Source organism: Paenibacillus sp. cl141a, assembly GCF_900109305.1.
In the GTDB taxonomy this organism is placed as follows: domain Bacteria; phylum Bacillota; class Bacilli; order Paenibacillales; family Paenibacillaceae; genus Paenibacillus_AQ; species Paenibacillus_AQ lautus_A.
Genome location: NZ_FNZO01000009.1, coordinates 173,014 through 230,684 on the forward strand (window position 1 = coordinate 173,014; position 57,671 = coordinate 230,684).

Consider the following 57,671-nt stretch of genomic DNA (forward strand, 5'->3'; position numbering starts at 1 on the left):
ATCAAGGCCGTCATCAGAATGCGGATGCCTTCCTCCGTGCGCTGGCCGATGGCCTCCACGTGCTGGATGCAAGATTCCAGTGCCCGCTCCGTGATTTCTGCCACTTGGTCATCATAGGGCTCGCCGGCCGTGGTCGAGGAGAATCTCCAATCCAGCAGCGACGTATATTTGCCGAGCATATCGCCAAACCCCGCCGCTATAAGCGGCTGCGGCGCTTTCGCAAGGATATCCGGGTCGGCGAATAAGGCGATAGGAGCCGTTGCCGCAAAGGTCTGCTTGATCCCCCGAACGACGATCGGCGCGCCGGCCGAAGTAAAGCCGTCTACCGAGGGTGCGGTAGGTACAGAGACGAACGGCTTGCCGCACCGATGAGCGACAAAGCGGGTAATGTCATGAAGGGTACCGGATCCGACAGCGATGAGGCATCCTGTCCGCTCTGGCTCCACCTCGACAAATAGCTGCATCAGCGAGCGTTCATCCGCCACCACGTCGCCTAACTCATCAGGCTTGATCAAGCACAGCCGGGGTTCCAGACCTTCCGCTTCCAGCCGCTCCATCAGCGTTTGACCCGCAGCTTCATACGTATTCGCATCGGCCACAACGATCGGCGAATTGAGGCCCTGCCGTTTAAGGTACGCGGGCACAGCTGATATGGCGCCGGGCTCCAGTTCCATCGTTTCAAGTCCGCGGAACGCCGGCCGGACTTCCCTCATTCGGCTCATTAAACCTTTTGCTTCGTTCAAATAATCCGTCATGCAGCTTCTCCCCTTTCATCCGATCCCATGTCGATGATCCAAGCATCTGGTCTATATTTGCTCGAAGGACGTCCCGCCCTCTATGCAGGGCGGTCCGGTCCTCTTCTGGTCTTGCGCTTGCCCGGCCAGCCTATTCTGCCGTCTGCTTAATCCGCTTCAGCCGTTTCATGACGTCGTTTTCCCCGCGGCCGAAATAATCATGCAGCTTGCTGTATTCCTGATACAGCTGCTCATACACTTCCACATGCTCCGGTATCGGCTTGAAGGTCTCTTCCTTCACCCGTGCCATCTTCTCGGCCGCATCGATAATGGAATCATACCCGCCTTTCGCCTGACCCGCCGCCACTGCGGCGAACATCGCGGCACCAAGCGCCGGCGTCTGTTTGGAATCAGCCACATAGATTTCGCGATTGGTAACGTCCGCATAAATCTGCATCAGGAGACGATTCTTTTGCGGCAGTCCGCCGCATGCATAGAGAACATCCACAGCCACGCCGTTCTCATGAAAAGCATCCACGATTTTGCGCGTGCCGAAAGCCGTCGCCTCCAACAAGGCGCGATAGATTTCCTGCGGCTTCGTCAACAGCGTCATCCCTAACATCAGCCCTGTCAGATCCGTATCCACCAGCACCGAGCGGTTGCCGTTCCACCAATCCAGCGCTAGCAGACCACTCTGGCCCGGCTTGTATGCAGCCGCTTCCCGTTCCAGCCATTGATGCACGCCGATTCCTTCCTCGGTCGCAGCCTCCTTAACATACGCGGGAAGCGCTTCCTCAACGTACCATTCAAAAATATCGCCCACCGCCGATTGCCCGGCTTCATAACCGTATAATCCCGGAATGATGCCATCTTCGACGACGCCGCACATCCCTTCGACCTGCTTCTCTTCCGTGCCGAGCAGCATATGGCAGATCGAGGTCCCCATGGCCATGACCAGCTTGCCCGGTGTTACGACGCCGACCGCCGGTACCGCGGCATGCGCGTCAACGTTACCGACGGCCACGGCGATGCCAGGCGTTAAGCCCATCATTTCCGCCATCTTCTCGGTCAAGCCGCCGGCGCTGCTCCCGAGGGGACGGACCTCTCCGCGCAGCTTCGTATCGGCCAGATCCTCCAATCTGGGATCCAGCGCTTTAAAGTAATCCTTGCTTGGATATCCGTCTTGCTTATGCCATATCGCCTTGTAACCAGCCGTACAGCTGTTGCGGACAATACGGCCCGTCATTTGGGAGATGACCCAATCCGTGGCCTCCAGGAACCGATCCGCGCGTTCATAGATGACCGGTGCCTCGTCAAGAATCTGCCAGACTTTGGCTATCATCCATTCGGATGAGATCTTCCCGCCATAACGGGGCAAAAAAGCTTCTCCGCGCTCAGCGGCGATCGCGTTGATCTTGTCTGCTTCCGGCTGGGCCGCGTGATGCTTCCACAGCTTAACCCAGCTGTGCGGCTGATCGGCCAGCTCCGGGTGGAAGCACAGCGGCTCGCCAAGCTCGTCAACCGGGAGCATGGTGCAAGCCGTAAAATCGATGCCGATGCCGATCACATCCGCCGGATCAATGCCGGATTGCCGGATAACCGCAGGCACCGATATCTGCAGAACCTCCAGATAATCCCCCGGATGCTGAAGCGCCCAGTCATGCTCAAGCCGCTTTCCGGAACCCGGCAGAAACTCATCTATAACATGGTGCCGATAAGGCGTTACATGATCCGCTACTTCCTGCCCGTTCGCCAGATTAACCAATACCGCACGTCCGGACTGTGTTCCGTAATCGACACCAATGGTGTATTTATTCCCCATCTCATTTCCTCCTACCGATGAAATCATGAATGATGAATATATGCGTTACTTTTGACCGTAATAAGCATTAACTCCATGCTTCCGCAAAAAATGGCGATCCAGCAGCGTCTGATCCATCGGTTCGGTTTCGGGATTGATCTGCTGCATCCGGGCTGCAATCTTGGCGCACTCCTCCAGCACCACCGCATTATGCACGGCGTTATGCGCATCCTTGCCCCACACGAACGGCGCATGGGAATGCACAAGCACGCCTGGCACCATGTTCGGATCCAGATTTGCGAATCGTTCAACGATGACATTGCCCGTCTCCAGCTCGTAGGCCCCCTCGATTTCTTCCCGGGTCATGGGCCGCGTAACCGGAATCTCCCCGTAAAAATAGTCGGCATGCGTCGTTCCGTAAGCAGGCAGCGCACGACCCGCTTGAGCCCAGCTCGTTCCCCATGGTGAGTGGGTGTGCACAATCCCGCCGATCTCTTTAAAGTTCTGATACAGCACCAGATGAGTCGGGGTGTCGGAGGAAGGGCGCAAATCCCCTTCAACAACATTCCCCTTCAAATCCAGCACGACCATGTCGTTTGCTTTTAAATCCTCGTACGGCACGCCGCTTGGCTTAATGACAAACAGTCCCCGTTCACGGTCGATGCCGCTGACGTTTCCCCATGTAAAGGTGACGAGCCTGTACTTCGGAAGCTCCAGATTCGCCTCAAGCACCTGCTGCTTCAAATCCTCCAACATGAACAACCGCTCCTCTCCAACCTTGAAAATATAGTTGTACGTACAAGTTGGCAAGCAAGGATCCGATATATCGGACCTTAAACTCCCTATTCTCTATCGTTTGTCCACCGATTCTCTCTCCACAAGCTCCGGTTGATAGACCGTATCCTCAAATACGGTATGATGCTCGATCATGCTGATCAACTGCCTGGCCGCCATGATCCCCATCTCCGTCTTCGGGTGGGTCATCGTCGTCAGCTTCACGCCGGAAGCAACGGCTAGCGTGGAATCATCGAAGCCGACCATGGATACGGCCTGCGGAATTTGCAGCCCGCATTCCCCGGCCGCCTCCGCCAAAGACACGGCCAGCTCGTCGTTATAACATACGAATCCCGTCGGCCGCTGCCCGATCGGCAACTTCAGCAATTGGACGGCCTGTTCATAAGGGAAAAGGCCCTTCTGTTCCGTTGTATACGTAACCACCCGCTCCGGCGAAACGGGGATGCCCGCCTCCCGATGCGCCCGCAAGAAGCCCTTCAGCCGGTTTACGCCCTGAAGGTCGTCCCGCTTGAAGAATCCGGCAATCGCCGTATGTCCGTTCTCGATCAAATGCCGCGTGGCCTTGTAACCGCCAAGCTCATCGTCCAGTTTAAGGCAAGGGCATTCCAGTTCCCGATACTTCTCGTTGATCATCAGAAACGGAATCCCCTTTTCCTGCAGGGACAGGAAATATGTCAGATTCGGGTTGCCCTCCGCGCTCTTGGTCGGCTCGATAATCAGCCCGCTCAGCGGCTGGCTGGTCATGAGCTGAAGGCTCTCCATCTCCTTCTCCTTGTTGTTGTCGGTGCTGGAGAGCAGCAGGCGGTATCCCTTGCTGCGCAGCTCCGCCTCCGCTCCCCTGACGATATGCGGGAAAATATAATCCGAGATGTACGTCGTCATGATGCCGATCGTCTTGACCTGCTCGCTTTCCCGCCGCTCCGGATTGCGGGCAAAGGTTCCTTTGCCTTGAATCCGTTCGAGCCAGCCTTCCTTCTCCAGCTCGCCGAAGGTTTGGCGGACCGTCTGGCGGCTTACGCCGAACTGGTCCGCGATTTCATGCTCCGAAGGAACCTGTTTGCCTGCTTGAAGCCGGCCGGATTCAAACCACGAGAGCAGTTCGTTTTTTAATACAATATATTTGGGTATCCGTCTATTATTCATCATTCACCTCTAGCCTCACGCACTCATTATATTAGGATCCCCTGCAATCCTAAGCTATCTCGCTATTGTAACACAGGCCAGGCGAATGCCGACAGAACCAGTTACCGCAGACGGTATGCGGCTTCGCTCCAGCGGAGCTCGTTCTTGAAGCGCGGTATCGTTGTATCCTTGTCGATAATGACAGCTTCAATGCCGGTCATCTCCGCCCAATCGCTTAAGTGTTCGGCTGTCATGGCATAAGAGAGAACGGTATGGTGCGCGCCGCCGGCCAAAATCCACGCTTCCGCAGATTCGCGAAGGGATGGCTGCGGCTTCCACAGCACGCGGGCCACCGGCAGCTTCGGCATCGGCTGCTCCACCTTGACGCCGTCCACCACATTCACCAGCAGTCTGAAGCGGTGCCCGAGATCAATCAGGGAAGCATTGACGGCAGGGCCGTCTTGGCCGTTAAACACGAGCCGCGCCGGATCTCCCTTGCCTCCAATCCCGAGCGGATGAACCTCAAGCGTGGGTTTATCCAGCGCGATGGTCGGGCATACCTCCAGCATGTGCGATCCGAGAATCATATGATTACCCGGCTCGAAATGATAGGTGTAGTCCTCCATGAAGGATGTGCTTTTATTGTCTGCAAGCACCTTCAACACGCGTGTCAGGGCCGCTGTTTTCCAATCGCCTTCCCCGCCGAAACCGTAACCGGACTCCATCAAGCGCTGCACGGCGAGCCCCGGGAGCTGTTTCATTCCGTGCAGATCCTCGAAGGTCGTCGTGAATGCGCCGAAGCCGCCTTCCTCGAGGAAACGGCGAAGCGCAATCTCGATCCGGGCTTGGTACGCAATCGAATCGCGCACGGGACCGTCGCTAAGCCCTTCCTTGGTAAGCGAATACGACTCCGCGTATTCGTTCAGGAGCGCCTTGACCTCCTCATCGCCGACTTCGTTCATGGACTGCACAAGGTCGCCGATGCCGTAACCGTTCACGGACCAGCCAAGCTTGATTTGCGCCTCCACTTTGTCCCCTTCGGTTACCGCTACCTGACGCATATTGTCGCCGAAGCGGGCCACCTTCAGCCTGCGGCTTTCGGCATAGGCCGCGGCAGTCCGCATCCAGCCGGCAATGCTGCCGCGAACCTCCCCGTCTTCCCAGTGGCCCACGACGACCTTGCGGGCGATGCCCAGACGGGCACCGATATGGCCATACTCGCGGTCGCCGTGCGCGGACTGGTTCAGGTTCATAAAGTCCATATCAATCGTTTCCCAAGGAATATCCCGGTTGAATTGGGTATGGAAATGAAGAAGCGGCTTCTGCAACTGGGATAGGCCCGCGATCCACATTTTGGCCGGGGAGAACGTGTGCATCCACGTCATGATGCCTGCGCAGGACTCATCGTTGTTTGCCTCAAGAATCAGATTGTATATTTCATCGGGTGTCGTTACGATCGGCTTGAATACAATGGGATACGTAAATACAGGATCTTTGTCAAACTCCGTTGCCACGATGCGGGAATGCTCGGCGACCTGCTCCAGCGTTTCGGGACCATACAAGTGCTGGCTTCCGGTGACAAACCAAAAAGAATGCGGTTTCAAATTCATGATTATAACGCCTCCTGTACGAATGATTGCTCACTAACTTGTACATACCTTTACATACAAATAAATGTTTAATAAAATATGTACGTACAAGTTAAATCACTCACATTCTACCCCCGCATCTCCAAAATAGCAAGATCAAAATTTTAAAAAAAGGGCTGCCTCTTATAGGTAACAACGAACCCTTAGAGACAACCTCTATCATTCAAATCTCAGTGACGCTATACCTCCAACTGCGAACCAACTCTCATGAAAACTCTTTAGACCGTCAAATAATGCTCGAACTGCTCCATATCGATGGCATCCTGCACCCCTTCGGCTACGATCGTCCCTTTATCCATGACATAGATATAATCGGCCACGCTTCGGACGAATTCGATGCTCTGCTCCACCAGAATGACCGACGTTTCTCCTTTGGCTTTGATCCCGCGGATGACGTCTTGAATTTCTTCCACGATGGACGGCTGGATTCCTTCGGTCGGCTCGTCGAGCAGCAGCACCTTGGGCCGGGAGGCAAGCGCCCTCGCGAAAGCAAGCTGCTGCTGCTGTCCTCCGCTTAGATCACCGCCTTGGCGGTGATACATTTGCGGAAGTACCGGAAAAAGGGCTAACACATCCTCCGGGAATGCCTTTGTACGAGGCACGCATGGCTCAAGACCGAGCAGGAGATTCTCTTTTACAGTGAGTTGGGGGAAAATCTCGCGCCCTTGCGGGACATACCCGATCCCGCCTCTTGCTCTCTTTACGGAATCCCAGCCGGTAACCTCCTGCTCGCCAAGGCTCATCCGCCCCTGCCGGATTTTCAATTGCCCGGTTAACGTTCGCATCAGCGTGGTTTTCCCGACTCCGTTGCGCCCGACCAGGCATACGATCTTTGCGGGGTCCACGACCATGGACACGCCGCGCAGGACGGCGCTCTCCCCATAACCCGATTCAATGCCCTGCAGCTTGAGCATTCGCCACCCTCCTTTTTCCAAGGTAAACCTCGGCCACCAGCGGATCGCGCTGAATCTCCTGCATGGATCCTTCCTTCAGCAGTTTCCCTTCATGCATGACGGTAACCTTGGCGGCAAAGGAACGTACAAACTCCATATCGTGCTCGACCACAACGACGGAGCAGTCTTTAGCAATGCTTTGAAGGAGCTCGCCGGTCTTCATCGTTTCCTCGTCCGTCATTCCCGCTACCGGTTCATCCAGCAGCAGAAGCCGCGGCTTCTGAAGCAGCAGCATGCCGATCTCCAGCCACTGCTTCTCTCCATGCGACAGGGAACCTGCCCGTACATGAAGCCGATCGGGAAGTCCGATCAATTCCAGCACCTTCTTCATCTCGAACGTGGTGCATCGATTCCTCCTGACCTTCAGCGCCCGGAGCACGCTTCGGTCCGAATCGACGGTCAGCTCCAGGTTTTCCTTGACGCTCAGGTTGGGGAATATCGACGGTGCCTGGAATTTCCGGCCCACGCCGAGACCCGCGATTTCATAGTCCCGCTTCCTCGTAATCTCAAGACCGTCGCCGAGCAGCACCCGCCCCGCCCCAGGCTTAGTCTTTCCGCAGATCACATCCAGCATCGTGGTCTTCCCTGCCCCGTTCGGGCCGATCAGAAAATGCAGTTCATGCTGGCGAAGCGCCAGATTCATGCCGTTTACCGCTATGAACCCGCCAAAGGCCACCGTTATATTTTCCGCGGACAGCACGGTGGGCGACATGCCGATGCCCCTGACCTCCCCATGTGCGGCTAGCGAAACATCAGCTCTCTTTGCGTACGGCTGCATGGACAGTCCCTCCTCTTTTGGATAATGACGAAGCCGCCTTGCTCCACAACCCGGTCAATCCTTTCGGCATCAAGACCACAACGATGACAAACAAAGCGCCCAATACCAGCAGCCACCCTTCGGGATAAGCTTCGCTGATCCCGGTCTTGGCCGCGTTCAGCAGCACGGCGCCGATTATGGCGCCGATCAGCGTTCCCCTGCCGCCAAGCGCGACCCAGAGCACCATTTCAATAGACGGGACGATGCCCATCATGGATGGGGAAATAATGCCCACCTGAAGGACAAACAGCATGCCTGCTAGCCCGGCCAGGCCCCCCGATACGGCAAACGCAAAGGTTTTGTAGCGGGAAGGATCAAATCCCAGAAACCGTACCCGGTTCTCCCCATCCCTCGACGCTTCCAGCACCTGGCCCACGCGGCTGTTCACAATTCTTCTGCATAGAATATAGGCCCCTGCCAAAGCGGCCAGCGTAATAAAATACAATCCTATTTTCGTGGAGGGCGCATTCAGGTTAAATCCCAAAATGGAGCTGTACCCCGTAATCCCGTTCGTGCCCCCCGTCCACTCCTGCTTGCCGACAAACAGCGTAACCACGATCATGACCAGGGCTTGCGTCAGAATCGTAAAATACACGCCGACGATCCGGTTGCGGAACGTAAAGAATCCGAGTATCAACGCTAGCAGGGCCGGCAGCAGCATCCCGAGTATCAAGGCCGCCGGGAACGATCGGAAAGGCTCCCAGAACCAGGGCAGGGACGCCGCACCGCTCCATCCCATAAAATCAGGCAAGGCTGAGCCGCTGGCGTCCAGCTTCAGATACATGGCCATGGCATAAGCGCCCAGCCCGAAGAACACACCATGTCCAAGGCTCAGAATGCCGCCGTATCCCCAGATCAGGTCAAGCCCGACCGCCAGGATCGCCAAAGCCAAAAATTTCGTTAGCAATCCAAGGCGAAATGGCGTCGTGAACAAGGGGGCCAAACACATCAGGAGCAGCACCGCGCTCCATAGAATCCGTTTCGATCGGCCGCCGGGGTTTCCTGTCAACCATTTCAGCACCATGCATTCCCCTCCTCTCTAATCCAAACTGCGCGTTCTCAGCGCGACGAGCCCGCGAGGCTTCCACTGCAGGAAAGCCACGATGCAGGCGAACACCAGCACTTTGCCGATGGAAGCCGAAGTATAGGTCTCAAACAGCGTGTTGAACACGCCGATGCCCAGCGCTCCGGCAACCGTGCCGACCAGCTTTCCGACGCCGCCCAGCACCACCACCATGAAAGCATCGACGATATAGTAGGTTCCGATCGATGGTCCGATCGGGCCGAGCAGCGTCAATGCGCAGCCGGCAATACCGGCGATGCCGGAGCCGATCGCAAACGTCAGTCCGTCCACGCGCCGGGTCGAAATGCCGAGACAACCGGCCATGCTTCGGTTTTGCATCACCGCCCGCATTCTACGGCCTTGAACCGTTCTGTAAATATAGAGATACATCGCCGTCAACACGACGGCCACGAGCAATACAATGAACAGCCGCTTGTAAGGAAGGATGATGCTTGAGGTGATCGCAAGCCCGCCGTTCAGCCAGGAAGGGCTGGTTACGGCCACGTTCGGTGCGCCGAAGATGAACCTTGCGATCTGCTGCAGCATCATCCCGACGCCCCATGTGGCGAGCAGACTATCCAGCGGCCTGCCGTACAGATGGCGGATGAGCACCATTTCAAGCAGCCAGCCGACCGCCGCGGCAACCATGAAAGATACCAGCAATGCGGCGATGAAATAGGTATCGAACCAGGATTTCGGCATATAGGCGGAGAACAAGCCTTGGGTAACATACGTGGAATAAGCGCCGATCATAATCAGCTCGCCATGGGCCATATTAATGACATTCATTAAGCCGAACGTTACCGCCAAGCCGAGTGCGATCAATAATAATATCGAGCTGACGCTCAGTCCGTTAAACACCTGCAGGATCGTCATATCCATCCGGGGTGAACCTCCTTTCACGAAAGGCCCGCAGGCCTTTCATGCATAAGATGAAGTTTTATTCGCCGCTCAAACCTTTTGCCCAATCGTATGTTTTCAGATAGGGGTCCGGTTTGACGGGTTCGCCCGAGTTCCAGAGCTCCTTGAACTGTCCGTCAGCCTGCACCTCGCCGATGCGCACCGTTTTATGAATATGCTGATTGTCGCCATCGATGGTCACTTTGCCTTCGGGGGCGGCGAACTCAATGCCTTTGGCCGCTTCCTTCACCTTATCCACGTCCGTGGTTCCCGCCTTCTCTACCGCCGCCTTCCACAAGTACACCGCGGTATAACCAGCCTCGATCGGGTCGGCGGTGACCCGGTCAGCGCCGTATTTCGCTTTGTATTTATCAACAAAAGCTTTGTTTTCCGAAGTATCCGTGGACTGATAGTAGTTCCAGGCTGCCAGATGGCCCTCTAAGATATCGGCGCCGATGCCGCGGATTTCCTCCTCCGCTACGCTTACGGACAGCGTGGTCATATCCTTGGAGGTTATGCCCGCATCCTTCAGCTGCTTGAAGAAGGCTACATTACTATCGCCGTTCAGCGTGTTATAGACGATATCGGGTTTCGCCTCTTTGATCTTGGCTATAATCGTGCTGAAATCGGTGTGGCCCAAGGGCGTGTATTCCTCTCCCGCCAGCTCGCCTCCCTCGGCCGTCAGCTGGGCCTTAATGATCTTGTTGGCCGTTCTTGGGAACACATAATCGGAGCCGAGCAGGAACATTTTTTTGCCGCGGTTCTCAAGCAGCCAGGACACCGAAGGCACGATTTGCTGATTGGTTGTTGCGCCCGTATAGAAAATGTTAGGGGAGGATTCCAGCCCTTCATATTGAACCGGATAGAATAAAAGACCGTGGTTTTGTTCGAAAACAGGGAGCATGGCTTTCCGGCTGGCGGAGGTCCAGCCTCCGAACACGGCGGCAACCTTATCCTGCTGCAGCAATTTGCCCGCCTTCTCCGCGAAGGTCGGCCAATCCGAGGCACCGTCCTCGATCACGGGTTCGATTTGCTTGCCGAGCACGCCGCCCGCCGCATTGATTTCTTCGATCGCAAGCATTTCGGCATCCTTAACGGACACCTCGCTGATCGCCATCGTTCCGCTGAGCGAGTGAAGAATGCCGACCTTGATCGAATCGCCTGCGGCTTCTACCGGCGGGCTCCCGTTATCTGCTCCGGCGGTTGGAGCGGTGTCCTTTTCCGTCACGCAGCCTGACATTAAAATGGCGCATAATACAAACGAGGCCCATCCTTTAACGATTACGCTTTGTTTTTTCATTGGCTCCCCACTCCCTTTTTCCGTTTCCGAACATTCCGTCTACAACCTCTCTACTCTGTTCGTTATTCCACATTATAGTTGCCTTATATTTCCTGTGTCAATAATTCTTACATAATTTTATTTCATTTTTTCATTTTTAGTAAAATTGTCGTATATATCACCTCTTTTATGTTATTTAACATTACATTTAAATTAGGTTTACATCATAATTAAATGAATACCCTTCTCAATATGTTATTTTTATTAACAAAAAACAGCCCCTTGATTTTTCAAGAGGCTGCCATCGTTCAATATTTATTGGATCATGTTCCTGTTCGAAATCGTAATCGGCACTCGGTCCGGATAATCCGTAATGATACCGTCCACGTTAATTTGAAGCACGTAAGGTATTTGCAGCATATCCCGAATGGTCCACACCATCGTTTTCATCCCCGATTGATGGATCTTTTGAACCAGTCCCTTGGAGACGAGCCTCATCGATATACTTACGTATTCCGCGTACGCCTTCATCTTATCCAGTCGCTGCTTGGATAAGTCGCCCGCACTGGTGATAACTACGCCAAGCGGGATATCGGGCATCAGCTGGCGGAACCGAACCAGCGAATCCGTATCGGCAGACTGTATGATAATCTGGTCCTTGTACCTTTGTCCATCAGCCCCCAAGGCGGCATATCTTTTCAGATCGCCTGCAACCTTTTGCTCGATGCCCGGGTACCGGGAGGGCGATTTCAATTCGATCAGCAATCCGATCCGGCCCCCGAAATGTTCAAGCACCTCCCCCAAAGTCGGAATGACTTCTCCTTTGAACGAAGAATCGTACCACGAACCCGCATCCAACCGCCGCAGCTCCTCCAAGGTTAGACCGCCCACTTCTCCTTGCCCGTCGGTGGTTCGCTCAACCGTGGAATCATGGATCACCACGACCTCTCCATCCTTGCTCAGCTGAACATCCAGCTCCAGCATATCCGCTCCCAGGTCAAACGCTTGGGCAAACGAAGCCATCGTATTTTCAGGCGCATAACCCGACGCCCCCCGATGGGCGATATTGACCCAGGACCCGTCGCGTTCATCCCCGGACCTGATCCAGGCCTCCCGTTCCCTGGCATGATGAAATGGATAATAAGGCACGTCGGCTGCCGTTTGGGAACCGGTTACTGCCAGCAGAGCAGCAAAGATAACCATCATTCGTTTCATAGGGGCTTCCCATCTCCTAGTCCTGCTTTGATCGCTTTATAACTTCTTAACTAGAGGAGCCTTGTTCGTCCGCTAATCCTTTATCATAGCTAATTCTTCCCTTTCCTCCCCCTTTTCAGTCGTAAAAATGGAGGAAAACGGCTTTTCAAGACTCAACAATTCGTTCATTTTAGATTTTGGCTATTGTAATATGAACGTAAATGGAGTAATTTGTACTTATATGAACGTTATGTATGGTTTATAAAATGACTCTTAAGGAGATGACATGCAATGGAAAGACGTTATGCCTCACATCCGAATGAAGTGAAACAATTTGACACGGAACGGCTTCGCAAGGAATTCCATATTCCCGTCCTGTTTACGCCCGACCAGCTGGAGCTTGTCCTGACGCATGAAGACCGTTTGATTATCGGGGGTGCCGCACCCGTACGGGAGCAGGTCAAGTTGGATACCGACCTTAAAGAGCTGGGCGTTTCCTCTTTCCTTGAGCGCCGTGAGCTTGGCATCATCAATATCGGCGGACACGGTACCGTCCTGGTTGACGGGACGGAGCATGAACTGAACAACAAAGAATGCCTGTATGTTGGCATGGGGACCGAAGAGGTCATTTTCCAAAGCACCGATCCGGCCAATCCGGCCAAATTCTATTTAAATTCGGCGCCGGCCCACCAATCGTTCCCGACAGCCAAAGCCACCCTTGAAGAAGCCGATTCCAGCGCTTTGGGCGACATCAAAAATTCCAATGATCGCGTGATCTATCGCTTCATTCATCAAAAAGGCATTCAGAGCGCCCAGCTTGTCATGGGCATGACCCTGTTGAAGGAAGGGAACATGTGGAACACGATGCCTGCCCATACGCATCCAAGACGCATGGAGGCTTATCTGTATTTTGACTTGCCGGAGGATGCGGTTGCCATCCATCTGATGGGTGAACCAAGCGAAACGCGCCACATCGTCATGCGCAACGAACAGGCCGTGATTTCGCCGAGCTGGTCGATCCACAGCGGAGTGGGCACAAGCAACTATACCTTTATCTGGGGCATGGCCGGGGACAACAAACGTTATGATGATATGGACCCCGTGTCCATGAAGGATTTAAAATAGAGGGGAATATCCATTAACCCACGGAAGAGATGAGAACCATATGAACCCGTTACGACGTTATGAAAAAATAATGGAGTACCTTCTAACCCATAAAGAAGTGACCGTCGCCGATTTAAGCCGGCAGCTTCAGGTAACCGGAAAAACCATACGCGAGGATTTGACCAAGCTCGAGGAGCAGGGCCTGATCGTCCGCGTGCACGGCGGTGCCGTGCTGGCGCACAGCGACCAATTCGGCATCCTGCCCTCAAAAGAACCGCTGGCCAAGCACCCGGATGAGAAGACCGAAATCGCGCAGAAGGCACTGAAGCATATCCACACGGACGATATCATTGCCCTTGACGGCGGCAGCACCACGCTGGAGATCGCCCGCAGGCTGGAGGATATGCCGTTAACGGTTATTACGAACGATGTCTATATCATCAGCGAGCTGGCGACCAAGAATCATGTCCGGCTGGTCGTTCCGGGGGGCTACCGGGTGCGGAACATGCTCGCAGGCCCGGAAGGCGTAGCGTACGTGACGCAGCTGAACATTCAAAAAGCCTTCATATCTGCTACGGGCGTCCATCTTGACCATGGGTTGTCCATCTATACCGGGGATTTGATTCCGTTCAAACGGGCATTAATCGAAACCTCCGTGGAGGTTTATGCCGTCGTCGATCATCATAAATTCGGTCAGACGGCCTTACGTACTTTTTCATCCTTGCAAGAGATCAGCGGCATCATGACCGATGGGGGACTGTCTCCCGAGACGGTAAAGCAATACGAGGGAGCCGGCGTTACGCTGCTGTAACCGCCCGCTTGAGACTCTTACCTCTGTAACGAACCGCCTAGTTTCGTACTGCATCCATTTAGGGAACATATGAGAGGGGATTAACGGAGCATGAACAGGTTTGATTTATCAGGCAAAACGGCGATCGTCACCGGCTCGGCCCGCGGACTGGGGCAAGGCATCGCCATAGCGCTGGCCGAGGCCGGCGCGGATATCGTTGCCGTGTCCATGAATACAAGCGCCGATACGATTGAAGCCATCAAGGGATTCGGCAGAAAAGCCTCCGAGATTCGGGTCGATTTAAGCGACCAAAGCAAACTTCAGCAGACCTTTGATCAAGCGCTGGAGCTGACCGGGCATGTGGACATTCTGGTAAACAATGCCGGCATTATCCGCCGGACCCCGGCCAAGGATCACGGCATGCAAGATTGGCTTGACGTGATCGACTTGAATTTGAACACCGTCTTTTTGCTGTCCCAACTGGCCGGAAGACATATGATTGAACGCGGCAGCGGCAAAATCATTAACATTTGCTCCATGCTGTCATACCAAGGCGGAATCAATGTGCCCGGTTACACGGCGAGCAAGCATGGCGTTGCCGGCTTAACCAAAGCGTTGGCCAATGAATGGGCAGCCAGCGGCATCCAGGTGAACGGCATTGCTCCCGGTTACATCGAAACCGATAACACGGCAGCCATCCGTCAGGACGAGGATCGCCGCACGTCCATTACCGACCGCATCCCGGCCGGACGCTGGGGCAAGCCCGAGGATATCGGAGGTCCTGCCGTGTTCCTCGCTTCCGCCGCTTCGGATTACATGAACGGGCATGTGTTATGCGTGGACGGCGGATGGATGGCCCGTTAACCGGCGTAACGGCGTTATCTCTGAAATTTGGCCAACCCGCATGCCGCCCATATCATCGATATGAGGCTGTGCTATCCGCTGCTACAGACGGATAAAGCGCAGCCTCTTTTTTTGGGGGCTATTTTCCGCCTAAACCCTATAAGAAGACCTAAGAACTTGCCGGCACCGACATTTTGCGAATATACGAACCATCCTTTGGGACATGCTAACTTTACGAAATGGGCCTCGAAGGACCGTGAATAAAGAAAGGATGGTTTTTGGAGTCATGCGCGGAACAAAATCGATACGTTATGTCAGTCTTGCCTGCTTGCTTTCTCTCTTGGGTTCCATTGTGCTTAGCGGCTGTACGGTGAACAGCAACGACCGGGTCCCGTCCCCGAACATGGGCGTTAATCCATACCGGGTGAACACCGGCTTCCTGCTTCGGAATGCCGTGGAACGCGGAACCCTGCGAATCGCCACGGAACGGGATTATCCCCCTTTCAGTTACCGTGGTACAGGCGGAATACTTACGGGATTCGATGTGGAAATCGCTGAAGAGGTTGCCCGCCACATGGAGCTAAAGGCCGAATTCGTTGAGACCGGGTGGGAGAATCTGCTGCCAGGACTGACGGAAGGCAAATACGACGCCGTCTTCAACCAGATCGAAGACCGGCCGGACCGGCGGGCGCTCTATGATTTTTCCGTCGCTTACTTATCCTCTACCCCCGTCCTCCTGGTTCATACCTCGGGCAAAGCTCGGATCCGTACCTTCTCGGATATCAAGGGCAAGCGCGTCGGCCTGAACCCAACCGGAATCTATAAGGATATGGCCAAGCGGTACGGAGCGGAAGTGGTCCCGATTAAATATATATCCGACGCTGCTAACAAGCTCGCAAATGGAGATCTGGATGCCGTCATTTCGGACCAGCTATCGGTGACCAACCTGAAGCAGCAGTTCCCGGAAATTCCGGTCGCTGCCGCCGATTCCGCCGATCAAGTATCCGAGATTTCCGCAGCCTTCGTCAAAGGGAATCCAGATCTCGTCGCGGCCGTGGATAATGCCCTGGCTACCATGCAGCAGGACGGAACGTATTTGACCATATGGAACAAATACTTCGGGGACGCTCCAATCAGTTACAAAGGCATTCATGACCGCAAGGTTAAATAAAGCCATTCCTGCCTTGCGCCAAAAAAAAGGCGCTTGCTCTGCTGGATACCAGCAAAGCAAGCGCCTTTATATCATGCTTATTATGATTCTTCGGTTGTGGTCTCTTCCGCATTCGCTTCCTCAGCGTCCGCTTCACTCTCGGTCTCCGCCGCCTCCACCGCGCGAGGCACGATGACCGTGGCGAGAATTTCCTCTTCCGAAGCGTGTAATGTGATACCCTCCGGCACCTTAAGATCAGCTACCGTGAGCTTGTCCCCAATCTCCAGCCCGGATACATCCGCTTCCAGGGTAGTAGGCAGATCGCCCGGCAAACCCTCTACTTCGATTTCCGTGACCTGGGTTTGCAGGATGCCCCCGGACTTCGTTCCGGCAGCAGTGCCCTGATAATCCACAGGGATGCTGACACGAACCGGCTTGTTCATGGAGATGCGCAGGAAGTCCACATGGGATACGTTGCCGCGTCTCTTCTGAATATCCTTAATCAACACCGGCACTTTGCCAGAGCCCGGAATATCTAGCTGAAACACCTCGGAACGCCCGGTGTGGAACAGCTTCGCCGTATCCTTGAAATCAACAGCTACGGGGATGCTTTCCTCGCCCGCACCGTATACAACACCGGGAAGTCCGCCGCTTTCGCGAAGCTCTCGGCGAGAAGCCCGGGTAAATTCATCACGCACATTGGCTTTGAGTTGAACTGTGTTTCCTTTTGACATGAGTGACATCCTCCTTTATCGAAAACAAAGTCTATCTCATTATTACCCTATTTACCTGCTAACTAATCATGGAATTTCGATGTTTTAAATGGCAATGCAGCGGGTAATAAAAGTGTACCCCTTTTGAAAATATGTAAATAGGAGCCCTTTCCACCATGGAAAGGGCCCCTTGTTATTTCATCCTATTCTAACTGGCGATATCCCGCTGCTCATTAGTGTCGCTGTCTTCACTTTGACCGCTTCGCAGCGCAATCCGAACCTCTTCTTCATCCGGCGGAATATCGATAAACCAATCGTTCTCGCCTTCCCGGTCCTCCCATTCATTCAGCCTGACGATACAGCCGATCCGATCGGTTCCGGAAGCCGCGTAGAATACGGCCCGTGCCCTGCCGCTGTCCGTGCGGGAGAATGGAATGCTGCCATCCTGCACGCCCGTTCCCCATACCCATACGTTCCATCCCTCGTATGCTTGGTCGCGTCTCTCATATTCGATCTCAACGGCCGTCAGCCCCTGTTTCATATGGGCCAGATCCTCATATAACACCATCAACGACAGACCTGGAATGACTGCCTTCCCTTGATCCAGCGTCTGGATCGTATCTATCCCCGCCTGACGATCATTCACCACGATGTTCCAGCGGTAAGGGGTAGGCGGCAGATCCACCGGCATTTCATGTTCATTGCCGTTAACGATGACGACGATTTGCCCCCAGCTGCCTTGTTCGGCTGCCTTCATAAGGCGGTAAGCGATGATCCGATCGCTGCTTCGCAGCACTTCCATATGGCCTTCGATCTCTTCTCTTGACGCCATCCGGAACGCCGGATGGGCTTTTCGCAGGGCGATAAGACCTCTGTAATAATCGAACACCGGTTTGAAGCGTCGCTTATTGGACCAGCGAATGGCATTGATGGCGTCCCCGCTGCGGTAGCTGTTATGATCGCCGTATTTCGTGCGTAGCAACTCATCGCCCGCATGCAGCAGCGGAATCCCCTGGGAGAGCAGCACGATGCCGTTAGCCAGCAAGCTCCGGCGCACGGACGCAGCCGACATCACATCTTCATCGGGTATGCCGGCATAGGGCGTGGACGCAGCGGTTGCCTGCCATACATCTCCTTCGTTAACCAGCTTCCCATCCGTCAACCGGAGAAGCCCTGCCTGCTCTTCCATGCCTTGTGCCACTAAAATTTTGTCCCACAGATTCAAATTGTCGTGCACGGTGACATAGTTCACCGTTTCCTCCGGGTGAAGCGCAAAATCATGGATCGAGCCCATCATTCCTTCAACGACGGCCCCTTCGTACCATGGCTCGCCCGTAGCAAACCCTCGGCCGCTCCCGTCATTATCCCCCTTGATGGCATGCCGGAAATGATCATTAAATACGGCGAAGCCTTGGCCCTTTTGGCTTCCCTTGACGGTTTGCTCCGTTAACGGGCTCATTCCCCCCGTCCATGGCTCTCCATAGAACAAGAGAGAACGGTCGACCTCTTGGCGCAGCTCGCTTACGATCTCTTTCATCGTCGTTGTGTCGATCAGAGCCATCAGATCAAACCGAAAACCATCGATATGATATTCCTCGGCCCAGTATTTTAGCGAATCCTTGATGTATTTGCGCACCATCGGCTTCTCCGTGGCCAGCTCGTTCCCTACGCCCGAACCGTTCGATAGATTCCCGTATCCGTCCTTGCGATAGAAGTACCCCGGCGCCAATCGTTCGAACGGGCCATCGTCCACCGTATACGTATGGTTATAAACCACATCCATGACGACGCGGATTCCCCTTGCATGGAGGGCTAGAACCATCTCCTTCAGCTCCCGGATGCGCACGATCGGATCCATGGGATCTGTTGCATACGAACCTTCAGGCACATTGTAATTCTGCGGATCGTAGCCCCAATTATACTCGCGGCTTAAGCGCTCGCTTGCATATCCGTCCAGCTCATTGACCGTCCGAAAATCAAATACCGGCAGCAGATGCACATGGGTTACACCCAATTCTTCAAGATGATCCAGACCAAGGGCATTTCCTTCGGAGTCTCGCAGACCGCTCTCCGTAAATGCCTTGTATTTTCCTCTATATTTCATTCCCGAATCCGTGTGGATCGAGAAATCGCGTACATGCAGCTCATAGAGCACCGAATCCGTAGGCTTTAACAGGTTGGGCCTAACATCCTGCTCCCACCCCGGCGGATTGCTCTTCGCCAGGTCGACCACCGCGCCGCGGCAGCCATTCGCGGACACAGCGATTGCATAAGGGTCAACGGCATAACCGACGCCCCCCTCCGCAGATTCGATTCGGTACATATAATAGGTTCCATGGAGATCACGGTTTACCTGAGCCGACCATACGCCGTCCTCATTCCGGACCATCGCATACAGCGTACCGCCCTCGTGATCCGTCACAAGACCTTGCTCGTTATACTCTCCCGGACCCTCATATAAAGCCAGTTTTACATTAACCGCATCCGGAGCCCATACCTGAAAGGCCGTTCCCTCTCTTCGGTAGGTCGCTCCCAGCTTAACGCTTGTGCAGCTCTTGATCATGTCCATACTCATCGTCACCGTCACTTATAGTAGATTTACTTCCTAGTATGGGCGCCTGAATCATAAGACAGACCTCTAGCACATGAATTTAGAACGCTTTCATATTTCATGGTATGCCAAAAGCCCTGAATTGGTTTGGGTTCCAAGCCAATTCACTATATATTTAGGCTATTATACTAGCAAATATGCCCGGTGTCTTTCTTTTGACAAAAAAACATCTGTCCGTTATGGACAGATGTTGTCAATGTGATGCTATCGTGGAAAAAGATTGGTAGAGTCCCCAGAAATAAACGTAATACGACACTGCAAGGATCGATCAAGTTGTACGTTGTCTTCCTTCTTACTCGGCTGCAGCCTCAATGGATTCCACCAGAGCCACTACTTCTTCTGCGGTGCCCATTTCAAGCGCTTTGGCTGCAAGGGCCTGCATATCGCTGCGGGACAGCTTTCCGATCTGGCTGCGAGCCGGCAGAATGGAGGTGGCGCTCATGCTGAACTCATCCAGCCCCAGACCCAGCAGAATCGGAATAGCAGTCGCGTCGCCGGCCATTTCGCCGCACATGCCTACCCAGCGGCCTTCGCGATGGGCGGCATCGATGACCATTTTAACCAGTCGCAGAATCGCCGGATTGTATGGCTGGTATAGATACGCAACCCGTTCATTCATGCGGTCGGCGGCCATCGTGTATTGAATCAGGTCATTGGTTCCGATGCTGAAGAAATCCACCTCTTTGGCAAATTGATCGGCAAGCACGGCGGTGGATGGAATCTCCACCATGATGCCCAGCTGGATTTCTTCTGAAACCGGAATGCCTTCGCTTATAAGCTTAGCCTTTTCTTCCTCAAGAAGTGCTTTGGCTTCGCGGAACTCGCCCAGTGTCGCTATCATGGGAAACATGATACGCAGGTTGCCGTGGACGCTTGCACGCAGCAGCGCCCGAAGCTGTGTTCTGAAAATATCCTGGCGGTCCAGGCACAATCTGACGGCACGGAATCCGAGGAACGGATTCATTTCCTTGGGAAGATCCAGATAGGGCAGCTCTTTATCTCCGCCGATATCAAGCGTGCGAACCACAACCGGCTTGCCTTCCATTTTCTCCAGAACCGATTTGTAAGCGACATACTGGATCTCTTCGGAAGGAAGTTTGTCTCTGCCCATGTACAGGAATTCCGTACGGTACAATCCTACGGCTTCTCCTCCGTTCTCCAGCACGCCGGCCACATCATTCGGCGTCCCGATGTTGGCAGCCAGCTCCACATGGATTCCGTCCTTGGAAACCGTCGGTTCGGAGCGCAGCTTCTTCCACTCCTCCACCTGCTTGGCATAGGCGTCTTGCTTCGCACGGTATTGTTCTACGATGGCTTCCGTAGGATTAACGATGACATCCCCTTCCAATCCGTCAACGATGATCAAATCCCCGTTCTGGACGGCAGAGAGCACATTCTTCGTCCCGACGACAGCCGGAATTTCAAGTGAACGGGCCATGATGGCGGAGTGCGAGGTACGTCCGCCGATATTCGTCGTGAAACCCTTAACGTAGTTCCGGTTCAGCTGCGCCGTATCCGACGGAGTCAAATCCTCAGCAACCACGATCACTTCTTCGCTGATCTCCGAAGGGCTCACATAATTCAAGCCGAGCAGATGCTTCAGGATGCGTTTGGTGACGTCGCGCATATCCGCTGCTCGCTCCTGCAAGTAGGCGCTCTTCATGTTCTCGAACATTTGAATGAACTGGGTTGCCGTTTCGTTCAACGCATATTCCGCGTTAACCGATTCGGAAGCGATTTTCGCCTTGACCGGTTCAATCAATTCAGGATCATTCAGGATGAGAAGGTGAGATTCGAAAATCTCAGCCTTCTTCTCCCCGAGTTCCTGAAGCGTGCGGGCTTTGATCGCTTCCAGCTCAGCTTGTGACTGGGCCAGCGCCGCATCCAGCTTCGCAAGTTCGGCATCCGTGTCCGTCACCTGCTTCTCCGTGACGGAATAATCCGGATGCTCCAGCGTAAAAGCACGTGCTATCGCGATACCTGCGGAAGCCGCGATACCTTTCAAATTATTCATGAAGCTCGCCTAGCCCTTCGTTCACCATCACTTCTTGCAATGCTGTCAGCGCCTCGCTTTCATTGCCGCCTTCCGTGATCAGTGTCAATGTGTCGCCTTGCTCCAATCCGAGGGACAGAACGCCCAGAATCGACTTCAGCGTTACTTTTTTGCCGTTAGCTTCGGCAAAAGAGTTGGTATCCTGGAATTTGTTAGCCGTGTTCACCAATGCCGTTGCCGGACGTGCGTGAATTCCATCTTCGTCAATAATTCTGAATGTTTGTTGCATGTTCATCATCCTACTTTCGTATATTTTAATTTTTAGAATCCTGGAAACCAACGTGAGATTAAGGTTTCAATATGGTAATGATCCCTTCCTCGCCGCTTTTTACTTCACCGGTCTTGTTCAGTTTCACGGAAGCTCCCTCCGGCAGATTCGAGAAGATAATAGGAGAAATGATCGATTTGGCATTCTCCTTCACATAATCCAGATCCACTTGCATGATCGGTTGACCCGTGGAGACCAGGTCCCCCTCTTGCACAAGGACTTCAAATCCTTGCCCTTTCAGCTTAACGGTATTGACGCCGATATGGACAAGCACTTCCTTGCCGCCATCCGACATAATGCCGACGGCATGCTTGCTGGGGAACACATTGAACACGGTGCCGTTAACGGGAGACACAATCGTTCCGTTATGAGGCACGAACGCAAATCCATCCCCTGTCATCCGTTCGGCAAACACGGGGTCAGGCACATGGGAAATATCCAGTAGCTCTCCATCGGCCGGGGATACGATTTCCTCCTTAACGAGCGTTTCCCCGTCCTGTCCGGCCCGCTGTTCCTCTTGTGCCGTGGGCATCGTCTCCAAAGCCGTTGCTTGAGTTGCAGTGGTCGGCATGATTCCCGACATGATGTCCTGAATTTGCGATTTGATCGTATCGGAACGGGTTCCGAATATCGCCTGGATGTTATTCCCCACCTCCAGCACGCCTGACGCACCCAGCTGCTTCAGCCTTGCCTTATCGACATGGCCCTTGTCTTTTACCTCTACGCGCAGACGAGTGATGCATGCATCCAGATGCGCGATGTTAGGCTGGCCGCCCAGTGCAGTCAGGATATTAGACGGCAGATCATTTTTACTGCCAGCGCCCGCTGCTCCAGAGCCTGATTCCGGCTCTGTCGTCGAAGCTTCCTCGCGCCCCGGCGTCCTCAGATTGAATTTCCGAATGACAAACCGGAAGCCGAAGTAATAGATTACAGCCATAATAGCACCAACGATGAGAACATTCCACCATGGCGTCCGGTTCGGAATGACACCGAAGATCATGTAGTCGATCAGGCCGCCGGAGAAGGTCATGCCGATTTTGGTGCCCAAAATATGCATGGTCATGAAGGACAGACCGGCAAACAGCGCATGCACAGCGAACAAGATCGGTGCTACGAACAGGAACGAGAACTCAAGCGGTTCCGTGATCCCGGTCAAGAAGGAAGTCAGCGCCGCAGAGCCCATGATGCCGGCCACGAACTTTTTGTTTTCCGGTCTTGCCTCATGATAGATGGCAAGCGCAGCCGCAGGGAGACCGAACATCATGAACGGATACTTCCCCGTCATGAAGGTGCCTGCCGTAAACTCGACGCCGTCCCGAAGTTGGGCCATGAAGATGTTCTGGTCCCCTCGAACCAATTGTCCGGCCTGGTTCAGGTATTCCCCGAATTCAAACCAGAACGGGGAATAGAAAATGTGGTGCAGTCCGAACGGAATCAATCCGCGTTCCACGACGCCGAACACAAAAGCGGAAAGCGTCAGATTTTGTTCCAGCATGAAATGCGATGCCGTGTTAAGCGCCGACTGGATCGGCGGCCATATAAACACCATCAACAGACCAAGCAAAACGGACGTTGCGGCCGTCATAATCGGAACAAAACGTTTTCCTGCAAAAAAGCCCAGATAGGACGGAAGCTCGATTTTGAAAAACCGTCGGTACATGCTGGCTGCCAATATACCGACGATGATTCCGCCGAATACCCCGGTAGCCAACGTCGGGATGCCAAGCACGCTGGCATATTCGTAATTCGTGCCGACCATGGCCGGCGTCACGCCGATCACGCTGCCCATGGTGACGTTCATGACAAGGTAACCGATGATCGCGGCCAGTCCCGCAACGCCTTCACCTCCGGCCAAACCGACCGCAACCCCCACTGCAAACAGCAAGGATAGGTTCGTGAATACGATTTGTCCCGCATTCATCATGACCGTGGCAGCCGCTTGAACCCATGCCGCATCCAGCCAAGGTGCATATTGCAGGAAATCGGGGTTGACCAGCATATTTCCAAGACCGAGCAATAGTCCGGCCGCCGGCAATATGGCCACTGGCAGCATCAGAGCTTTACCGACCCTTTGCAGTACGCCAAAAAGCCGCTTAAACATGAAAATCCTCACCCTCTGTCTAGTTGTTATCACAAGCTGTAGGTAGATCATCATAAAACTCAAACCAAAAAAGGCATGAGCAACTACAGGTAAATGGATGGCTAATCTCATGGATTAGATTACCCAAAAATGGGTAATAACAACCAAATTCCTGCAATACTCATGCCTGATCGAATCAGTTACACGTTGGATTTGAAGTTTTATGGTTCATAACTGTTCGTATTGTAACACCGTTCATTTATCGTTGCAACCACATGGTAAGGGACTTAATAAAATCTTCACATTTGCTCGCCCTGCTCTTTACGCTGGACCAACCGTTCCAAATGAATGGTCAAATAACCGGCCTCAGCGGGATAGACGGGTTTCTTCAGCCGCTGCTCCATCATCTTGGTCAACTTCCATGCCAGGGAATAGGTGTCGGGATATTCACGCTTCAGAAGGCCGTCAAGCGAACTCGTCTCGTTCACCGCTTCTCCCCGCCGAATCCGCTCCAACGCAAACCGGAGGTGCGTCAGCAATCGGGAATAATCCAGCGTATCCCTCGGGATGGCGTACTCCAGCTGCTGCTCGACGGTATGCACCAGGTCCGCGATCAGCTCCGAGTGCTTGCGGACCTCGGAGATATGCTGGTTCGTAAGCGCACCATGAAAATGCAGGGCAATGAATCCGATTTCTTCTTGGCCCAACTCAACACCGAGCTTCTCCCGAATGGTACGGACGGCATATTCGGCCATCTCGTACTCTTCTGGGTACATCTCTTTGGTTTCGTATAAAAAAGGATTGTGGATATAGAGACCTTGGGCATGGCGTTTAATGGCAAATGCGATATGATCCGTCAAGGCAATGTGGATATGCTCATTCAGAGGAGCGTCGCTGGACTTGGCAGCATTCAGAATAATATCATTCATCGCCTCAATCAGCTTCTCGTCGATGTGAGGCACCAACTGCTTATACTGCTCCTGCTCCTCCGGTTTGGTCAAAATGAACATTTTCTCGGCAGCGGTGGCAGGGATACGGTCTTTATTCTTTCGGTTAAAGCCGATTCCCTTGCCGATAACAACAACCTCGCCATGTTGAGGATGCTTCGCTATGATTACATTATTGTTCAACACTTTAGCCACTTGTAAGCTGCTCACGTTCGCACCTCTTTTTGATTCATACGCGTATACTCGGATATCTTATCAGAAATATCAGAGCGCGGCAAAATCATTTGTGGTTGCCAAAGTCTTCAAGGTGCCGTACCGCTGCCTGCCACCATGTATTCAGGCCCTGCTTAAGGCTTGATCTACTCTTCCTTAGCGGCGCTTGTCTCTGCAGGGACCGGTACAAGTTCCTGCTCGATGGACACCGGCTTTTGAGCCGTGGCGGATTTTTTCGTTGTTAATCCCTTAATGAGATCCTCCACGTCAATCCCGGACACACTCTTTAGCATCTCAGGCGCCGTGGACATCAGCTCGGTCACATAATTGCTCACGCGAGCCGCTCCTTCGCCTTTGCCCGTATCGACAACGGTCAGCTTGTCAATGGACGAGATCGGCTGAGCAATCTTGCCTGCAAGCTCAGGCAGCATTTTCACGATGATATCGAGCACAGCAGCCTCGCCAAACTTCTGGAACGCTTCGGCCAGCTTCTCTTTGGCATCGGCTTCGGCGATACCGCGCAGGCGGATGACTTCGGCTTCGGCCGTACCTTTCGCGCGCTCGGCATCCGCAACCGCCATACCGTCAAGGCGCTTCTGCTCCGCAGACGCTTTGGCCTGCGTCTCGATGGAGTATTGCACAGCATCCGCTTCACGCATCTTCCGGGCTTTATCCGCTTCGGCGGCCTGCTCAACGGCATAGCGATCGGCTTCGGCTTTTTTCTTTACGTCCGCGTCATACTGCTTCTCGCGAACCATGATTTCTTTTTCCTGCAGGTCGATTTCGCGTTCCTTACGAACAAGCTCAACCTTCATCTGCTCCTCGACCACCGTTTGTCTGGCACGGGCTTCCTGGATATGATAGGCTTGGTCCGCTTCGGCCTTCGCCGTATCCTGCTCCTTCTTAAAGGACGCGACCTTCAGTTCCCGTTCCTTCTCGGCTTCCGCGATATTGGTATCGCGTACAACCTCTGCCTTCTGTCCTTCTTCTTCCGCGCGCGCTTTCTGAATCCGCGCATCCCGCATCGCTTCGGCTTCGGCAATCTCCGCATCCCGCTTGACCGTAGCGATCCGCGGTTTACCAAGCGCTTCCAAATATCCGTGCTTATCGCGAACGTCCTTAATGGTAAAGGAGACGATCTGCAGACCCATCTTCTTCAGGTCTCTTGCGGCGACCCCCTGAACCTCCTGCGCGAACTTGTCGCGGTTACGGTATACTTCCTCTACCGTCATGGAACCGAGAATGGCGCGAAGATGGCCTTCCAGCACCTCCTGGGCTTCACCCTTCAGCGCTTCAATGGGCTTGCCCATGAATTGCTCGGCTGCGGTCGCCACATCTTCGATCGAGCTCCCAACTTTAATGATGGCCACCCCGTCCGCCATAACCGGTACGCCTTGCTCCGTGTACACTTCAGGCGTCATGACATCCAGTTTATGAGATAAGAGCGATACGAATTCGGAGCGCTGAAACACGGGAAGTATAAAAGCGCCGCCGCCCCGAACGATTTTGATTTTGCGGCCGGATTCGTCCTCCGACAAATTTTTGCTTCCCAAAAAAGAACCGGTGACAATCATCGCTTCATCCGGGCTCACCGTTTTGTAACGGGCCCAGAACGCAAGTCCTAACACGACAATGACACCTACAACAATCGATGGAATTACTAAGTACTCTGGCATTGAATCAACCCTCTCCTTTTCGTTCTTCCAGTTCGGACACCCTTAGGACGCCATCAACAATGTCGACAACCACCACGCGGACACCTGCCGGAAGCGTTTGACGATCAAAGCTTGAGGCAATGTGCATCGTGTTGCCTGCGCCGACCTTGACCATCACTTCTCCGAATCCTTCTGCAGGAAGCGGCACCGTGACTACGCCGATCTTGCCCGCAAGCTCCTTGATGGAGAAGCCCGTCGAGTTCTCGCTGTTCTCCATCGGTTTCACGTACCCGAAGTAGACGAGAATCGAAATGACGATGGCCGCCAAGACAGATAGCGTTACATGGGCACCTGCCGGCAATTCCGTGTATTTCGTCAGCATGATTCCGGTTCCGCCGAATACGGTGATTCCCCCAGCGATCACAACCGGATTGAAAAAATCCACTGACAAAAAGTCCAACAATCCGTCAAGCGCCGAGCTAAGTATGTCGCCTAGCACCACGGTTACGATGGCGAAGATCACGCCTCCGATCAGACAGCCCCAATATAACGCTTCCATGTTGATTGCCCCCTCTGGAATTCCTTACTGTGTATAACAAGTAATACGGCAAAATGTTTGCTAAAGTTTCAATTATTTGCCTCGAACGTATGAAAATCTCTTCATATCTATATTCGACGCCCCAGCAAAAAAGCCTGCACGGCATGAACCGGCAGGCTTTAAAACCATTTTTATTCCTTGTCAGCTAACGACAGGACAACCCCTATAACGACATCCGATAGATTTCAACGACGTCCTCGCGCTGCAGCTTGCGGAAGTTGCCAAAAGGACCGAAGCGCATCGCTTTATCGGCCATGGACCCGATCTCGCGATCGTCGATATCGTAATCTCCCAGCGTGCTCGGCGCACCGATGGAAGTCCAGAAGCGGCGAAGCGCCTCGATTCCTTCCAGTCCGGCCGCTTCATCGCTTTTTCCGGCAGCATCAACACCGAATACATTCACGGCAAGCGACTTGAAGCGCTGAGGATCCGCGTTCAGATTATATTTCATCCAGTTGGGGAACAGGATCGCCAGGCCGCCGCCGTGCGGAATGTCGTATACGGCAGACACCGCGTGCTCGATGTTATGGGTTCCCCAATCGCCGGCCATTCCCATGTTGATCATGCCGTTCAGCGCCATCGTACCGCAGTACATGATCGTCTCGCGGTGCTCATAGTTCTCCAGGTCCTCAACCAGCTTCGGCGCCGTATCGATAACGGTTCGAAGAATCGTTTCGCAGAAGCCGTCCTGCACCGGCGTATTGGTATCCTGATGGAAGTAGTGCTCCAGTATGTGGGACATGATATCCACGATACCGTACACCGTTTGATCCCGGGGGAGGGAGAAGGTATGCACAGGGTCCAGAATCGAAAAGGCGGGATAAGCATGCGGGCTGCCCCAGCCCATCTTCTCTTGGGTCACCTCATTGGTGATGACGGAGCCGCCGTTCATCTCCGATCCCGTTGCGGCCATCGTAAGCACCGTTCCAAGCGGCAGACCCGCTTGCGGCACGGCTTTGCGCTCTACGAAATCCCACATATCTCCGTCATACTTAGCTCCTACGGCAATGGCTTTGGAGCAATCAAGGACGCTCCCGCCACCGACGGCCAGAATGAGTTCAATGTGATGCTCCCGGCACAACTCCACTCCTTTATGTACCGTTGACAGGCGCGGATTCGGTTCCACCCCGGCAAGCTCCGTCACCACCGCATTCGCTTCTTTCAGCAAGGCGATGACCTGATCGTAAAGGCCGCTGCGCTTGATGCTGCCGCCGCCATACACCAGCAAAACGTTCCGGCCGTATTTGGCCACTTCACCGCTTAAAGCACTCAGCTTGCCCTTGCCAAAAATCAACTGAGTCGGATTATGAAAGACAAAAGGTCTCATGTCACATTACCTCCATCGCATCTGGTTTGCATCTAATTCATTCATGCGTGCTTTTTCATTCTATACCATTCCCATTATGCAAAACAAACAGCCGTCCTTCTTTCGGAAAGATCGGCTGTTTGAATGATGATCCTAGTTATCGTTAGCTTCAATACATCATCTGTCAGGGACGTATCCCATGTGGCTCAGGAATCGCTGAAATGCCTGCTGCCCTTCCGCCGTCTGTTTGTATACCCCGGCATGCTCCAAAATCGTCGTGAATTTGCTGCCGACCTCCCGGCGTACCAGCTGGGTGGCCCCGGCTTTATCGGATGCGGCTATGCCCCGGCCCCGCAGCTCCTCGATCCAGTCGCCGTGGACGGCGAGCGGATGGTCAGCAGCCTGGCTGTCCGCATACAGCGCCTCGTTCCCCGCCAGAATCTCGGCGATCTGATCCAGCTCTTCCTTGAGCCTGCCCGGCAGGATCGCCAGCCCCATCACTTCGATCAAGCCGATGTTTTCTTTCTTGATGTGGAACATCTCCCGATGAGGATGAAAGATCCCTTCCGGATGCTGCTCGTTGGTGCGATTATTCCGCAGAACCAGATCCATCTCATAGATGCCCTCGTCATTACGGCGGGCAATCGGAGTCACCGTATTATGGCGGACCCGTTCGCCGTCCGCTTCGCTGAAGGCCTCAATGTCTGCCGAAGGGTCGCTGTAGGTTTTCCATCCCTCGTAAATGCTGTTCGCGCATTCAAGCAGCGAATCCCGATCGCTTGAGGATAGGCGGATCACCGACATCGGCCATTTCACGATGGCAACGGATACCCCCGGATAATCCCCGTGCGTAAACCCGGCCACCTTCGGTGCTTTCTGGATCGGGAAGGTATGCCGCCCCCCTTGGAAATGATCATGTGTGAGGATGGAGCCCCCGACAATTGGAAGATCCGCGTTCGATCCGAGAAAATAATGCGGATAAGCATCAACAAAACTCAAGAGGCGGGCAAGCGTCTCCTTGGTCAGCTTCATCGGCACGTGATCGTGGTGGAACACGATGCAGTGCTCGTTATAGTAAACATACGGCGAGTATTGGAAGAACCATGGCTCACCGTTCAACTCCAACGGGATAATGCGCAGGTTTTGCCGCGCCGGGTGATTAACCCTGCCGGCATAACCCACGTTCTCCCGGCATAGCTGGCATTTCGGATAAATCGGCGGAGGCAGCAGTTTGGCCATGGCGATTTCCTTCGGACTCTTCTCCGGCTTGGATAGATTGATGGTAATCTCAATATCGCCGTACGCGCTGGCATGCCGCCAGTATTCGTTTTTGGCTACGCGATCCATCCGAATGTAGTTGGAGTCGATGCACAGGTTGTAAAATTGCCGGGTAGCCTCGATGATCCCCTGCTCCTGCTCTACCGCCCGGTACCGAGCAGTTACTTCCGAAGGTCTTGCCATGAGGCGGCCCATGATTTTGGCGTCCAGCAAATCCCGGTACGTATCGGTATTCTCCGGGATCATGCCATGCGCCGCACCGTAATCGATCAGGATGTCGAGCATAGCCTGGGGCCCATCCGGCATCAGGTCGTTCACTTCGTCGCCGTACGGCTCGCTGAACCCGAAATCCTCCAGCAGCAGGTTGCGGCTGTAATCCCCATCCGCTGCCTGGATCAGGCCTTTATGAAGCGCGAATCGCACCAGCATTTCAATGGCATGCAGAGCCTGCTTGGATTCGGGAGTACTTGATGTTGCAGCATTCATGTTCATCGTCCCCCTTGGATTAATTGTCGCCGTAACCATCCGGACGGCTGCTGTGCCACTTCCATGCGCTCTCGATAATCTCCTCCAGCGTCGTTCTGGACGGCGTCCATCCGAGAACCGTGCGCGCTTTGTCCGAAGACGCCACCAATACCGCAGGGTCACCCGCACGGCGGGCTTCCATGACAACCGGAATGTCGGCACCCGTCACCCGCTTCGATGTCTCGATCACTTCCTTGACCGAGAACCCGAGTCCGTTGCCGAGATTGAACACATTGCTGGACTCGCCGCGACGAAGGTATTCAACCGCGCGCAGATGCGCATTCGCCAGATCGCTGACGTGAATGTAATCGCGGACGCACGTGCCGTCTGGAGTTGCGTAATCGTCGCCAAACACCGAGATGCTGGGGCGCTGCTTCAAAGCGGTTTGCAGAACGAGCGGAATCAAGTGGCTCTCCGGCCGGTGATCCTCGCCGATCTTGCCGCTGGCATGCGAGCCGGCCGCGTTGAAGTAACGAAGGGAGACATACTTCACCCCGAGCACGGTATCGAACCAGGACATCATCCGTTCCATCATCAGCTTGGTTTCCCCGTACACGTTCGTCGGCTGGGTCCGGTCCGTTTCCTCGATCGGCACCTTCTCGGGCTCACCGTAGGTCGCGGCCGTTGAAGAGAAGACGATTTTTCGAACGCCAGCCTCATTCATGGCTTCCAGCAGGCACAGCGTGCCGTACACGTTGTTATCGTAATACTTCACCGGATCCTTCATGCTCTCGCCGACCAGAGAATTCGCGGCAAAATGGATAACGGCATCAATATCGTTTTCCGAGAACAGCTGCCTCAGCAGCGCCTTGTCGCGCAGATCGCCGACATACAGCTTTCCGCCCAGCAGCGCTTCGCGATGACCCGTCTCCAGGCTGTCGATGACAACAACGTCTTCCCGTTGCTCCAGCAACTCCGCTACGGTATGTGAACCGATATAACCCGCTCCGCCAGTCACTAAAATGGCCATATTATTCGCCCTCCTTTACTTCATGCACGCCTTGACCTACGCCGCATACGTAGAAGTCCGCCTTCAGTCCCGTTCTGGCCTCATACTGCTGTCCCACTTCAGCGATGAAACGTTCCACCGCGTCCTCGTGCACGAGGGATACCGTGCAGCCGCCAAAGCCGGCTCCCGTCATTCTGGAACCGAGCGTGCCCGGAATCCGCTGGGCTTCTTCCACCAGAGCATCCAACTCATCGCCCGTGACTTCGTACAGATAACGCAAAGAGTCATGGGACTGATTCATGTACTGTCCGAAAACTTCCAGATTCCCCTCTTTCAAAGCCTTCACGGAATTAAGCACGCGCTGGTTCTCCTCGACGACATGCTGGGCGCGTCTTCTGACGGTCTCATCCCGGATGCTGTCCCGCAAGGTTGCGAATTGATCCGGATTCAGCTGGGCGAGATACGATAACGCCGGGAGCTCCTTTTGCAAAATTTCCAAAGCGCGGTCGCATTCGCTGCGGCGTTCATTATATTTGGAATCGACGAGTCCGCGCCGTTTGTTTGTATTCGAAATCACGATTTTGTATGCTCCGGTCCGGAAAGGCACCAGCTCATACTCCAGCGTATCGCACATTAACAGAATGGCATGATCCTGCTTGCCGTTGGCTACGGCGAATTGATCCATGATGCCGGAGTTGACGCCGACGAACAGGTTCTCCACGCGCTGCGAAAGCTTTGCGATCTCCACCGTATCCGTCTCCTTGCCCTCCATCTTCAAGAAGGCGTAAGCCGTGACCACTTCGATGGACGCCGAGGATGAGAGGCCTGCCCCGTTCGGGATATCCCCGTGGTACAGCAGGTCATAGCCGCTGCAAAGCCCGCAGCCGATTTTATTCAACTCGGCAATGACGCCGACCGGGTAATCCGTCCATTGATCGCTTTTGTATCCATAATCCTCGTCCAGGCTGATCGTTAATTCATAAGGGATGTTGGTAGATGCAAAGCTCACCTTGTTATCATCGCGCGGCCGGATAATCAAGGTTGTGCCAAACTCCAGGGCTGCCGGAAGCACATAACCCCCGTTGTAATCCAAATGCTCACCGATCAGGTTCACGCGCCCCGGCGCATTAAATATGCGAACCTGATGCTGGCTCTCACCGTGCTTGTCCATAAATCTTTCCATAAGCTGTTGCGTTGTCACTGCCTATCACTCCATCCTGTACATATGGTAGTTTTACTGTCTTCAGTATAATGGAAATCTCGTTTACCGATAATGAAATCTTGTGTGTTACATATGGATTTATGTGACTTATGGAGGTACAATAAATTCATGATCACGAAATCCCTGCAGTTCCTCTTTTTCCCAAACTCATTGTAAAGGAAAATGAATGATGAAACCAACCTATTCTGTTGCTTCCAACCCTGCACAGCCAAGCGGCGGCTGGCTCCACGTCCGATTCGCCGGCGAGAGCCAGACCCTTCCTGAACATGCGTTGGGGCCGAAAATATTCGATCATTATCTCTTGCACGTCATCGAATCGGGCCATGGCGCATTTCGGACCGAAACCGACAGATACCAGCTCGGGCCCGGCGATTGCTTCCTGATCCATCCCGGCCAGATTGTCAGCTATGTATCCGATGCGAGCCAGCCGTGGCGTTACCGCTGGGTCGCCTTTGACGGAGAACACGCCGATGAAGAGATATCCCGTTTGGGGCTCACGCCCGAAAAGCCCGTCCTCCACCTCGTGGAGAACAACCCCATTCCCGGCTATGTATCCCTCATCCAGGGCCATTTTCAATCCAGGGAAGAAAGCTCTCACATGGCCGCCATCGGTTACCTGCATTTAATCTGGGCCGAGATCATGAATCAGAGCGACCGGCCGTCCCGATTGACACTGTCAGAACCCCAGGTTCAGCGCACGGTGAAGCAGATGATCAATTACATGGCTTCCCAATACGCCCATCCCGTCTCGATCGAACAGATGTGTACAAGCCTGGGCTACAACCGCGCATACCTGTCACGGATCTTTAAACAGGAAACGGGCATGACTCCGATCACGTATCTGCTTAAATTAAGAATCGACCAATCCAAACGGCTGCTGCGCGAACGTCCCGATTTGTCCATCGAGCAGGTTTCCGCATCGGTCGGACTGACCGATCCGCTCTATTTCTCGCGCCAATTCAAGCGGCTCGTCGGCCGATCCCCGTCGCGGTACCGCAAGGACATCATCTCTTCATCCGCGCTTACTTAAAGATTGCGCCCACGACATCCCTTAGCAAAAAAAGGAGCGTCCTTCAGGCAGGTTATCATCCTAAAGGCGCTCCTTTTCATGTATCTATTTCAATGCCACCATGTTTTCGCCAGTATCTATCCTTCCGAAGAAGATGCATTCTCCGTTTTGAGAATCGCTTCTATTCGATCCAGCTCTTCCTTCGAGAACTCCAGATTGTTCAAGGCAGCCACGTTGTCTTCAATCTGGCTTACTTTGCTTGCCCCGATCAGGGCAGACGTCACCCTGCCGCCGCGCAAAACCCAGGCGAGCGCGAATTGAGCCAGACTCTGGTTCCGGGCTTGAGCGATTTGGTTCAAGGCTCTGATCTTGCGCAGCACCTCAGGCGTGATATTGCTTTCGTTCAGGAACACGGATGCGCTTGCGGCACGGGAATCGACAGGCACCCCGTTCAAATATTTGTTCGTCAAGAGCCCTTGAGCAAGCGGCGTGAATGCGATGCTGCCGACCCCGTTCTCTTCCAGGACGTCAAGCAATCCGTTCTCCACCCAACGATCCAGCATGGAGTAGCTCGGTTGATGGATGAGCAGCGGAGTGCCCAGGCTTTTCAGGATCGATATCGCTTCCCGGGTCTTCTCCGGCGAATAGTTGGAGACTCCGACATACAGCGCCTTGCCTGAACGAACGAGATGATCCAGCGCTGCCATGGTTTCCTCGAGCGGCGTTTCCGGATCCATTCGATGATGGTAAAAGATATCCACATAGTCCAGGCCCATTCGCTTCAAGCTTTGATCTAGGCTTGACACCAGGTATTTACGCGATCCGAAATCGCCGTAAGGACCGGGCCACATATAATAGCCGGCTTTGGACGAAACGACGATTTCGTCACGATATGCCTTAAGGTCTCTGGAAAGCACTTTACCGAAAGTCTCCTCGGCAGAGCCTGCAGGAGGTCCGTAATTGTTCGCCAGATCGAAGTGGGTGATGCCCAGATCAAAGGAACGCGTAATCATGTTCCGCCCGTTCTCGTACGTGTCGACGCCACCGAAATTATGCCATAATCCAAGGGAAATCGCGGGAAGTTTCAGCCCGGACCGCCCCACGCGGTTATACTTCATTCCTTCATAGCGGTCTTCGCTAGCCACATAGGTCACTTGCAATCCCTGCCTCTCTAAGTGAATAGGTCCATTGCTAAATTCCATCTTATCGCGTTTGGTCTTCCTTTGACAAGAAAACGATTACAGGGACAGGTACGGCAATACGCCGCCTTTTGTCCCCTCACGTGCTGATCAGTTTATCCACCTGCGTCATGACTTGACCGATCCGATCCGCAATCAGGAGGCCTGCCCGATGATCGTATGGGGTTGGATCTGCATTCAGCAAAGCTACCTTGCTTCCATGAAAATAGGAGATCAAACTAGCAGCGGGGTGTACCGTCAGGGAAGTCCCCCCAATAATCAACAAGTCGGCCGTCGATATTTCCTGGATCGAGCGCATGATGACGTTCTGGTCCAATTCCTCTTCATACAGCACGACGTCCGGCCGAACCAGCCCTCCGCAATCCTTGCAGCGCGGGACGGTTTCCTTGATGTCCAGAATATCCTGAAGGCTGTAGAATCGGGAGCAATCCATGCAATGATTGCGGTGCACGGAACCATGAAGCTCCAGCACCTCGGAACACCCCGCCGTCTGATGCAGACCATCGATATTCTGCGTGATGACCGCCTTTAGCTTCCCATCATGCTCGAGTCTCGATAATAGACGGTGACAGCCGTTGGGCTGCGCATGCGGGTGCAGCATCTTGCTCCGGTAAAAATCGTAAAACACTTCCGGATGCTGCATAAAAAAAGTATGGCTGAGCATGACCTCCGGCGGATACGGAGACTGGTGCTCGCTCTGGTACAGTCCGGCTGCCGAACGGAAGTCTGGTATTCCGCTCTCGGTGGAGGTACCGGCTCCCCCGAAAAAAACAATGTAGTCGCTCGCTTCGATCCATGTTGCCAACTGCTCGATTTTTTCCCTGTTCTCCACTCTTATACACCTCCGTACAGCCCTTAAAATAACACGTCTACCTGTGCACGTCTAATTCATTATAATCGGATATGACAACATCGGCATCTGTCAGATGCGCCGGCTCCCCTTCATCCGTCATTAAACCTACGGCCAGGGCAGCGCCTGCTTGCTTCGCCATCTGCATATCCGCATTGCTGTCGCCGATGACGACCGCTTCCTCCGGTTTGATCCCGAGCCGGCGGCATGCCGCCTCGGTCATTTCGGGGTGCGGCTTGCCGTTTCGAACCTGATCTCTTCCCATAATGACCGTAAAGTACGAGCGAAGCCCCATCCAGTCCAACTGCTCCATGGCACCTGAGGTTTGATCCGAAGTCACCACTGCCATCTTCACGGAGGCCAAGCTGCATTTTTTCAGGAAATGTTCCAGTCCGGGCATCGGGAATGCCGGCTTTTGCTGGCGGACTTCGTACATGGCATTTTTCGTAATCTGATGGACCTGCACAATCGCCTCGTTCCATGGCATCCCGGCTGCGTACAATTGCCAGGCCAGAAGCCCGTTCGTCTCCTCCACGGTGCCCATGGCGAGCGGACCCCGCAGATCATACCCCGATACGCGTCCACCGGCATCGTGCTTGGTCCCCAGCACCTGCTCTTTCGGCAGTGTAAAGCCGGCTCCCATCAGCTCCAGCCGTTCCTCCATGAACTCGAGCACATAATCGGCCCATCCTCCCCACAGCGCCATGAAATGAAGCAGCGTACCGTCTTTATCAAACAAAATCCCTTGGCAGGGAACGGTTCGTCCTTTCACTTGAACAAACGGCAATGGTTCAAAACCTCCCTATCCTATTCTTGATCATACTCTTATTAAACCATGAAATAAACTCTGAATTAAGCGTTATTAGTGCATGGAATCAAGAAATCGCTCCGACTTGAAAATTTACCAATCTTTAGTCGAATGTTTTGATTCATGACAAATGGACCGTGGTAAGTAACATATACGCATAGCAAATACGACGGTAAAGGAGTGATTTGTTCATGGCAGCCAACAGCAATCGAAAGATGACCCGCGAAGAAGCCGGACGTCTTGGCGGCGAAGCCACCGCCAAAAAACACAGCCGCGAATTCTATCAGGAAATCGGCAAAAAAGGCGGCAAAGCGACGTCCAAAAACCATAGCCGCGAGTTTTACCAGGAAATCGGTCAAAAGGGCGGCGAAGCCACCTCGCGGAATCATAATCGTGAATTCTATCAGGAAATTGGCCGCAAAGGCGGCAAGAAATAGCATACCTTTTCAGTAGGAAGCCTGTTCCCGGCCAAGGGGGACAGGCTTTTTCTTGGCCGTCTCGACAGGCTTCCTTCCATCGCTTCCTATTAATATCATGTAGAAAAACCTACCTTTTTGTGATAGACTCATTTAAAACCTATTCGCTGTTTACAGGTACCCGGCTGCTTTGCCGGAAGACCGCGCTAAAGCGTAACAATTTTATAATAGATCTGGGGGGAAATCGACATCATGACAACCAAAAAAATGCGTTCAGACATGATCAAGAAAGGCTTTGACCGCGCGCCGCACCGCAGCTTGCTGCGTGCAGCAGGCGTTAAGGAAGAAGATTTCGGCAAACCGTTCATCGCCGTGTGCAACTCTTACATCGATATCGTTCCGGGTCACGTGCATCTTCAGGAATTCGGCAAGATCGTGAAGGATGCGATCCGTGAAGCCGGCGGCGTTCCTTTCGAGTTCAACACCATCGGCGTGGATGACGGAATTGCCATGGGACATATCGGCATGCGCTACTCGCTGCCAAGCCGCGAGATCATTGCGGATTCCCTGGAAACCGTTGTTTCCGCCCACTGGTTCGACGGCATGGTGTGTATCCCGAACTGCGACAAAATTACGCCAGGCATGCTGATGGGCGCCCTGCGCGTTAACATCCCGACGGTGTTTGTCAGCGGCGGACCGATGAAGGCCGGCGTGGACAGCAAAGGCCGCAAATTGTCCCTGACTTCCGTGTTCGAGGGCGTCGGCGCTCACCAGGTCGGCAAAATCAATGACGATGAGCTCCTGGAATTGGAACAATACGGATGTCCAACCTGCGGATCCTGCTCCGGCATGTTCACCGCCAACTCCATGAACTGCCTCGCCGAAGCGTTGGGTCTGGCTCTGCCGGGCAACGGCACCATTCTTGCCATCGCCGAAGAGCGCAAAGAGTTTGTTAAACAATCGGCCAAACAATTGATGGAACTTGTCAAAATGGACCTGAAGCCGCGTGACATCGTAACCCTTGAAGCTATCGACAACGCATTTGCGCTCGATATGGCCATGGGCGGCTCCACCAACACGGTGCTTCATACATTGGCGCTTGCCCAAGAAGCTGGCCTTGATTACCCGCTGGAGCGGATCAACGAAGTCGCTGACCGCGTTCCTCACATCTCCAAGCTGGCTCCGGCTTCGGATTACTTCATTGAGGATGTGCATTTGGCAGGCGGTGTGAGCGCGGTTCTGCACGAGCTCCTGAAGAAGCCAGGCGCATTGCACGGAGATTGCATTACCGTAACCGGCAAAACGCTGGCCGAGAACGTAGAGGGCTGCGAAATCCAGGATGAGAACGTCATCCATCCGATCGATTCCCCGTATTCCGAGCGCGGCGGACTCGCCGTACTTTACGGCAATCTGGCTCCTGAAGGTTCCATCATCAAAGTCGGTGCGGTCGATCCTTCGGTTGGCGGATACCATAAAGGACCTGCCATCTGCTTTGACTCCCAGGACGAGGCGCTTAGCGGCATTGCCAACGGCAAGGTCAAGGAAGGCCATGTGGTTGTCATTCGATATGAAGGGCCGAAGGGCGGACCGGGCATGCCGGAAATGCTGGCGCCGACCTCGCAGATTGCTGGCATGGGGCTTGGAGCCAAAGTCGGTCTGATCACGGACGGACGCTTCTCCGGCGCTTCCCGCGGCATCAGCATCGGACACATCTCGCCGGAAGCGGCTGAAGGCGGACCTATCGCTTTCGTTGAAGACGGAGATATCATCGAGCTGGACCTGAATAAACGGACGATTCAATTGCTGGACGTTTCCGAAGAGGAAATGGCTGTACGCCGCAGCAAATGGGTTGAGTTCGAACCGAAAGTGAAAACCGGTTACCTTGCCCGCTACTCGAAGCTTGTGACCAACGCCAGCTCTGGCGGCGTATTGAAAATCTAATCCTTAATAAGCAAAGGGGTTATCCCGCGCAGGCATTAGCAATAGCCTGCGGGGATAACCCCTTTTTTATAACCAAACCCATCTAAGAGATAATCCATGCATAATGGCGGAAACCATCGATTCGATGAACTACATGCCTTGCGAGACACTGGCAACCGCCAGATCGCCCGCATGCCCCTGTTGAATTTCCTGCTGTTCCTCCGATGGAGGCAAAACCTGCGTTTTCTTCTCCGCATAACGTCCGATCAGAACATCCACCGGCATGATGAGCATTTTCGGCTCCATCATCTGGGTGCCCTCCTTCAGGCGGGCCTGCCCTTTCGGGTGAATGACACTGAGCAGCAGTTTCAGATACAGTCTGGACGAGCTTGCGAACAGCCCCCGAGGCAAATCCATCACATGGAATCCGAATTGCTCGGGCCCCCGCGAAATCATGGTTACGGCATACAAACCTTTGATATCCTTAAACTCGGGCCGGTCCAGCACCATGTTCGCCAGAGAAGGCAAATCCTTCTGCACGGCACGAATCATTTTGATGGCAAGCTGCACTTCCGAGCGGGAGCGGCTGCCGATCTCGAACAATTTTTTGTTGTCAAAGTGGAGCTCGAGCACCTGGTCTCCCTTCTCAAGCCGGCTGCCATCTTCCATTACGACCGTTTTGCCGGTGAAGGCACGCTTTCGGAAATGCAGCATCGGATCCTCCGGATTAACCGTTTCGAGCGCAAACACCGCATGAAATGCTTTTTCCCACAAGAGCCACAACGAGACAATCAACCGTTTGAGAGGAGACAGCTTCTTTGCTTTCGCTTTGCTTTCCTTAGCCATCATGTCGTCGATTCGGATGCTTCTCATTCCCTTCTGCTCTGCGACTTTCAGAACGCGTTCCAAGGCAATCAGCATTTGCTCCGGCGCATCGGGGTTCGCTCCCATCGTCGTACCGCAGTCATGGAGGAGCATAACCTCGCCGCCGTTCAACTTGGCCAGCATTCGCTGAGTCAGCTTGTCAGCGCCGATCTTGCTTCGCCAATCATTAAACATCGAGGACCATAAGATGATGCGGCAGCCGGTATTCTTGGCAAAATCGAATAAATTCACGATTCCCCAAGGCGGTCTGTAATATCTCGAGCGCTCGCCGGTTATGGCGTAGATGATATCGTCCGTGCGCTTGACTTGCTTACGGACGGTCACGGGTCGCATTAACCAATTGCTCTTGTGAACATAGTTGTGAATCCCGATCAGATGACCCTCGTTATGAATGCGTTTGACGACTTCCGGATGCTTCTCGGCATGGGAACCGACCAGAAAAAAAGTCGCTTTCATATTATACCGCTTCAATAAATCCAGCAGTCTTGGTGTATAGATCGGATCAGGACCATCGTCAAAGGTTAAGGCGAAGTCTTCCAAGCCTGTTCCCCTGCGAAATACTCGAAAACCGAATATCCGGGTCAGGATGCCGGGAATGAATGCATAAAAAGATGAAAGGTAAAACAACCATAGCAGTAACGTTTGCATGCTAACTCCCCGCTTTTTATTTCTTTTTCTAATGAAGACGCTATTATTATTTTATCATAGCACTTAAAGAAATAGGCTTTTTTTTCGCAAATCGTGTACAATGATATCTATCAATAAAGTATAAAGGAGCCGATATCCCACTATGCTTCCCTTGTATAAAAAATATTGGAGAACCGCCTTCGATATAGGTTTAATCGTGCTTACGGTTTACTTGATCATGCTCATATTCAGCAAGCTTTACCAGATTGCGGCTCCGGTGTTTTTATCTTTCCTCGTTTTCCTGATTATTGAGCCTTTCTCCAAATTCCTGCACCGCAGGGGGCTTCCGAAGCCTTTCGCCGCCGCGATATCCGTATTGCTCTTCCTGCTCGTCATCCTTGGCGTCTTGTTTGGAGCCGGAGCGCTCATCGTATCGCAATTCATGAACCTGCAGGATAATTTGCCGGCTTACACCCAAACGATCCAGAAACATTTCTCGGAAACCCTGATGTTCCTGCAGACGAAGCTCGACGCGCTGCCGCCGGATCTGACGGACCGTCTGAACGGTTACTTCCAAGACATTACCACCTTTGCCCAGGGCGCTGCCGAGTCGTTCTTCCGTTACATCGTTGGATTTATGGGGTCGTTCTCCTCGTTCATCGCGAATTTCGGGGTTGCGATTATCCTCGCCTTCTTCCTGAGCACGGAAATTGGCAGCTGGCGAAGAATCGCCAAGGACAAGACGCCGAAGACGCTTAAGACAGCTTTCGTTTTCCTGAAGGACAATGTATTCAAGGCAATCGGCTCTTATATTAAAGCCCAGATGAAGCTGGTCAGCATCACCTTTGTCATTGTATACATAGGACTCTTGATATTAGGTACGGGCAATTCCCTGTCCGTTGCGCTTATCTGCGCCGTATTCGATGTATTGCCGCTGCTTGGGGTTCCCGTTATTCTTATTCCGTGGATCACCTATTTGTTCATTGTAGGCAACACCGGACTTGCAATCGGCTTGATCGTTCTGCTTGCCGTGGTGGTTATTTCCAGACAACTGCTCGAGCCTAAAATTACAGGAGACTCGATCGGCGTATCCTCGGCGTTTCTGATGCTGTCCTTTATGATGATCTCCCTGTCGATATTTGGCGTTGCCGGTTTGATTCTGGCCCCTATCCTGCTGATTCTCATCAAAGAATTGCTTGCGCAGGGATATCTGAAGCAGTGGATCCATCTGCCTAGCGAAGAATTCGATGTGTCTCCTTGGGATATGTCCCGCTCTTACGCGGAGCCGGAGCCCGCTTCAACCGAGGCCAAGAAATCGGAGACCTGACCGAATATTTCGGTTGCCTGATTGCTGGTGTTCGTGCTCCGATTCTCCACCAATACTGCCACCGCATAACGTGGCTTCTCCACCGGGCCGTACCCGACAAACCACTGGTTGTTTCGGGCGCGGCCCTTTACTTTGACCTGAGCGGTTCCCGATTTGCCTGCAAGGGTCCATGTGCGATGACTCAAAGAGCTTCCTGTTCCCTCCTGAACGACATCTTCCATCCATTCGAGCAGGATGGAAGATGTTTCCCGGGAAATACCGTTTCCTGATGGGCCTTCGTACAGCGGATTCGTATCCTGAAGCAACTGGCCGTTCGCGTACCGAATCTGCTTCACAATACGCGGCTTGGTTTTCACCCCGCCATGAAGCAGCGTCACCATCGCATTAGCGGCTTGGAGCGGAGATACGGCAGCGTCTCTTTGGCCTATGCCTGTCTGCACTCTTACGCCTGCATCGGAGGCATCTGCGGAGCTGGAAAAGACCGTCCCCTTCTCTTCATGATCCAACGGTGCAAATGAGCGAAGCCCTAAAAACTGCTGTGATTGCCAGCCTACGCTTTGCCCAAAGCCCAGCGCGGATGCCGCTGAGGTTATTTGCTGTGGGGTTAATCTTTCCGCAAGCGTGGCAAATACGACGTTGCAGGATTCCGCAAAGCCCTCGCGCAGATCAATCGTTCCATGCCCGCCCTTTTTCCAGCAGGACAATCCGAACTTGCCGAATTCCCCATTGCAATGAAAATGTTCGTTTGGCGAGCTGAGACCATTCTCTAAAATGGCCGCGGCCGTTACAAGCTTGAACACGGAGCCTGGCGTGGCCGCTTTCAATCCGCGATTCTCCCACTGACCGTCTTTCGGATGTATCTGCTCCGGATTGTAAAACGGTCTGGATACCATCGCCACGATATCGGCATTCCGTGCATCCAGCACGACAATGGCTCCTTCTTTCATGCCCGCTTTTTCCGTGATGGCCTCGATCCCCCGCTGAATATCGATATCGATCGTTGTGGCTACCCGTAACGGATAGTACCGATTGTCCGGCGCCTTCACCATCGGCTTCATATCCTGAATCACTTCATTCGTGCTGTTTACCGGAAAATAGACAATCGTAGGTCCTTCACCCCGGATCAGCGAATCCATCGTCTTCTCCAGCCCGCTGGTTCCCGAAATCTCCGGATAATCCTGAAAGAACAGGCTTTCCTTACGCTGGCCGGATACAAAACCAAGCCACTGCATGCCCGATTGGCCGTTACCGTACCGCTGCTCATAAGGAAGAACCTTGAGTTTGGGGAGCTCCAGCTCGCGAATCTGCTCAATCTGCTCCTTGGACAAGGAAAGTGGAATGCGGGAATCCGCTCCATGCCACAGCTGCGGCTCCTTTAGCTTGCCCCAGATTTGCAGCAACTGATTCGTGTCCGTTCCCAGGATGCGGGCCAGCTTGGCAACCTGATGATGGGCGCCCTTTAGCTCCTTCTCACCGGCCGGAAACAATACGGCAGTCCAGATCAGATTACCCGTGAGCGGTTTTCCGTTGCGATCCGTAAAATGTCCGCGGCCCGAATCCAGCACGATGCCCCGTTCCCGCTGGATAAGCGATGCTTCAACCATCGTATGCCGGCTTCCAGGAACCCGCTGATGCTTCATCACGAGCTGTACCCAGGCAAGGCGCATCGTCAAAATGGCGATCAATACCGTCAAAATCAGCCATCCGTATGTAATTCGCTTATTGCGGATAAGCCTCATGGTTTCGCCCCTCCAATGGAATCTTTGTTTCCTCATTATTTCCATATGGAACCTGACTCAATCATGTTCGCTTCTCTCTGCGCCATCATCCGGTTTCTCCGGCTGCTTCCAGGGCGGGTCCCCGTATCTGTGCAGGTAACGGTTTGTCTGGAATAAGGTCAATGGTACGATGATGAGCAGCAATATAGCTATCATGACAAGCGGATTTAACAAAATATCGTAGCGAAGATCCATGAATTCCATAAATTAGCCCTCCTTCCTTATTCCGTCCCGGTAATGGTTCCAATAGTCCGGACTCTTGCGTCCGCGTGCACATGGATCTTGCATTGCGAAAATATGTTTTGACCTCGGTCCCAGTCATCCTTGTAACGGTTCCATGTCTCATACTCCCGCTCTTGGCATTTCTTCCAGAAGCCTAAAAAGTCTGTTTTATAATCGTTCTGGGCCTTTTGAATGACATCCATTGCGATTTCCTTGATCCGTTCCTCCGCCTTGCGTTTGATCTCTCCGTTTAGTTCTCGAACGATTTCGCTCTCTGCCAGCTCAGCTTCCCCAATATTGCCTCTGACCGAAATTTCAACGTCAAACTCGGGAAGACCGCGATCGTCCAGATGAACTCGAATGATCCGGTTGAATTCCCTGACTTCATAAACGAGCTGTTTTCCATGAACGACCAGTTCCAAGGATGCGGTTTTCACCGTTCCTTGCATCATGTTTCGTCCAGTGGTTTCATCATCGTTCAGAAATCCCATGAACTTGTAGTTCTCGCCGTTAAACACAGCTGCGCCGCTAGTGGATACTCTGTCATCTTCCGTGATCGAGACGCGCGGCAGCGCATAACTGGACTTGGACAACAGGAAATTATGCAGTTCACCTATATTCGTTGGAGGCGTGATCGATTCGCTTTTGTCCTTATTCTCTTGCGTCGAACGAATGTATTGCACGGGTAAGGTTTCGATCTTCGAATGGATCTCCAGAATCTTGCCCGCCTCTCCATGAGCGACCATAATATTGGAGGCTCGCCGGTTCTCCGGATCCCGGACAAACAAATCCAGTACATCGCCTAAGTGCTCCGTTCCAGCCAGTGTTTCGGAGATGATGATCACTTGATTATGGGCCAGATATGGAGATCGGCTGATCTCATTCGACATCTTCCGCGCGGCTTTGAATACGCTGCTCGCTGTAGAGGACAGATTAATAAAGGGGCTCCCTCCCTCACTCTTTTGACCGCTGGAGCCTTTCATCTGTGTAGGCACGACAATTTGAAACGTAAGCTTTATTTGTCCACCCTCTGCGGCGTCAAGGGCCGTGCCGACTACAAATCCGCGCTCCTCGATTTCGATGCGGTCCCAGCAACCGGCGAGCGGACAAATCAGCATGAATGCCAGGAGCATGCGAAGCGTTCTAACCATTTCCCTTCACCCCTCGAACTTTAGCGATCAAGAGCAGCAGTGCCGGAAGCACCCATGCAAATCCGATTCCCATATAACTGATCCATTCGGCGAATATGTTGAGCTCTCGGAGCGTGCTCGGCAATAAACCGAGGATGAACAGAATCGGTGCCTGAACGAGGATCATTGTGAATCTTCGATGTTTTGGAAATACGGATTCCAGCGCCAATAAAGCTACGTCAAACGCCATCGCATTCGTGCTGAATAAAGTCATCAACCAAATGACAAAAAAGAAAAATTCAAATCGTTCAAATACCCCTCCCGGGACTTCAACCTCCTTGGCCAATTCGGCTAACGGATACAGCGTATTGGAAACCACCATCGGTCCAAAAACGCCGATGACAAACATGAAAACAACGAAGTAGATACAGATCGGTATCATCAACCCGCGGAGGATAGAGCCTGGAAGCTTGCCTTTCTTGACGACGTAGATGTTATAGAACAGCATGATCTCCAGTCCGAGGTAGGAGAATACCGTATCCTTGGAAGAGGCTGCGATGTTTCTCCAATCGGTTTTAAACACCGGCAGCAGATAGTGCACGTTTAAGCTTCCCAGATTCAAGAGGACGATCAACAGCATAATCGTGACAACGATGGGGAAGAAAATCAAGTTCAAGCGCAAAAGAGCAATGCTTGGCCCGGCGACGCCATAGATTAATACCAGCAAGTAAATCAGCCCAATGATCTCCTCCGGCGTGTTATCGAATAAGTACAGCCTCGTTATCGTGGAAACGCCGCGCACTTGATAACTGACGAATAACAGTAAATAGAAACTGATCAACAACGTCAACACATGGGCTGCTTTTCGGCTCAAAATCATCGATGCCATCGCATGATAATTTTGGCCGGGAAACCTTGAAGCCAATACCCCGATGGCCCAAGCGAATACAAGAGCGATCATGCCGCCGAGAATGATTGACATCCAGCCATCCGAGAATTGGGTATTCTTTGCAATCGTATTGGGGAGCGTGAGGATCCCGAGTCCAATCACCATATTGCTAACAGTGTATACGATCTCTTTTCTACCGATTGCTTGGCTGCTTAATGGTTTATGGGTCATTACGAATCACCGCTTCTTTGCCCGATGGGTATCTTGGGGCTTCATAAATAATGGTCTGCGTGTAAGCCAGGTGACAGGTACACGAATAAACATATCTTTCCAATCATGCTGGATCGAGGGGGCAACGGGACTTAAATAGGGGACCCCAAAACTATGCAATCTCATCAAATGAATGCAGATCATGATAAAGGTCATCACGATCCCGTACAGTCCCAGAAAACTTGCTGCGATCATGATCGAAAAACGCAGCATACGAAAAGAGATACCAGCGCTGTAGGATGGAATCGCAAAAGACGATATGGCTGTCAGTGCCACAATGATGACCATAATCGGGCTCACGATCCCCGCCTGAACCGCGGCTTCTCCTATCACAAGTCCTCCGACAATGCCAATTGTCTGGCCTATCGGTTTTGGCAGGCGAATTCCCGCTTCGCGCAGCAACTCCAGTGTAACCTCCATTAGTAAAGCTTCAATCACGGCAGGGAAAGGAACGCCTTCGCGCGCAGCAGCGATTGAGAATACGAGTTTAAACGGGATCATGCCAGGATGGAAAGACAGAATGGCAATATACAGCGCGGGAAGAAATAAGGTGATTCCGATGGCCACAAGACGCAGCAGGCGTATTAGCGAACCGATGGTCCACCGTTCGTAATAATCCTCAGGGGAATGTAACAGTGAAACGAAAGTAAACGGCAGAAGAAGCACAAAAGGGGTACCGTCCAGCAAAATCGCTACTTTTCCCTGCAGCAGGGCTGAAGTGACTTTATCCGGTCGTTCGGTATTGAGGATCTGGGGAAACGGTGATAAAAAACTGTCCTCGATCCATTGCTCCACCGTTCCGGACTCAGGGGCGTAGTCAAGATCCAGCGACTTTAGTCGCCGGTTGACTTCTTCGATCAGCTCCGGATTCGTCAGTCCTTTAATATAGACGACCGCAAGCGACTGGTTCGATCGCCTGCCGATGGTATGGGGATCAATCGTCAGATTGGGCTCGCGAATATGTCTTCGCAGCAGGGAGATGTTGGTGTAGATGCTTTCCGTAAATCCTACTCTGGGCCCGCGCACCAGCGCTTCGGTTTGAGGTTCCTCAATGCTCCGTCCAGGCCATTTGCGGCTCTTGATCAGCAGGACCTCATCCGTACCCTCCAGCATGAGGATCGTATCGCCCGAAAGAATGACCGGAATGACTTCATCCCAGCGTCTCGTTCGGTTGGTGATCTGCAGGGATATCATTCGATTCTCGATTTCATGAAGAACCTTCCGCACATCCTCCATGGATGCCGCGAATTGCTCCGGATTATGCTGAATCGGCTGAATAATCTGCTCCTTAATCAACAACTGATCGGATAATCCCTCCAAGCTGACAATGGCTGAGGTATATGCACTGCCCCCAACCTGAAGCACTTTCGTGGTGAGGTCGCTCGGGTCATTGAGCAACAGACTTAATGTTTCCAGGTTTTCCTTTAGGTTCGTTGACAGGAATTCAGGCGTTTGGCCAGGCTGCTTCGTCTTCATGTGACCTCGACTCCTTCAACCATATTCTCCGTTAGGATAACCTCTGAAAACCATTTTTATCCGTAGCAAAAAAAAGGCTGCTCCTATCCGCTTAACGGATGGAACAGCCTATAGAACAACATCCTATAATCTAAAACGAGACAAGGTCTCTTTCAGCTCATTCGATACATTCTCGAGCTGTGTTGACAGATTAACCAGCTGACTGCTGACGCTTTGCTGCTCTGTGGAGAGAGAAGCCACCTCTTCCGAAGTTGCGGAGGATTCTTCGGCTACCGCGCTCACATTGCTCATCGCTTCCGAAAGTACATTTTGGGATTCATTCAGCTCATCAATCGAATGCGTGACGGAACCCAAGCGATCGATAAATTCTACCATCTGCTGTTGAACGGATACGAAGATATCGTTCGTTTCCTTAACAGCATCCATCTGGCCCTTGAAGAGCGGGTTCGCATCGAGCAGTACCTGCACGGTTTCGTTCATCTCGGCCATGATGCGGTCCGTAATTTGGCTGACCATATCGATGGATTGCCTGGATTGGTCTGCCAACTGGCGGATTTCATCGGCCACGACCATGAAGCCTTTACCGGCGGCTCCGGCACGGGCCGCTTCGATCGTTGCATTCAAGGAGAGGATGTTCGTTTGCTTAGTGATGTTCTGAAGCACATCAAGCACTTTGGCAACCGAAGATGTCGTTTCCTTCAATCCGTCAACCTTATGCATCATCGAGCGGGTCATATCCTCGGTCTGATGGGTCTTATCCAGCAAGTCGCTCAAATGCTTCGTTCCCAGCTCACTGGAGCTTTCTACGTGACGGGCCGATTTGCCCATCTCTTCGTTAGCCGTAACAACGATTTGCATCTGCTTCGAGATGTTGTTGGTCAGATCGCTGCCGCGCTCTGCTTCAACCGCCAGACTGCTGGCTCCGTTCGCAATTTCCTCGGTAGCCACGGCAATTTCTTTGGCCGAAATCGCCGTCTTCTTCGAGGCATCGCTTAATTCGGCAGCCGTTCGAAGCACTTCCTGGGCGGTATTGCTGGTTTGCTGCACGAGTCCGGTGATCTGCTCCATCATATCGTTGAAGCTGGCGGAGAGCTGACCGATTTCGTCCTGGCTCTTATGGTCTGTGCGAACATTCAAATTCCCTTTAGCGCCTTCCTTCATCAGCAGGTTAAGCTTGCCTATCGGACGGGCAATCATTCTTACCATCCAAATACCGATCAGAATGGCGAAAATAACATCGATCGCAGCTACGATCAGCGTGATGACCAATATGCTGGAGGCATCCTTCGTGAGCTCGCTGGTTTGGACAGAACCTACGAGCTTCCAATCGTTTGTGCTCAGCGTATTGTAAACCGCCAGTACATTTCTTCCTGCCTCATCCTTCGTTCTTACGTCATCCGTTTTGATGTCGGCCGGAAACTCTTTCGCAAACGTCCAAGCGGTTTCCGAACCCACGATGGAGGAATCGCTGGAGGAAACGACGATGCCTTCCGGACTGATCAATTGCAGTTGGCCGTTCTCGCCAAGGTTAATCCCCTTCAGCTGGGCATCCAGCACAGAGGCGTTCAGTTCAAACATGACGACATACGTAGACGTCAGGTCGTTCATGGAACCCAAGGAGCGGGCAATCGTGAAATACGGAGCACCGCTGTTCTGCATCGTTGGCAGCCACATAATCTTCTTGTCGCCTTCCTTCAGCTCGGCATACCAGCTTTGCTCAAGGACGGTTTTGGAGGATTCCGAGGATTGTCCTGCGGATATGATCTTCTCTCCCTTGGAAGGGATCAAATAAATGGCTCTGATGGCCGAGTCCGACGTAATCTGATTGGATAGTTTATCGCGAATGGTCCGCTCCACCGTAAACGCATCGTACTCGCTTAACTTCTTATCCGTGTACTCGGACAACAACTTCTGCAATTCAATGTCATAGAAGATTTGTCTGCCGGCGTTCTCGTACTTATCCAGAATGATGTCGATTTTCTCGGAGGTTTGGATAATCGTCTGCTGATTGCCGTTCGCAGCATTCTTCTCAATCGTGTCCTTTGCCTTGTTGTAAGACAGATAACCCAGGACGATCACAAAAAATACGATGGCTGACAAAAAGATCAAGAACAACCGGATTCCGACGGATTTTGCCGGGTTCATCGGCATCCGGCTTATGGCCGTTCCCATGTTAGAAACGAACGACTTGGCAGTATGTATCCCTGATGATGCCGAAGGCGTTTTCTTTTTCTCTTTGTTTCCTCCGGGCTTCTTGTCCTTTTTCGGTTTCTTATCATGCTGCTCAACTTCTGACATTAGCTGTTCACCTACCACAATCATATTATTAATACGTCGGTCCAATCCCCTGAAACGTATTCGTTACTCTTTATTTCGACAATTGGGGGTGTTTTCCTTTGGGTTTTCGCAAAAAAATAATTCTTAAATCCTAATTTTTTTGCAAACAAAAAGAATCCAAGGTCCATCCACAGACCCGGATTCTCAATTGTGTAGTCATATAGAACTATTTTTTTGTTATCCTTTGCGTTTTCGCATCATATCAAAATGACGCACCGGCTGCTCCAACTTCATGCGAATGAGCTGAAGGGGATGGCGAGCTGCATCCAGTTCGCTTCCATTCTCATCCTGGATAGACCCTACCGTCTGCTTAAAGAACGTCCCTTCCGGCCCGAAAAATTCGATTTCATCCCCAGGCTTAAAGTGGTTCCGCTGCTGGATGATGGCCGTTCCCGAGCGTTCGTCATATTCCATCACCAATCCGGCGAAATCATAAGGGACCGCCTTCTCTTCCGGTTCATAAATATGATCCTCATGGTCCGGCGTATCATAGAAAAATCCGGTATTCAGCGGTCGGTTGGCCGCTTTATTAATTTCCTCGATCCATTCCGGCTTCAATACATAATGTTCAGGGTCGGCCATGTAAGAATCAATCGCCTGTCTATACACATTGACCACGGTTGCCACGTAATGGATCGATTTCATCCGTCCCTCAATCTTGAAGCTGTCGATTCCGACCTCGATCAGATCCGGAATATGCTCCAGCATGCAGAGATCCTTCGACCCCATCGTAAACTGATTATCTTCCGGCTGGAACAGCGGGATCTGGGTAACGCCCGGTTTGAACGGGGATGGAGCAGGGGCAGGCTGTTCCATCAGTTGCTGCTCTTCCGACACCCAATGTCCTTGCTCTTCTCTTCCATCCTCGAACAAATCATATTTCCACCGGCAGGATTGGCAGCATCCGCCCCGATTGGAATCACGGTCCGTAAAATGGTTGGACAATACGCAGCGACCGGAGAACGAGGAACACATGGCTCCATGGATAAAGGCTTCGATCTCAATGTCAACATGCTCTTTAATCGCTGCGATTTCCTCCAGGCTTGCCTCCCGTCCCAGTACGACCCGCGGCAATCCTTCGTCCTTCCAGAATTTCACGGCCTGCCAATTGAGCGTGGACTGCTGGGTGCTCAGATGTACTTCAAGTTTAGGCGCAGCGCGCTTGGCAACCTCGATAATGGCCGGATCGGCAGCGATGATCGCTGCAATGCCTGCTTCTTCCAGGCTCCGCAGGTAGGATTCAATGCCTTCGATGTCCTCGTTATGCGCATATATGTTGGTGGCCACAAACACCTTCGCGCCGTATTTCTTGGCGAATTCCACGCCTTCTTTCATTTCCTCGAAGCTGAAGTTGTCCGCATTCGAACGAAGGCCGTATTTCTGCCCTCCGATATATACCGCATCGGCGCCATAATGCACCGCAAATTTCAGTTTTTCCAAATTGCCGGCCGGGGCGAGCAATTCCGGCTTGTCCAGACGATAGCGTTTGCTTTTGTATTTTGGCTGTGCCATTGCTTCCATGCTGTCCACTCCTTAATAAACTTGTTCCTTGTAGAAAAATCCAAACGACAATTCGCGTTCCGGATCCTGAATCGCGCGGATTCCGTCCATCCACTCTTCCTGAAATGCATAAGCTGAAGCGTCTGCAGCATAGAGATCGATCGCTTTGCGATAAGTTCGAATTACAACCTCATTGTAGTGGCGCGGCTTCAGCAGCGTCTCCACCTTAAAGCTGTCCACGCCTGCTGCCATCAGCAGATGCAGATCCTCCAGAATGCAGATATCCTCCGAACTCATGATATGGGTGCCATTGATATCCTCATAGATCGGATATTTCTCGTCCTGGCGCTCGGCCTCGATGAGAAACAGGCCTCGCTCTTTGCCCAGGCTGCCGTCATTGACCGGTCTGCCCTGCTGCTGCATGTAACTGTTCACCAAGCGCCGCTTGGAGTGATAGATGTTGGTCATGCCGTGGACCTGGACCTGCGCTTCCAGCTGAAGCTGCGGCTTCATGTCCGTGACTTCGTCCATATTCAATTCACGCGCCAGAATAACCCGGGAAGCGCCTTTGCTTCCCCAGTAATTGGCCGTTGAATAGTTGGTGGCGGTCATTTCCGCATTCCAGTGGAGCTTTACCTGCGGAGCCAAGTCTTTTATGGTAGTTAGCACCGACGGATCGTTGAATTCCACCGCATCCACTCCGATGTCACCGAGCGCTTTAACATAAGCAGGAAGCTCCGGCAGCAAATCATTGGTCATTAAGTTGTTCAAGCTTACGTACACTTTGCTCCCTTGCCCGTGAGCAAGCTGCACGACTTGCGCAATTTCGTCCAGGGTCAAACTGCCGGGCAATCTCATGCCGAAGCGGTCTTCGCCGACAAGCAGCGCATCGGCTCCGGCTTCCAAGTAAGCAGCAGCATCGGCCACGGAGCCGGCTGCCGCCAATAATTCAGGTTTGATACTCATGATGATTTCCTCCCTATTAGAGGTTGTTCAACAAGCCTCTTTCATGCCGTAGTGTTGAGGCGTCGCCTGCCCGAACAATCGGACTTGCTGAACACGTCATATTATGGTTGTGCCATCTTTTTGCTGGTTTCGATGTTTTTTAAATGCTCTTTGTACGTTTTGGCAAAGAGATGTTCTTGCGTACCGTCCTTCTTCGTCACATAGAACAAATAATCGGATTTCTCCGGGTTCAGGGCTGCCTGAATGGATTCCAGGCTCGGGCTCGAGATCGGCCCCGGCGGAAGTCCCTTTTGACGATACGTGTTATACGGGCTCTCGACCTCCAGGTCGGCGTAAAGCAGCCGCTCCTTCGGCTTATCTAACAGATATTGAACGGTCGCATCGATTTCAAGCCTCATATCCTCTTCCAGCCGGTTATAAATCACGCCGGCTACCAGGGCGCGCTCCTGGTCCGCAACCACTTCACGCTCCACCAGCGAAGCGATGGTCATGAGCTCATGGAACGTCACGCCTCGCGCCTCCAGCTGGCTCTCCCAATCCGGAATTTCAGCCAAACGCTTCTCGGTTTCCTTCAGCATGGTCTCTGCGATGCCTTTTGCCGTTAGATCCTTCTTCGGCAGTTCATAGGTCGCCGGGAATAAGTAGCCCTCCAGATGATGCCTCAGATTTGCTTCTGCGGGAATCTCTTCCGCTATGGGCACATTCCAGCCGGATGGCTGATCCACAACCTCCAGGAACTCCTTCTCGTCGATGCCGCTCTCGCGAGCGATGGTTTCCGCCATCTGAAGGATCGTATATCCCTCAGGGATCGTGAAACGGACCATTTCCTCAGGCTTCACTTCGCCGTTGTTCATCTTGGATAACAGCTCCTGGAAGGGAGTGCCCGGTGTTGCTTCATAGGTGCCCGCCATGAGACGGCTGCCTTCGCCGCTCAGCTTCAGATAACCTTTAAGTATAAGAGCATTTCTGATCAGTCCCTTTTCCTCAAGCAGATCGGCGATAGAGGATGTGCTCATGCCGGATTCCACGGTGAATTCGACGGGAGTTTCCGAGCTCTGAACGGGTTGCAAACCATTCCATACGTAGAATACGGCCCCGCCTGCAATGAGGATCAGAACCAATGCTGCTATTGCCAGTTTCTTCAATCTACTCATCCCTTCACACCAAAAGGGGCGGACAGCTCCGCCCCTTCCTGAACTTTCATTTGAAAATTAAGCATGTGCCCTGCAGGAGGGAACTTAGTCCTCGTCTCCCTCGGGAAACGTCAGCTCATCGTAGAGCTCGGACACATTCTCCCATTCCTCGTCGTCATCAATGGTGGCCAGCTCCAATCCGCCATCCGCATTCTTCACGATCCGGAGAACCTCGTACTCCTCATCGGTGCGGTCCGGCTGAACCAGAATGGCATACCCTTGACCATCCACTTCAAATTCGGCGGCAATATCATAAATCTCGAGATGGCCTTTATCGTCCTCAAGCTCAACACTCTCACCGAATGCTTCCTTAAGGGCTTGGGTCCATACGATATTCTCAACCGAAAAATCAGACATCATTCGTCTCTCCCGTCCAGCTCTTCCACGAGCGTATTGAAGGTTTCTTCAACAATGGCCCATTCTTCATCGTCTTCGATCATAAACAGTTTCAGGTCTTCTCCGTCTTCCTCATAACGGAAGGCGTAAACCTCGTCGGTCTCTTCTTCTGCAGACTCCCTTGGTACGACCATCATATATTTGGCATCCGAGCCATCCACTTCGAATTTCATGATGACTTCGAACTCTTCCTCGTTGCCTTCATCGTCGGGAATATAAATAATTTCCGGTTCTTCTTCCATACCAATATGCTCATTAGCCATTGTAATCACCCTCACCTTTACCTTTTAGAATCCAAGTAGTTTTGCAAAATAAAACTTGCCGCCATTTTATCTACAACCTGTTTTCGCTTCTTTCGGCTGACATCGGCTTCAAGCAATGTCCTTTCAGCGGATACTGTTGATAGCCGTTCATCCCAAAGGTGAACGGGTAAGGATAGGGACTCTCGCAACGTGTTTGCGAATTCCATGCAGATTTCGCCCCGCGGACCAATCGTGCCGTTCATATTCTTAGGCAGGCCGACCACAATCTCGCCGACCTCGTTGTCTTTGACGAGTGCGGCAATTCTGTCCAGCTCGCCTTCGTCGCGGCGGCGTTCGATAACTTCAACCCCTTGGGCCGTCCATCCGAACGCGTCGCTGATGGCAACACCGATTCTGCGGTCCCCGTAATCTAATCCCATGATCTTCTTCATCCCTGTGTGCTCCTAACGGTGACTGGCTAAGTAGAACCGGACCAGTTCTTCAATCAATTCATCTCGCTCTTTTTTCCGGATCAAACTTCTGGCATTATTGTGCCGAGGTATATAAGCGGGATCCCCGGACAAAAGATACCCTACGATTTGGTTAATCGGATTGTACTCCTTCTCTACCAGCGAATCGTATACCGAAAGTAGAATGTCCTGGGCGGAAACCTCCTTTTCATCACCTTTTACATTGAACTTGACTGTCTTATCCATGGAGTCCATGTGTGACACACCTCGCTTCTTCAAAGAACATGTTTACCATGCTTCGTCGAATAAATATTTACCAGCTTGATCTAGTTATATCATAACATAATCCTAAGTCTCTACGGAAATCCAAAGCGAAATATTTAGAGAGTGTTCCAAAAAATTCGGGATTGTGTACAGCAAATGCCGCTTCCCGCTTACGGCTGCCTGCCGTACACAATCTGGACAAATCATGTTTACACGCCTTGGGCTACGAGGTCCTCCGCATGCTGCAGCGCTTGGGCAAGTTTGGAAGCATCCTTGCCCCCGGCTTGGGCCATATCCGGACGGCCTCCGCCGCCCCCGCCGCATACCGATGCGACTTCCTTCACCAGCTTGCCGGCATGATAGCCCTGCTTCACCAGTTCCTGCGGAACCGCTACGACGAAATTCACCTTGTCGCCCGCTTTGGAGCCGAGCACAAGGATGGTCTCAGGCAGCTTGCCCTTCAATTCGTCAGCGATGCCGCGGAGTCCGTCCATGCTGCCGGCCTGTACTTCGGCTGCCAGCAGCGACGTGTTTCCGACCTGCTTCACTTTGTCGGTCAACTGGCTGGCTTCAATGGCTCCCAGCTTCCCTTGCAGGGACTCGTTCTCCCGGGCCAGATCCTTCACCTGTTGGTTCAGGCCTTCGATTCGCTTCGGCACGTCCGCAAGATTGCTCTTCAGCAAGCCGGCAGCCTGCTTGAGCAGGTCCATTTGGCCCTCCAGATGTTCATAAGCGTATCGTCCCGTTACGGCTTCAATGCGGCGAACGCCGGAGCCGATGCCGCTCTCGCCAAGCAGCTTGAAGATTCCGATCTGGGACGTGTTGTCCACATGGCATCCGCCGCACAGCTCGATGCTGTAATCCCCGACCTGAACGACACGGACAATATCGCCGTATTTCTCGCCGAACAAGGCCATGGCGCCCATCGCCTTCGCTTCATCAATGGCCTTACGCTCGATAACGACCGGAACGCTCTTCCATACCTGTTCATTCACGCGGCGCTCAATATCGGCCAGTTCCTCCTGCGTAATACTGCCGAAATGGGAGAAGTCGAAGCGCAGACGCTGCGGTTCAACAAGGGAACCTGCCTGATTGACATGATCACCAAGCACTTCCTTCAAGGCTTTATGCAAAAGATGAGTCGCTGTATGGTTCTTGACGATGTCATTGCGCATGGCCGAGTCGACCTGCGCCTTGACCGTATCGCCCACTTTGAGCTCGCCGAGCTCGACGGTTACGAAATGCACATGCTGTCCATGCGGAGCCTTGAAGAGGCCTTCCACTCGGGCACGCACGGATCCGCCTTCCAACATCCCCTGATCGCTGACCTGGCCGCCGCTTTCCGCATAGAACGGGGTAACGTCCAGAATGACCTGACAGGTCTCGCCTTCACTGACGCTGTCCGCAAAGCTGTCACCGGACACAATGGCGAGCACTTTCGCCTCGCTGACGGTGTCATTATATCCAACAAATTCACTTTTAACCGTATAATCGGAAAGAACGCCGCCTTGGACCTTCATGCTTTCCGTTTCATGACGGGCTGCGCGCGCACGGTCACGCTGTTCCTTCATCGCGGCATCAAAGCCTTCGCGGTCCACGGACAATCCGTGTTCGGACGCATAATCCTCCGTTAAATCAAACGGGAAGCCGTACGTATCATACAATTTGAACGCGTCGCTGCCGCTGATGACGGATTTGCCCTGCTTCTTCGCTTCGGCGCTGACGTCAGCCAGGATGTTCAAGCCGTCCGAGAGCGTTTTGTGGAACTGTTCTTCTTCCGTCGCAATGACCTTCTCGATAAAGGCGCGCTTCTCAACGACCTCTGGGTAGTATACTCCCATAATATCGCCTACGGTTCCGGTCAGAGTATACATGAACGGTTTGTCCAGTCCGAGCACCTTTCCGTAACGAACCGCGCGGCGGAGCAAACGACGGATGACATAGCCGCGGCCTTCGTTGGAAGGCAGCACGCCATCGCCTACCGCGAATGCAACCGTACGGATGTGGTCTGCAATGACTTTCAAAGCGATATCGTATTCCGTCTTCTCGTTGTATTTTACGCCGGCAAGCTCTGCCGTCTTCTGAATGATCGGCTGGAACAGGTCGGTATCGAAATTGGAGGCCACGTTTTGCAGAATGGAAGCAAAGCGCTCCAGACCCGCACCCGTATCGATGTTCTTGTTCGGAAGCGGTGTGTAGCTGCCGTCCTTGTTGTGGTTGAACTGGGAGAACACGAGGTTCCAAACTTCAAGCCAGCGTTCATTCTCGCCGCCGGGGAACATTTCGGATTCGGGTGCCTCCGTGTCGTATCCTTCGCCGCGGTCATAGAAAATCTCGGTGCAAGGTCCGCATGGTCCTTCGCCGATATCCCAGAAGTTATCCTGCAGCTTGATGATGCGCTCCTTCGGGAGACCGATTTTCTCGTTCCACAGTTTATAGGCCTCCTCGTCCTCCGGATACACGGTTACGGACAGCTTCTCCGGCTCGAAGCCGATCCACTTTTTGTCCGTCAGGAATTCCCAGGCCCAGGTGATCACTTCTTCTTTAAAATAGTCGCCGATGGAGAAGTTGCCCAGCATTTCGAAGAATGTATGGTGCCGGCGGGTCTTGCCGACATTCTCGATATCGTTGGTACGAATGCATTTCTGCGAGTTGGCAATTCTCGGATTTTCCGGCTTCACGCGCCCGTCGAAGTAAGGCTTGAGCGGAGCCATGCCTGCATTAATCCATAGCAGGGACGGGTCGTTATGCGGTACAAGCGATGCACTCGGCTCAATATTGTGGCCTTTCTCTGCAAAAAACTCTAGCCATTTGGAACGGATCTCACTAGCTTTCATCTCTACACTTCCTTCAGTCATAATATAGGGATACATCATTTGTATCCG

The 57,671-nt window shown here is 53.0% G+C and carries 48 protein-coding genes and 1 pseudogene (1 of these 49 running past the window's edge); 8 read left to right on the forward strand and 41 right to left on the reverse strand.

Annotated elements, in window-relative coordinates; translation table 11 throughout:
* The 11 genes from BMX45_RS22525 to BMX45_RS22575 all read right to left on the reverse strand — a co-directional run.
* Nucleotides 1-755, reverse strand: the 5' portion of a protein-coding gene (locus BMX45_RS22525) for a sn-glycerol-1-phosphate dehydrogenase (protein WP_090912001.1). It extends 454 nt beyond the left edge of the window; the window shows 755 of its 1,209 coding nt (coding positions 1-755); its start codon is at nucleotides 753-755; the stop codon falls past the left edge of the window.
* 130 nt (nucleotides 756-885) lie between these two features.
* Entirely contained in the window at nucleotides 886-2,556 is a 1,671-nt protein-coding gene (locus BMX45_RS22530) for a ribulokinase (RefSeq protein ID WP_090912003.1), read from the reverse strand.
* Between the two features lie 45 nt (nucleotides 2,557-2,601).
* Nucleotides 2,602-3,291: an L-ribulose-5-phosphate 4-epimerase gene (araD, locus tag BMX45_RS22535; protein WP_090912005.1), complete on the reverse strand. Its 690-nt coding sequence runs from the start codon at nucleotides 3,289-3,291 to the stop codon at nucleotides 2,602-2,604.
* 93 nt (nucleotides 3,292-3,384) lie between these two features.
* The gene (locus tag BMX45_RS22540) at nucleotides 3,385-4,473 is read right to left on the reverse strand and encodes a GntR family transcriptional regulator (protein WP_175495188.1); all 1,089 of its coding nucleotides are present in this window, start codon (nucleotides 4,471-4,473) and stop codon (nucleotides 3,385-3,387) included.
* 101 nt (nucleotides 4,474-4,574) lie between these two features.
* A complete protein-coding gene (gene araA / locus BMX45_RS22545) occupies nucleotides 4,575-6,062 on the reverse strand; it encodes an L-arabinose isomerase (RefSeq protein ID WP_090912009.1) in 1,488 nt (495 codons plus the stop codon).
* A gap of 257 nt (nucleotides 6,063-6,319) precedes the next feature.
* On the reverse strand, nucleotides 6,320-7,015 hold the full coding sequence (urtE, locus tag BMX45_RS22550; RefSeq protein WP_090912011.1) for an urea ABC transporter ATP-binding subunit UrtE: 696 nt from the start codon (nucleotides 7,013-7,015) through the stop codon (nucleotides 6,320-6,322).
* Entirely contained in the window at nucleotides 6,993-7,832 is an 840-nt protein-coding gene (gene urtD / locus BMX45_RS22555; RefSeq protein ID WP_090912013.1) for an urea ABC transporter ATP-binding protein UrtD, read from the reverse strand. The genes urtE and urtD overlap by 23 nt, the downstream gene beginning before the upstream one ends.
* On the reverse strand, nucleotides 7,807-8,895 hold the full coding sequence (gene urtC, locus BMX45_RS22560; protein ID WP_090912015.1) for an urea ABC transporter permease subunit UrtC: 1,089 nt from the start codon (nucleotides 8,893-8,895) through the stop codon (nucleotides 7,807-7,809). The genes urtD and urtC overlap by 26 nt, the downstream gene beginning before the upstream one ends.
* A gap of 15 nt (nucleotides 8,896-8,910) precedes the next feature.
* Complete coding sequence (gene urtB, locus BMX45_RS22565) at nucleotides 8,911-9,816, reverse strand: urea ABC transporter permease subunit UrtB (RefSeq protein ID WP_009590878.1); 906 nt, start codon at nucleotides 9,814-9,816, stop codon at nucleotides 8,911-8,913.
* A gap of 58 nt (nucleotides 9,817-9,874) precedes the next feature.
* On the reverse strand, nucleotides 9,875-11,134 hold the full coding sequence (gene urtA / locus BMX45_RS22570) for an urea ABC transporter substrate-binding protein (protein ID WP_090912018.1): 1,260 nt from the start codon (nucleotides 11,132-11,134) through the stop codon (nucleotides 9,875-9,877).
* A 294-nt stretch (nucleotides 11,135-11,428) separates the two neighbouring features.
* Complete coding sequence (locus tag BMX45_RS22575; protein ID WP_090912020.1) at nucleotides 11,429-12,328, reverse strand: glycerophosphodiester phosphodiesterase; 900 nt, start codon at nucleotides 12,326-12,328, stop codon at nucleotides 11,429-11,431.
* A gap of 270 nt (nucleotides 12,329-12,598) precedes the next feature.
* Between BMX45_RS22575 and kduI the strand changes: the two genes are divergently transcribed.
* The 4 genes from kduI to BMX45_RS22595 all read left to right on the forward strand — a co-directional run bounded on the left by kduI (nucleotide 12,599) and on the right by BMX45_RS22595 (nucleotide 16,215).
* Nucleotides 12,599-13,432 (forward strand): 5-dehydro-4-deoxy-D-glucuronate isomerase, encoded by an 834-nt coding sequence (gene kduI, locus BMX45_RS22580; protein ID WP_090912022.1) that lies wholly within the window; start codon nucleotides 12,599-12,601, stop codon nucleotides 13,430-13,432.
* Between the two features lie 40 nt (nucleotides 13,433-13,472).
* A complete protein-coding gene (locus BMX45_RS22585; RefSeq protein ID WP_090912024.1) occupies nucleotides 13,473-14,222 on the forward strand; it encodes a DeoR/GlpR family DNA-binding transcription regulator in 750 nt (249 codons plus the stop codon).
* 90 nt (nucleotides 14,223-14,312) lie between these two features.
* Nucleotides 14,313-15,065, forward strand: coding sequence for a 2-dehydro-3-deoxy-D-gluconate 5-dehydrogenase KduD (kduD, locus tag BMX45_RS22590; RefSeq protein WP_090912026.1), 753 nt, complete (start codon nucleotides 14,313-14,315; stop codon nucleotides 15,063-15,065).
* A gap of 265 nt (nucleotides 15,066-15,330) precedes the next feature.
* Entirely contained in the window at nucleotides 15,331-16,215 is an 885-nt protein-coding gene (locus BMX45_RS22595) for a transporter substrate-binding domain-containing protein (protein ID WP_090912028.1), read from the forward strand.
* Between the two features lie 80 nt (nucleotides 16,216-16,295).
* On the opposite strand, the gene BMX45_RS22600 is transcribed toward BMX45_RS22595, so the two are convergent.
* The 12 genes from BMX45_RS22600 to BMX45_RS22655 form a co-directional block, all read right to left on the reverse strand.
* The gene (locus BMX45_RS22600) at nucleotides 16,296-16,928 is read right to left on the reverse strand and encodes a 50S ribosomal protein L25 (protein WP_090912030.1); all 633 of its coding nucleotides are present in this window, start codon (nucleotides 16,926-16,928) and stop codon (nucleotides 16,296-16,298) included.
* A 187-nt stretch (nucleotides 16,929-17,115) separates the two neighbouring features.
* Nucleotides 17,116-19,482, reverse strand: a complete 2,367-nt coding sequence (pulA, locus tag BMX45_RS22605) for a type I pullulanase (RefSeq protein WP_254778191.1) — start codon at nucleotides 19,480-19,482, stop codon at nucleotides 17,116-17,118.
* A gap of 328 nt (nucleotides 19,483-19,810) precedes the next feature.
* Nucleotides 19,811-21,532, reverse strand: coding sequence for a phosphoenolpyruvate--protein phosphotransferase (gene ptsP / locus BMX45_RS22610; RefSeq protein WP_090912032.1), 1,722 nt, complete (start codon nucleotides 21,530-21,532; stop codon nucleotides 19,811-19,813).
* Nucleotides 21,525-21,800 (reverse strand): HPr family phosphocarrier protein, encoded by a 276-nt coding sequence (locus tag BMX45_RS22615; protein WP_009591829.1) that lies wholly within the window; start codon nucleotides 21,798-21,800, stop codon nucleotides 21,525-21,527. Before BMX45_RS22615 ends, ptsP begins: the two co-directional genes overlap by 8 nt.
* A 58-nt stretch (nucleotides 21,801-21,858) precedes the next feature.
* Nucleotides 21,859-23,940 carry a glucose-specific PTS transporter subunit IIBC gene (gene ptsG, locus BMX45_RS22620; RefSeq protein ID WP_090912034.1) on the reverse strand — a complete coding sequence of 694 codons (2,082 nt, stop codon included), beginning with the start codon at nucleotides 23,938-23,940 and terminating at the stop codon, nucleotides 21,859-21,861.
* Nucleotides 23,941-24,218: 278 nt separating this feature from the next.
* Entirely contained in the window at nucleotides 24,219-25,076 is an 858-nt protein-coding gene (locus BMX45_RS22625) for a glucose PTS transporter transcription antiterminator GlcT (protein WP_090912036.1), read from the reverse strand.
* 149 nt (nucleotides 25,077-25,225) lie between these two features.
* Nucleotides 25,226-26,755, reverse strand: coding sequence for a flotillin family protein (locus tag BMX45_RS22630; protein WP_090912038.1), 1,530 nt, complete (start codon nucleotides 26,753-26,755; stop codon nucleotides 25,226-25,228).
* Between the two features lie 4 nt (nucleotides 26,756-26,759).
* Nucleotides 26,760-27,293, reverse strand: coding sequence for an NfeD family membrane protein (locus tag BMX45_RS22635; RefSeq protein WP_090912039.1), 534 nt, complete (start codon nucleotides 27,291-27,293; stop codon nucleotides 26,760-26,762).
* 202 nt (nucleotides 27,294-27,495) lie between these two features.
* Nucleotides 27,496-28,659, reverse strand: coding sequence for an iron-containing alcohol dehydrogenase (locus BMX45_RS22640; RefSeq protein ID WP_090912041.1), 1,164 nt, complete (start codon nucleotides 28,657-28,659; stop codon nucleotides 27,496-27,498).
* A 156-nt stretch (nucleotides 28,660-28,815) separates the two neighbouring features.
* Nucleotides 28,816-30,402, reverse strand: coding sequence for a UDP-glucose--hexose-1-phosphate uridylyltransferase (locus tag BMX45_RS22645; RefSeq protein WP_090912043.1), 1,587 nt, complete (start codon nucleotides 30,400-30,402; stop codon nucleotides 28,816-28,818).
* 19 nt (nucleotides 30,403-30,421) lie between these two features.
* Nucleotides 30,422-31,411 carry a UDP-glucose 4-epimerase GalE gene (gene galE, locus BMX45_RS22650; protein ID WP_090912045.1) on the reverse strand — a complete coding sequence of 330 codons (990 nt, stop codon included), beginning with the start codon at nucleotides 31,409-31,411 and terminating at the stop codon, nucleotides 30,422-30,424.
* Between the two features lies 1 nt (nucleotide 31,412).
* Entirely contained in the window at nucleotides 31,413-32,591 is a 1,179-nt protein-coding gene (locus BMX45_RS22655) for a galactokinase (RefSeq protein ID WP_090912046.1), read from the reverse strand.
* A 187-nt stretch (nucleotides 32,592-32,778) separates the two neighbouring features.
* Between BMX45_RS22655 and BMX45_RS22660 the strand changes: the two genes are divergently transcribed.
* Nucleotides 32,779-33,642, forward strand: coding sequence for an AraC family transcriptional regulator (locus BMX45_RS22660; protein ID WP_090912048.1), 864 nt, complete (start codon nucleotides 32,779-32,781; stop codon nucleotides 33,640-33,642).
* 116 nt (nucleotides 33,643-33,758) lie between these two features.
* Here the strand turns inward: BMX45_RS22660 and mgrA are convergent, their stop codons facing one another.
* From mgrA to BMX45_RS22675, 3 genes are all read right to left on the reverse strand, one after another.
* Entirely contained in the window at nucleotides 33,759-34,775 is a 1,017-nt protein-coding gene (gene mgrA, locus BMX45_RS22665) for an L-glyceraldehyde 3-phosphate reductase (protein ID WP_090912155.1), read from the reverse strand.
* Nucleotides 34,776-34,899: 124 nt separating this feature from the next.
* Nucleotides 34,900-35,652, reverse strand: coding sequence for an NAD-dependent protein deacylase (locus BMX45_RS22670; protein ID WP_090912050.1), 753 nt, complete (start codon nucleotides 35,650-35,652; stop codon nucleotides 34,900-34,902).
* A 37-nt stretch (nucleotides 35,653-35,689) separates the two neighbouring features.
* Entirely contained in the window at nucleotides 35,690-36,457 is a 768-nt protein-coding gene (locus tag BMX45_RS22675; protein WP_090912052.1) for an HAD family hydrolase, read from the reverse strand.
* A gap of 212 nt (nucleotides 36,458-36,669) precedes the next feature.
* Here BMX45_RS22675 and BMX45_RS22680 point away from each other — a divergent pair.
* Together BMX45_RS22680 and ilvD are read left to right on the forward strand one after the other, a co-directional pair.
* Nucleotides 36,670-36,909 (forward strand): annotated as a pseudogene (locus BMX45_RS22680) (KGG domain-containing protein); the annotation flags it as partial.
* Nucleotides 36,910-37,146: 237 nt separating this feature from the next.
* Complete coding sequence (gene ilvD / locus BMX45_RS22685; RefSeq protein WP_090912056.1) at nucleotides 37,147-38,835, forward strand: dihydroxy-acid dehydratase; 1,689 nt, start codon at nucleotides 37,147-37,149, stop codon at nucleotides 38,833-38,835.
* A gap of 129 nt (nucleotides 38,836-38,964) precedes the next feature.
* Here the strand turns inward: ilvD and BMX45_RS22690 are convergent, their stop codons facing one another.
* Nucleotides 38,965-40,347: a polysaccharide deacetylase family protein gene (locus BMX45_RS22690; RefSeq protein WP_090912059.1), complete on the reverse strand. Its 1,383-nt coding sequence runs from the start codon at nucleotides 40,345-40,347 to the stop codon at nucleotides 38,965-38,967.
* A 142-nt stretch (nucleotides 40,348-40,489) separates the two neighbouring features.
* On the opposite strand from BMX45_RS22690, the gene ytvI reads away from it, so the two are divergent.
* The gene (ytvI, locus tag BMX45_RS22695) at nucleotides 40,490-41,653 is read left to right on the forward strand and encodes a sporulation integral membrane protein YtvI (RefSeq protein WP_090912061.1); all 1,164 of its coding nucleotides are present in this window, start codon (nucleotides 40,490-40,492) and stop codon (nucleotides 41,651-41,653) included.
* Here ytvI and BMX45_RS22700 read toward each other — a convergent pair.
* The 14 genes from BMX45_RS22700 to alaS all read right to left on the reverse strand — a co-directional run bounded on the left by BMX45_RS22700 (nucleotide 41,602) and on the right by alaS (nucleotide 57,623).
* Complete coding sequence (locus tag BMX45_RS22700; protein ID WP_090912063.1) at nucleotides 41,602-43,392, reverse strand: peptidoglycan D,D-transpeptidase FtsI family protein; 1,791 nt, start codon at nucleotides 43,390-43,392, stop codon at nucleotides 41,602-41,604. The two genes, ytvI and BMX45_RS22700, sit on opposite strands and share 52 nt — an antisense overlap.
* Before the next feature lie 57 nt (nucleotides 43,393-43,449).
* Nucleotides 43,450-43,635, reverse strand: a complete 186-nt coding sequence (locus BMX45_RS22705) for a hypothetical protein (RefSeq protein WP_090912065.1) — start codon at nucleotides 43,633-43,635, stop codon at nucleotides 43,450-43,452.
* Nucleotides 43,636-43,652: 17 nt separating this feature from the next.
* The gene (locus BMX45_RS22710; protein ID WP_090912067.1) at nucleotides 43,653-44,804 is read right to left on the reverse strand and encodes a Ger(x)C family spore germination protein; all 1,152 of its coding nucleotides are present in this window, start codon (nucleotides 44,802-44,804) and stop codon (nucleotides 43,653-43,655) included.
* Complete coding sequence (locus BMX45_RS22715) at nucleotides 44,797-45,903, reverse strand: GerAB/ArcD/ProY family transporter (RefSeq protein ID WP_090912069.1); 1,107 nt, start codon at nucleotides 45,901-45,903, stop codon at nucleotides 44,797-44,799. The genes BMX45_RS22710 and BMX45_RS22715 overlap by 8 nt, the downstream gene beginning before the upstream one ends.
* 6 nt (nucleotides 45,904-45,909) lie before the next feature.
* The gene (locus BMX45_RS22720) at nucleotides 45,910-47,418 is read right to left on the reverse strand and encodes a spore germination protein (protein WP_090912071.1); all 1,509 of its coding nucleotides are present in this window, start codon (nucleotides 47,416-47,418) and stop codon (nucleotides 45,910-45,912) included.
* Nucleotides 47,419-47,541: 123 nt separating this feature from the next.
* Nucleotides 47,542-49,716 (reverse strand): methyl-accepting chemotaxis protein, encoded by a 2,175-nt coding sequence (locus BMX45_RS22725; protein WP_090912073.1) that lies wholly within the window; start codon nucleotides 49,714-49,716, stop codon nucleotides 47,542-47,544.
* Between the two features lie 216 nt (nucleotides 49,717-49,932).
* Nucleotides 49,933-51,276, reverse strand: a complete 1,344-nt coding sequence (locus BMX45_RS22730; RefSeq protein WP_090912075.1) for a peptidase U32 family protein — start codon at nucleotides 51,274-51,276, stop codon at nucleotides 49,933-49,935.
* A 12-nt stretch (nucleotides 51,277-51,288) separates the two neighbouring features.
* A complete protein-coding gene (locus tag BMX45_RS22735) occupies nucleotides 51,289-52,221 on the reverse strand; it encodes a peptidase U32 family protein (protein WP_090912077.1) in 933 nt (310 codons plus the stop codon).
* A gap of 101 nt (nucleotides 52,222-52,322) precedes the next feature.
* Entirely contained in the window at nucleotides 52,323-53,366 is a 1,044-nt protein-coding gene (gene mltG / locus BMX45_RS22740) for an endolytic transglycosylase MltG (RefSeq protein WP_090912079.1), read from the reverse strand.
* Between the two features lie 93 nt (nucleotides 53,367-53,459).
* Nucleotides 53,460-53,771 carry a DUF1292 domain-containing protein gene (locus BMX45_RS22745; RefSeq protein WP_175495182.1) on the reverse strand — a complete coding sequence of 104 codons (312 nt, stop codon included), beginning with the start codon at nucleotides 53,769-53,771 and terminating at the stop codon, nucleotides 53,460-53,462.
* Complete coding sequence (locus tag BMX45_RS22750) at nucleotides 53,771-54,073, reverse strand: DUF1292 domain-containing protein (RefSeq protein WP_015734061.1); 303 nt, start codon at nucleotides 54,071-54,073, stop codon at nucleotides 53,771-53,773. The genes BMX45_RS22745 and BMX45_RS22750 overlap by 1 nt, the downstream gene beginning before the upstream one ends.
* 17 nt (nucleotides 54,074-54,090) lie before the next feature.
* The gene (gene ruvX / locus BMX45_RS22755) at nucleotides 54,091-54,504 is read right to left on the reverse strand and encodes a Holliday junction resolvase RuvX (RefSeq protein ID WP_090912083.1); all 414 of its coding nucleotides are present in this window, start codon (nucleotides 54,502-54,504) and stop codon (nucleotides 54,091-54,093) included.
* Between the two features lie 12 nt (nucleotides 54,505-54,516).
* Complete coding sequence (locus BMX45_RS22760; RefSeq protein ID WP_007129256.1) at nucleotides 54,517-54,777, reverse strand: IreB family regulatory phosphoprotein; 261 nt, start codon at nucleotides 54,775-54,777, stop codon at nucleotides 54,517-54,519.
* A gap of 218 nt (nucleotides 54,778-54,995) precedes the next feature.
* A complete protein-coding gene (alaS, locus tag BMX45_RS22765) occupies nucleotides 54,996-57,623 on the reverse strand; it encodes an alanine--tRNA ligase (RefSeq protein ID WP_090912085.1) in 2,628 nt (875 codons plus the stop codon).
* Nucleotides 57,624-57,671: the final 48 nt, after the last annotated feature.

Excerpts from the sequence above, each read along its gene's own strand:
- BMX45_RS22530 (WP_090912003.1), bottom strand. The coding sequence starts at position 2,556 with ATGGGGAATAAATACACCATTGGTGTCGATTACGGAACACAGTCCGGA.
- araD (WP_090912005.1), bottom strand. The coding sequence starts at position 3,291 with ATGTTGGAGGATTTGAAGCAGCAGGTGCTTGAGGCGAATCTGGAGCTT.
- BMX45_RS22540 (WP_175495188.1), bottom strand. The coding sequence starts at position 4,473 with ATGAATAATAGACGGATACCCAAATATATTGTATTAAAAAACGAACTG.
- araA (WP_090912009.1), bottom strand. The coding sequence starts at position 6,062 with ATGAATTTGAAACCGCATTCTTTTTGGTTTGTCACCGGAAGCCAGCAC.
- urtE (WP_090912011.1), bottom strand. The coding sequence starts at position 7,015 with ATGCTCAAGCTGCAGGGCATTGAATCGGGTTATGGGGAGAGCGCCGTC.
- urtD (WP_090912013.1), bottom strand. The coding sequence starts at position 7,832 with ATGCAGCCGTACGCAAAGAGAGCTGATGTTTCGCTAGCCGCACATGGG.
- urtC (WP_090912015.1), bottom strand. The coding sequence starts at position 8,895 with ATGGTGCTGAAATGGTTGACAGGAAACCCCGGCGGCCGATCGAAACGG.
- urtB (WP_009590878.1), bottom strand. The coding sequence starts at position 9,816 with ATGGATATGACGATCCTGCAGGTGTTTAACGGACTGAGCGTCAGCTCG.
- urtA (WP_090912018.1), bottom strand. The coding sequence starts at position 11,134 with ATGAAAAAACAAAGCGTAATCGTTAAAGGATGGGCCTCGTTTGTATTA.
- BMX45_RS22575 (WP_090912020.1), bottom strand. The coding sequence starts at position 12,328 with ATGAAACGAATGATGGTTATCTTTGCTGCTCTGCTGGCAGTAACCGGT.
- kduI (WP_090912022.1), top strand. The coding sequence starts at position 12,599 with ATGGAAAGACGTTATGCCTCACATCCGAATGAAGTGAAACAATTTGAC.
- BMX45_RS22585 (WP_090912024.1), top strand. The coding sequence starts at position 13,473 with ATGAACCCGTTACGACGTTATGAAAAAATAATGGAGTACCTTCTAACC.
- kduD (WP_090912026.1), top strand. The coding sequence starts at position 14,313 with ATGAACAGGTTTGATTTATCAGGCAAAACGGCGATCGTCACCGGCTCG.
- BMX45_RS22595 (WP_090912028.1), top strand. The coding sequence starts at position 15,331 with ATGCGCGGAACAAAATCGATACGTTATGTCAGTCTTGCCTGCTTGCTT.
- BMX45_RS22600 (WP_090912030.1), bottom strand. The coding sequence starts at position 16,928 with ATGTCAAAAGGAAACACAGTTCAACTCAAAGCCAATGTGCGTGATGAA.
- pulA (WP_254778191.1), bottom strand. The coding sequence starts at position 19,482 with ATGAGTATGGACATGATCAAGAGCTGCACAAGCGTTAAGCTGGGAGCG.
- ptsP (WP_090912032.1), bottom strand. The coding sequence starts at position 21,532 with ATGAATAATTTGAAAGGTATCGCGGCTTCCGCAGGTATCGCGATAGCA.
- BMX45_RS22615 (WP_009591829.1), bottom strand. The coding sequence starts at position 21,800 with ATGCAACAAACATTCAGAATTATTGACGAAGATGGAATTCACGCACGT.
- ptsG (WP_090912034.1), bottom strand. The coding sequence starts at position 23,940 with ATGTTTAAGCGGCTTTTTGGCGTACTGCAAAGGGTCGGTAAAGCTCTG.
- BMX45_RS22630 (WP_090912038.1), bottom strand. The coding sequence starts at position 26,755 with ATGCCAGAGTACTTAGTAATTCCATCGATTGTTGTAGGTGTCATTGTC.
- BMX45_RS22635 (WP_090912039.1), bottom strand. The coding sequence starts at position 27,293 with ATGGAAGCGTTATATTGGGGCTGTCTGATCGGAGGCGTGATCTTCGCC.
- BMX45_RS22640 (WP_090912041.1), bottom strand. The coding sequence starts at position 28,659 with ATGAGACCTTTTGTCTTTCATAATCCGACTCAGTTGATTTTTGGCAAG.
- BMX45_RS22645 (WP_090912043.1), bottom strand. The coding sequence starts at position 30,402 with ATGAATGCTGCAACATCAAGTACTCCCGAATCCAAGCAGGCTCTGCAT.
- galE (WP_090912045.1), bottom strand. The coding sequence starts at position 31,411 with ATGGCCATTTTAGTGACTGGCGGAGCGGGTTATATCGGTTCACATACC.
- BMX45_RS22660 (WP_090912048.1), top strand. The coding sequence starts at position 32,779 with ATGATGAAACCAACCTATTCTGTTGCTTCCAACCCTGCACAGCCAAGC.
- ilvD (WP_090912056.1), top strand. The coding sequence starts at position 37,147 with ATGACAACCAAAAAAATGCGTTCAGACATGATCAAGAAAGGCTTTGAC.
- BMX45_RS22690 (WP_090912059.1), bottom strand. The coding sequence starts at position 40,347 with ATGCAAACGTTACTGCTATGGTTGTTTTACCTTTCATCTTTTTATGCA.
- ytvI (WP_090912061.1), top strand. The coding sequence starts at position 40,490 with ATGCTTCCCTTGTATAAAAAATATTGGAGAACCGCCTTCGATATAGGT.
- BMX45_RS22700 (WP_090912063.1), bottom strand. The coding sequence starts at position 43,392 with ATGAGGCTTATCCGCAATAAGCGAATTACATACGGATGGCTGATTTTG.
- BMX45_RS22705 (WP_090912065.1), bottom strand. The coding sequence starts at position 43,635 with ATGGAATTCATGGATCTTCGCTACGATATTTTGTTAAATCCGCTTGTC.
- BMX45_RS22710 (WP_090912067.1), bottom strand. The coding sequence starts at position 44,804 with ATGGTTAGAACGCTTCGCATGCTCCTGGCATTCATGCTGATTTGTCCG.
- BMX45_RS22715 (WP_090912069.1), bottom strand. The coding sequence starts at position 45,903 with ATGACCCATAAACCATTAAGCAGCCAAGCAATCGGTAGAAAAGAGATC.
- BMX45_RS22720 (WP_090912071.1), bottom strand. The coding sequence starts at position 47,418 with ATGAAGACGAAGCAGCCTGGCCAAACGCCTGAATTCCTGTCAACGAAC.
- BMX45_RS22725 (WP_090912073.1), bottom strand. The coding sequence starts at position 49,716 with ATGTCAGAAGTTGAGCAGCATGATAAGAAACCGAAAAAGGACAAGAAG.
- BMX45_RS22730 (WP_090912075.1), bottom strand. The coding sequence starts at position 51,276 with ATGGAAGCAATGGCACAGCCAAAATACAAAAGCAAACGCTATCGTCTG.
- BMX45_RS22735 (WP_090912077.1), bottom strand. The coding sequence starts at position 52,221 with ATGAGTATCAAACCTGAATTATTGGCGGCAGCCGGCTCCGTGGCCGAT.
- BMX45_RS22745 (WP_175495182.1), bottom strand. The coding sequence starts at position 53,771 with ATGTCTGATTTTTCGGTTGAGAATATCGTATGGACCCAAGCCCTTAAG.
- BMX45_RS22750 (WP_015734061.1), bottom strand. The coding sequence starts at position 54,073 with ATGGCTAATGAGCATATTGGTATGGAAGAAGAACCGGAAATTATTTAT.
- ruvX (WP_090912083.1), bottom strand. The coding sequence starts at position 54,504 with ATGAAGAAGATCATGGGATTAGATTACGGGGACCGCAGAATCGGTGTT.
- BMX45_RS22760 (WP_007129256.1), bottom strand. The coding sequence starts at position 54,777 with ATGGACTCCATGGATAAGACAGTCAAGTTCAATGTAAAAGGTGATGAA.
- alaS (WP_090912085.1), bottom strand. The coding sequence starts at position 57,623 with ATGAAAGCTAGTGAGATCCGTTCCAAATGGCTAGAGTTTTTTGCAGAG.